Origin of the sequence: Moraxella oculi, assembly GCF_023336735.1 — a bacterium.
GTDB classification, from domain to species: Bacteria; Pseudomonadota; Gammaproteobacteria; order Pseudomonadales; family Moraxellaceae; genus Moraxella; species Moraxella oculi.
On the sequence record NZ_JAMBAQ010000002.1, the window covers coordinates 1 to 57,671 of the forward strand.

49 protein-coding genes (1 of these 49 running past the window's edge) are annotated in these 57,671 nt (G+C 42.8%); 29 read left to right on the plus strand and 20 right to left on the minus strand.

The genetic code is table 11. From position 1 onward, the window contains the following. The first annotated feature begins 199 nt into the window (after nt 1-199). The 17 genes from M2R47_RS01210 to M2R47_RS09455 all read left to right on the plus strand — a co-directional run bounded on the left by M2R47_RS01210 (nt 200) and on the right by M2R47_RS09455 (nt 17,683). The gene (locus M2R47_RS01210; protein ID WP_249097796.1) at nt 200-658 is read left to right on the plus strand and encodes a pilin; all 459 of its coding nucleotides are present in this window, start codon (nt 200-202) and stop codon (nt 656-658) included. Between the two features lie 222 nt (nt 659-880). Further along, nucleotides 881-1,696, plus strand: coding sequence for a 30S ribosomal protein S2 (gene rpsB, locus M2R47_RS01215; protein ID WP_249097799.1), 816 nt, complete (start codon nt 881-883; stop codon nt 1,694-1,696). Between the two features lie 77 nt (nt 1,697-1,773). Then, a complete protein-coding gene (gene tsf / locus M2R47_RS01220) occupies nt 1,774-2,652 on the plus strand; it encodes a translation elongation factor Ts (protein WP_249097802.1) in 879 nt (292 codons plus the stop codon). Between the two features lie 142 nt (nt 2,653-2,794). Continuing rightward, complete coding sequence (pyrE, locus tag M2R47_RS01225; RefSeq protein ID WP_249097803.1) at nt 2,795-3,442, plus strand: orotate phosphoribosyltransferase; 648 nt, start codon at nt 2,795-2,797, stop codon at nt 3,440-3,442. Nucleotides 3,443-3,448: 6 nt separating this feature from the next. Continuing rightward, nucleotides 3,449-4,411 (plus strand): glutathione synthase, encoded by a 963-nt coding sequence (gshB, locus tag M2R47_RS01230; RefSeq protein ID WP_249097806.1) that lies wholly within the window; start codon nt 3,449-3,451, stop codon nt 4,409-4,411. Nucleotides 4,412-4,841: 430 nt separating this feature from the next. Next, nucleotides 4,842-6,947, plus strand: a complete 2,106-nt coding sequence (locus M2R47_RS01235) for a PhoX family protein (protein WP_249097808.1) — start codon at nt 4,842-4,844, stop codon at nt 6,945-6,947. Nucleotides 6,948-7,185: 238 nt separating this feature from the next. After that, complete coding sequence (murG, locus tag M2R47_RS01240; RefSeq protein WP_249097810.1) at nt 7,186-8,271, plus strand: undecaprenyldiphospho-muramoylpentapeptide beta-N-acetylglucosaminyltransferase; 1,086 nt, start codon at nt 7,186-7,188, stop codon at nt 8,269-8,271. Nucleotides 8,272-8,301: 30 nt separating this feature from the next. After that, the gene (locus tag M2R47_RS01245; protein ID WP_249097812.1) at nt 8,302-8,826 is read left to right on the plus strand and encodes a GNAT family N-acetyltransferase; all 525 of its coding nucleotides are present in this window, start codon (nt 8,302-8,304) and stop codon (nt 8,824-8,826) included. A gap of 251 nt (nt 8,827-9,077) precedes the next feature. After that, complete coding sequence (locus tag M2R47_RS01250; RefSeq protein WP_249097814.1) at nt 9,078-9,404, plus strand: hypothetical protein; 327 nt, start codon at nt 9,078-9,080, stop codon at nt 9,402-9,404. Nucleotides 9,405-9,441: 37 nt separating this feature from the next. After that, entirely contained in the window at nt 9,442-10,896 is a 1,455-nt protein-coding gene (gene murC / locus M2R47_RS01255) for a UDP-N-acetylmuramate--L-alanine ligase (protein WP_249097817.1), read from the plus strand. A gap of 4 nt (nt 10,897-10,900) precedes the next feature. Next, entirely contained in the window at nt 10,901-11,671 is a 771-nt protein-coding gene (locus M2R47_RS01260) for a hypothetical protein (protein ID WP_249097820.1), read from the plus strand. Further along, complete coding sequence (locus M2R47_RS01265; protein WP_249097823.1) at nt 11,668-12,762, plus strand: DNA cytosine methyltransferase; 1,095 nt, start codon at nt 11,668-11,670, stop codon at nt 12,760-12,762. The genes M2R47_RS01260 and M2R47_RS01265 overlap by 4 nt, the downstream gene beginning before the upstream one ends. Nucleotides 12,763-12,840: 78 nt before the next feature. Further along, nucleotides 12,841-13,755, plus strand: coding sequence for a D-alanine--D-alanine ligase (locus tag M2R47_RS01270; RefSeq protein WP_249097826.1), 915 nt, complete (start codon nt 12,841-12,843; stop codon nt 13,753-13,755). Between the two features lie 271 nt (nt 13,756-14,026). Next, nucleotides 14,027-14,758: a cell division protein FtsQ/DivIB gene (locus M2R47_RS01275; RefSeq protein WP_249097827.1), complete on the plus strand. Its 732-nt coding sequence runs from the start codon at nt 14,027-14,029 to the stop codon at nt 14,756-14,758. A 213-nt stretch (nt 14,759-14,971) separates the two neighbouring features. After that, nucleotides 14,972-16,270, plus strand: a complete 1,299-nt coding sequence (ftsA, locus tag M2R47_RS01280; protein ID WP_249097829.1) for a cell division protein FtsA — start codon at nt 14,972-14,974, stop codon at nt 16,268-16,270. A 38-nt stretch (nt 16,271-16,308) separates the two neighbouring features. Continuing rightward, nucleotides 16,309-17,439, plus strand: coding sequence for a cell division protein FtsZ (gene ftsZ, locus M2R47_RS01285; RefSeq protein ID WP_249097831.1), 1,131 nt, complete (start codon nt 16,309-16,311; stop codon nt 17,437-17,439). A 112-nt stretch (nt 17,440-17,551) separates the two neighbouring features. Beyond that, nucleotides 17,552-17,683, plus strand: coding sequence for a hypothetical protein (locus M2R47_RS09455; protein WP_283162883.1), 132 nt, complete (start codon nt 17,552-17,554; stop codon nt 17,681-17,683). Nucleotides 17,684-17,823: 140 nt separating this feature from the next. Here M2R47_RS09455 and M2R47_RS01290 read toward each other — a convergent pair whose 3' ends face one another. The 7 genes from M2R47_RS01290 to M2R47_RS01320 form a co-directional block, all read right to left on the minus strand. Next, nucleotides 17,824-20,424, minus strand: a complete 2,601-nt coding sequence (locus M2R47_RS01290) for a prolyl oligopeptidase family serine peptidase (RefSeq protein ID WP_249097833.1) — start codon at nt 20,422-20,424, stop codon at nt 17,824-17,826. 84 nt (nt 20,425-20,508) lie between these two features. Continuing rightward, nucleotides 20,509-21,774: a porin gene (locus M2R47_RS01295; RefSeq protein ID WP_249097835.1), complete on the minus strand. Its 1,266-nt coding sequence runs from the start codon at nt 21,772-21,774 to the stop codon at nt 20,509-20,511. Between the two features lie 21 nt (nt 21,775-21,795). Continuing rightward, entirely contained in the window at nt 21,796-23,022 is a 1,227-nt protein-coding gene (locus M2R47_RS01300; RefSeq protein WP_249097837.1) for a porin family protein, read from the minus strand. Nucleotides 23,023-23,442: 420 nt separating this feature from the next. Further along, nucleotides 23,443-24,558, minus strand: coding sequence for a 5-(carboxyamino)imidazole ribonucleotide synthase (locus tag M2R47_RS01305; RefSeq protein ID WP_249097839.1), 1,116 nt, complete (start codon nt 24,556-24,558; stop codon nt 23,443-23,445). A gap of 91 nt (nt 24,559-24,649) precedes the next feature. Further along, nucleotides 24,650-25,183: a 5-(carboxyamino)imidazole ribonucleotide mutase gene (purE, locus tag M2R47_RS01310; RefSeq protein WP_249097840.1), complete on the minus strand. Its 534-nt coding sequence runs from the start codon at nt 25,181-25,183 to the stop codon at nt 24,650-24,652. 73 nt (nt 25,184-25,256) lie between these two features. Beyond that, nucleotides 25,257-26,183 (minus strand): metallophosphoesterase, encoded by a 927-nt coding sequence (locus M2R47_RS01315; protein ID WP_249097844.1) that lies wholly within the window; start codon nt 26,181-26,183, stop codon nt 25,257-25,259. A 54-nt stretch (nt 26,184-26,237) separates the two neighbouring features. Next, nucleotides 26,238-26,846, minus strand: coding sequence for a rhomboid family intramembrane serine protease (locus M2R47_RS01320; protein WP_249097846.1), 609 nt, complete (start codon nt 26,844-26,846; stop codon nt 26,238-26,240). A 440-nt stretch (nt 26,847-27,286) separates the two neighbouring features. Between M2R47_RS01320 and M2R47_RS01325 the strand changes: the two genes are divergently transcribed. Beyond that, a complete protein-coding gene (locus tag M2R47_RS01325) occupies nt 27,287-28,891 on the plus strand; it encodes an OmpA family protein (protein WP_249097849.1) in 1,605 nt (534 codons plus the stop codon). A gap of 102 nt (nt 28,892-28,993) precedes the next feature. Continuing rightward, on the plus strand, nt 28,994-29,716 hold the full coding sequence (locus tag M2R47_RS01330) for a pseudouridine synthase (protein WP_249097850.1): 723 nt from the start codon (nt 28,994-28,996) through the stop codon (nt 29,714-29,716). Here the strand turns inward: M2R47_RS01330 and M2R47_RS01335 are convergent. After that, complete coding sequence (locus tag M2R47_RS01335) at nt 29,713-31,473, minus strand: M61 family metallopeptidase (RefSeq protein WP_249097852.1); 1,761 nt, start codon at nt 31,471-31,473, stop codon at nt 29,713-29,715. The two genes, M2R47_RS01330 and M2R47_RS01335, sit on opposite strands and share 4 nt — an antisense overlap. 204 nt (nt 31,474-31,677) lie before the next feature. Here M2R47_RS01335 and M2R47_RS01340 point away from each other — a divergent pair, with 204 nt between their 5' ends. After that, a complete protein-coding gene (locus tag M2R47_RS01340) occupies nt 31,678-32,163 on the plus strand; it encodes an FKBP-type peptidyl-prolyl cis-trans isomerase (protein WP_249097854.1) in 486 nt (161 codons plus the stop codon). A gap of 481 nt (nt 32,164-32,644) precedes the next feature. Here M2R47_RS01340 and nqrF read toward each other — a convergent pair whose 3' ends face one another. From nqrF to M2R47_RS01370, 6 genes are read right to left on the minus strand one after another with little or no spacing between them, the layout of a single operon-like run. Further along, a complete protein-coding gene (gene nqrF, locus M2R47_RS01345; RefSeq protein ID WP_249097857.1) occupies nt 32,645-33,880 on the minus strand; it encodes an NADH:ubiquinone reductase (Na(+)-transporting) subunit F in 1,236 nt (411 codons plus the stop codon). A gap of 16 nt (nt 33,881-33,896) precedes the next feature. Continuing rightward, the gene (gene nqrE / locus M2R47_RS01350) at nt 33,897-34,505 is read right to left on the minus strand and encodes an NADH:ubiquinone reductase (Na(+)-transporting) subunit E (protein WP_249097859.1); all 609 of its coding nucleotides are present in this window, start codon (nt 34,503-34,505) and stop codon (nt 33,897-33,899) included. After that, nucleotides 34,505-35,164, minus strand: a complete 660-nt coding sequence (locus M2R47_RS01355; protein ID WP_249097860.1) for an NADH:ubiquinone reductase (Na(+)-transporting) subunit D — start codon at nt 35,162-35,164, stop codon at nt 34,505-34,507. Before M2R47_RS01355 ends, nqrE begins: the two co-directional genes overlap by 1 nt. A 2-nt stretch (nt 35,165-35,166) precedes the next feature. After that, the gene (locus M2R47_RS01360) at nt 35,167-35,976 is read right to left on the minus strand and encodes a Na(+)-translocating NADH-quinone reductase subunit C (RefSeq protein WP_249097862.1); all 810 of its coding nucleotides are present in this window, start codon (nt 35,974-35,976) and stop codon (nt 35,167-35,169) included. Then, a complete protein-coding gene (locus M2R47_RS01365; protein WP_249097864.1) occupies nt 35,960-37,189 on the minus strand; it encodes an NADH:ubiquinone reductase (Na(+)-transporting) subunit B in 1,230 nt (409 codons plus the stop codon). Before M2R47_RS01365 ends, M2R47_RS01360 begins: the two co-directional genes overlap by 17 nt. Nucleotides 37,190-37,191: 2 nt before the next feature. After that, nucleotides 37,192-38,541, minus strand: a complete 1,350-nt coding sequence (locus tag M2R47_RS01370) for a Na(+)-translocating NADH-quinone reductase subunit A (protein ID WP_249097867.1) — start codon at nt 38,539-38,541, stop codon at nt 37,192-37,194. Nucleotides 38,542-38,993: 452 nt separating this feature from the next. Between M2R47_RS01370 and hisA the strand changes: the two genes are divergently transcribed. Beyond that, nucleotides 38,994-39,719: a 1-(5-phosphoribosyl)-5-[(5-phosphoribosylamino)methylideneamino]imidazole-4-carboxamide isomerase gene (gene hisA / locus M2R47_RS01375; protein WP_249098231.1), complete on the plus strand. Its 726-nt coding sequence runs from the start codon at nt 38,994-38,996 to the stop codon at nt 39,717-39,719. A gap of 44 nt (nt 39,720-39,763) precedes the next feature. Here the strand turns inward: hisA and M2R47_RS01380 are convergent, their stop codons facing one another. After that, entirely contained in the window at nt 39,764-40,999 is a 1,236-nt protein-coding gene (locus tag M2R47_RS01380) for a hypothetical protein (RefSeq protein WP_249097869.1), read from the minus strand. Between the two features lie 184 nt (nt 41,000-41,183). After that, nucleotides 41,184-43,415, minus strand: a complete 2,232-nt coding sequence (rnr, locus tag M2R47_RS01385) for a ribonuclease R (RefSeq protein ID WP_283162884.1) — start codon at nt 43,413-43,415, stop codon at nt 41,184-41,186. 93 nt (nt 43,416-43,508) lie between these two features. Here rnr and rimI point away from each other — a divergent pair, with 93 nt between their 5' ends. Beyond that, nucleotides 43,509-43,970, plus strand: a complete 462-nt coding sequence (rimI, locus tag M2R47_RS01390) for a ribosomal protein S18-alanine N-acetyltransferase (protein WP_249097872.1) — start codon at nt 43,509-43,511, stop codon at nt 43,968-43,970. Nucleotides 43,971-43,977: 7 nt separating this feature from the next. Here rimI and M2R47_RS01395 read toward each other — a convergent pair whose 3' ends face one another. Both M2R47_RS01395 and infC read right to left on the minus strand, forming a co-directional pair. Then, nucleotides 43,978-44,286, minus strand: coding sequence for a hypothetical protein (locus tag M2R47_RS01395; protein WP_249097874.1), 309 nt, complete (start codon nt 44,284-44,286; stop codon nt 43,978-43,980). 253 nt (nt 44,287-44,539) lie between these two features. After that, a complete protein-coding gene (infC, locus tag M2R47_RS01400) occupies nt 44,540-45,037 on the minus strand; it encodes a translation initiation factor IF-3 (RefSeq protein ID WP_249098237.1) in 498 nt (165 codons plus the stop codon). 293 nt (nt 45,038-45,330) lie between these two features. On the opposite strand from infC, the gene tkt reads away from it, so the two are divergent. Beyond that, nucleotides 45,331-47,331 (plus strand): transketolase, encoded by a 2,001-nt coding sequence (tkt, locus tag M2R47_RS01405; protein WP_249097876.1) that lies wholly within the window; start codon nt 45,331-45,333, stop codon nt 47,329-47,331. Nucleotides 47,332-47,408: 77 nt separating this feature from the next. On the opposite strand, the gene exaC is transcribed toward tkt, so the two are convergent. Further along, a complete protein-coding gene (gene exaC / locus M2R47_RS01410; RefSeq protein WP_249097877.1) occupies nt 47,409-48,926 on the minus strand; it encodes an acetaldehyde dehydrogenase ExaC in 1,518 nt (505 codons plus the stop codon). A gap of 263 nt (nt 48,927-49,189) precedes the next feature. Between exaC and M2R47_RS01415 the strand changes: the two genes are divergently transcribed. Continuing rightward, the gene (locus M2R47_RS01415) at nt 49,190-51,001 is read left to right on the plus strand and encodes an AAA family ATPase (protein ID WP_249097879.1); all 1,812 of its coding nucleotides are present in this window, start codon (nt 49,190-49,192) and stop codon (nt 50,999-51,001) included. Between the two features lie 3 nt (nt 51,002-51,004). Continuing rightward, the gene (locus M2R47_RS01420) at nt 51,005-52,057 is read left to right on the plus strand and encodes a type I glyceraldehyde-3-phosphate dehydrogenase (RefSeq protein ID WP_249097883.1); all 1,053 of its coding nucleotides are present in this window, start codon (nt 51,005-51,007) and stop codon (nt 52,055-52,057) included. A 95-nt stretch (nt 52,058-52,152) separates the two neighbouring features. Here the strand turns inward: M2R47_RS01420 and M2R47_RS01425 are convergent, their stop codons facing one another. Beyond that, entirely contained in the window at nt 52,153-53,880 is a 1,728-nt protein-coding gene (locus tag M2R47_RS01425) for a proline--tRNA ligase (protein WP_249097884.1), read from the minus strand. A 180-nt stretch (nt 53,881-54,060) separates the two neighbouring features. Between M2R47_RS01425 and M2R47_RS01430 the strand changes: the two genes are divergently transcribed. The 4 genes from M2R47_RS01430 to trpB all read left to right on the plus strand — a co-directional run. Beyond that, nucleotides 54,061-54,717: a DUF4230 domain-containing protein gene (locus M2R47_RS01430; protein ID WP_249097886.1), complete on the plus strand. Its 657-nt coding sequence runs from the start codon at nt 54,061-54,063 to the stop codon at nt 54,715-54,717. A gap of 12 nt (nt 54,718-54,729) precedes the next feature. Then, nucleotides 54,730-55,374 (plus strand): phosphoribosylanthranilate isomerase, encoded by a 645-nt coding sequence (locus M2R47_RS01435; protein ID WP_249097888.1) that lies wholly within the window; start codon nt 54,730-54,732, stop codon nt 55,372-55,374. Between the two features lie 419 nt (nt 55,375-55,793). Beyond that, a complete protein-coding gene (locus M2R47_RS01440; RefSeq protein ID WP_249097890.1) occupies nt 55,794-56,543 on the plus strand; it encodes an SDR family NAD(P)-dependent oxidoreductase in 750 nt (249 codons plus the stop codon). Nucleotides 56,544-56,566: 23 nt separating this feature from the next. After that, nucleotides 56,567-57,671, plus strand: partial view of a tryptophan synthase subunit beta gene (gene trpB, locus M2R47_RS01445; RefSeq protein WP_249097891.1) — the 5' portion only. It continues 104 nt past the right edge of the window; 1,105 of the gene's 1,209 nt are visible here — the first part of the coding sequence; its start codon is at nt 56,567-56,569; its stop codon lies off the right edge, out of view.

Below are 57,671 nucleotides of genomic sequence, written 5' to 3' on the forward strand. Positions count from 1 at the left end.
AACGTCTTAGCGCCGATGGTAGTGTGGTTCGCCCATGTGAGAGTAGGTCATCGTCAGCACCTTATTTGATTACCCCCTTCATCAGATGATGGAGGGGGTATTGTTTTTTTAGTGGGGTTACATATATATAAATATATTGATAATATTGTAAAAAAGTGGCATAATTGATTCTAATTTGTTTGTTTTAAGGGTTTTATTTATGATTACTCAGAAAGGTTTTACCTTAATTGAGCTATTGATAGTTATTGTCATCATTGGGGTTCTTGCGATGTTTGCCATTCCGCAGTTCCAAAGTCGAACGGCAATCGCTCAGGTTACTCGTGTAACAATGGAGACAAGCCAGCTTAGAAGTACGATAGATATTTGCTTGATGCAAGGAAGTAGTGGCACTAAGTGCCAGTTAGGCTGGTCAAAGAGTAATTTGTTGCAAGACAGTGGCTCTGCCCCAGCTGCTACTGAGAACAATCCTGCAACTGGACAATCTGGTCTGATTGTTACTTTAGGTGAAACATCAACTATTGAAGCAACCTTGGGTGGCGATGCTGCTCGGTCTTTACATGGCAAGAAAATTACTTGGAAGCGTGATGATAAAGGCGTTTGGGCTTGTACAACCGATGTTGATGAAGATTTGCGGACGCAAGGATGTGGTGCAGCGTAAAGCAGATAATCTAATTGCTTTTTCATTCTTTATTTGGTACAATAATGCGTCTATTTTTAATAGGCGTATTTTTTTATCAACACTACACACACAAAAGCTATGTGAAAAAGATGGCAGGGTGTTTGAAGGTTTGATTAATCTGCTGTTCGGCAGATGCGTGCCTTTGAATTTGCTATTTTTACTTTTGTGGAGGCGTAACCCAACTTATTTTTAGGAAATTTTATGTCAGAAAAAAACCCAACTCAAATCTCAATGCGTGATTTGCTAGAAGCAGGTGCTCATTTTGGTCATCAAACTCGTTTTTGGAATCCAAAAATGAACCAATACATTTTTGGTGCTCGAAATCGCATTCACATCATTAATCTTGAGCATACTGTTAAACAATTCAATGAAGCGTTGACATTCGCCAATCAGCAAGCTGCTAACCGCAATAAAATCTTATTCGTTGGCACTAAGCGTGCGGCCAGTGGCGTGATTCGTGAACAAGCACAGCGTGCGGGCATGCCTTATATCGATCATCGTTGGTTGGGTGGTACTTTGACTAACTGGAAGACCATTCGTCAATCAATCACTCGTTTAAAAGAGTTAGAAAAGCAAGCCGAAGATGGTACTTTTGCTAAACTTACCAAGCGTGAAGCACTAGAGCGTACTCGAGACATGGAAAAGTTGGAGCGTGCCTTGGGTGGTATTAAGGAAATGGGCGGTTTGCCAGATGCACTGTTTGTGATTGATGTGGATCATGAAGCGATTGCTATCAAAGAAGCAAAGAATTTAGGCATTCCTGTCATCGGTATTGTTGATACCAACTCAAACCCTGACAATGTTGATTATGTCATCGCCGCTAACGATGATGCGATTCGTGCCGTTAGTCTTTATGCAACTGCCATGGCAGATGCCATCATTGCTGGTAAGGAGTATGCGAAGACTCAAGCTGGTAAATCTGAATTGGATGACGATAAAGCTGCCAATCGTGAGAATGCCACAGCGGAAGTTGAAGATAAAGTTGACCAAGCAGGTCAAGTAGTGAATAACTACTAATTTGGCAAAAATTTTAGACTCATTATTCACTGATGAGTCTATTTTCAAAAAGATTCAATTAAGAAAAGGCTGTAATTATGTCTCAAGTATCTGCAAAAACCGTTAAAGAACTTCGTGACCGTACTGGTCTTGGCATGATGGAATGTAAAAAAGCACTGGAAGAAGCTGGTGGTGATATCGAACTTGCGATTGATAACTTGCGCAAATCAGGTCAAGCAAAAGCTGCTAAAAAAGCAGGTAACATCGCTGCTGATGGTGCAATCATTATTGCTCAAGATTCTGGTAAGGCATTGCTATTGGAAGTTAACTGTCAAACTGACTTTGTTGCAAAAGATGAAAACTTCACCGCATTTGCTAATAAAGTTGCTGATCTTGCATTAGCAAACAACACAACCAATGTAGAAACCATCTCTGCATTGCCTTATGGTGATGGTCAAAGTGTTGAAGAGGCTCGTGTTGCTTTGGTTCAAAAAATCGGTGAAAATATTCAGATTCGTCGTGCTGAAATCATCGAAGGTGCCAATCTTGCTGCTTATCGTCATGGTTTGCGCATCGGTGTTGTGGTATCAATGGAAGGTGGTTCAGAAGAGCTTGGTAAATCTGTTGCGATGCAAGTTGCAGCATTCAACCCATTAGCTGTAAATGAAGATAGTGTGCCTGCTGATATCTTAGCTCGTGAAAAAGACATTATTGAAGCTAAGGCAAAAGAATCTGGCAAGCCAGAAGCTGTGATTGAAAAAATGATCACGGGTGGTATCCAAAAGTACCTAAACGAAGTAACTTTGGTTAATCAGCCTTATGTCATTGACAATGATAAAAAAGTTGGTGATGTGTTAAAGGCTGAGAATGCTACTGTGCTAAGCTTCAAGCGTTTGGAAGTTGGTGAGGGCATTGAGAAAAAGCAGGAAGATTTTGCTGCTGAAGTTGCTGCTGCACAAGCCGCTGTTAAGGCATGATTTTGTTTTTTTCAAAAACGCACCAAAGGGTGCGTTTTTTATTACTTTTGAGTGGTGATGTCAATTAAATAAAGTTGGAAATTATTGAAAAAGACAGTAAAATGTTGTTTCATTCAGATTTTGACAATGATGGGAGAGAGTCATGATTTTTGATAAAAATGAATTTATTAAATTATTGCTAGAATATCAAGTATTGAAGTTTGGTGAATTTACCCTAAAATCTGGTCGTGTGAGCCCTTATTTTTTTAATGCTGGACTATTGTCTGGTGGTCGCGCTTTGGATATGTTGTCAAAAGGCTATGCCCAAGTGCTGTCGCAGTTTTTAAAAGATGTACCAGCCCCTACGATTTTTGGAGCAGCTTATAAAGGCATACCATTTGTGGCAACAACGGCACAGACGCTTTGGCAGATTCATGGTATTGATGTTGCTTGGGGTTATAATCGCAAGGAAGTGAAAACACACGGCGAGGGTGGTTCTTTGGTGGGGGCTGATTTGAATGGCAAATCAGTGTGGGTGATTGATGATGTCATGACAGCAGGCACTGCTGTTCGAGAGGTGGTGGCAATTTTGGAGAATTCTGGTGCCAAGCTTGCTGGCATTGTCATCGCTCTTGATCGTAAAGAAAAAGGTCAAGATGAGCGTTCAGCAGTGCAACAGATTCAAGAAGATTTTGGAGTGCCTGTTCATGGTCTGGTCGATATTGATGACATCATTGCATTCTTAAAAAATGAGGGCGAGACTTCACATTTGCCAAAAATGCTGGCGTATCGTGAGCAATACGGAGTATAGGACGGCATGAATAAGCTTAATTTTTTAATCATCATGGATGACATCGCAACCATCAATTATAAAAAAGATACTTCACTGGCGATGGCTTGGGCAATCAGTGATAAAGGACATGGGCTTAATTACTGCCAAATTGAGGATTTGTGGCTAAATCAGGGTACTTTAATGATTGATGCTCAACCCTTGCAGGTCTTTAAAAATCCTACATATTTTTATCAACTGGGTGAGAAAAACACCACTAAAGCCACAACATTCGATGTGATCTTAATGCGTAAAGATCCGCCATTTGATATGAATTTTTTATATGCGTTACATCTGCTTGATTATGCTAAAAGGGCAGGGGTGTTGGTGGTCAATGATCCAAAATCGGTGCGTGCTTGCAATGAAAAGCTATTTGCCACACAATTTAGTGAATTGATGAGTCCAACCATTGTTACGAGCAAACAATCACACATTCGTGCTTTTATTCAAGAGCATGACGATGTGATTGTTAAGCCACTTGATGGTATGGGGGGAATGGGTGTTTTTCGTCTAACTGCTAATGGTTCAAATATTGGTGCGACCATAGAAATGCTGACAAAAATGCAGTCAGTGCCAATCATGGCTCAAAAATACCTTCCTGAAATTCAAGATGGCGATAAACGCGTGCTGATTGTTGGTGGTAAAGTCGTGCCTTACTGTTTGGCTCGCATACCGCAAGATGGTGAGACGCGTGGTAATTTGGCGGCGGGCGGTCTTGGCGTGGCGATGCCATTGAGTGATGCAGAAATGGCGGTTGCACAGCAAGTGGCCCCTACATTGCTTGAAAAGGGGTTGTATTTTGTGGGTCTTGATTTGATTGGTGCAAAAATCACTGAAATCAATGTTACCTCTCCGACTTGTGTGCGTGAAATTGATGAACAATGTGGCACACAGATTGCCGTTGATTTTATTGAATACCTTGAGAATTTATTAAGTTTACTTAAAAAATAATGGGTAAGAATTTTGCTTTTATAAAAGCCATCAAAGCTTAAAGCATGGCTTCATAATCTTGATGGTGTGGGCTATTATAAGCTTCATTGCATCAATTACTCAGTACCAGAGTATGGGATGCTGCCTGTCTTTGTTATATTCTTGATGCGATTTTGATGGCAAAATTGATGATGCGTGGTCTTTGGCGATGTAAGGATCGTCTATTGCTTTAAAAAGACAAATTGATGTCGTGATGGCTTTTTGTGATCGTCGAAATTTGATTTTGTTGTGGCATGCTGTTGTGTCACAACATTGGGATATAAAGTGGTGTTGAGGGTCTTGGTTGGTTTTATCGTCATCAAATCTTTAAAATTCATCGGCGTTCATCAAATTGTCATAAAAAACCCCTAAGCTATGCATGTATTTGATTTGTCTAGCTTTGGAGTACGCCATGCCATCATACAACGATGAAATCCACATCCATGATCACGACGAAATTGTCGAAGATTCTAATCCAACTAATAATCCAGAATTTGCTGATTTGTTGGTCAGTAGGCGTTCAATTTTAAAGGGCGGTGCTGGTTTGATGACTTCAGCTTTCTTTGGTGGGCTTTCTCTGTCTGCCCTTGCACAACCAGATGCCATAAAAGAGCATTTAAAAAGACCATCGAAACTGAAGTTTTCCGCCGTGCCTCACCATATGGGCGAAGATATGTTGGTTGCTGACGGTTATCGTGCTGAGATGATCTTGCCTATGGGTACGCCGATTGTGGACGGTGTTGGTGAGTGGACAGATGATCGCATGGTATTGGGTGAGTCTTTTAAGTATCGCATGGGTGATAATCATGATGGCATGTGGTTTTTTGGTCTAAAAGATGGCAGATACGCCCCAGAAGTTTCGGAGCGTGGACTGTTGGCGATGAACCACGAATACACCAATCCCAACTTAAATCCTATTGAAAATTACACCATTGATGATCCAGCGGCACCGAAAATTTACCAAAAAAGACGATTGGCGTCTGATGTTCGCCGTGAGATCCATGCTCATGGTGTGTCGGTGGTGGAACTAAAACGCACGCCAACAGGTTATGAGCTTGTTAAGAATTCTCCATTCAACAAGCGTTATACCAGTGGAACGCCAACAAGATTATCAGGTGTGGCCAAGGGTCATGACTTTGTCAAAACTAAAATAGATCCCAAAGGCCTTAGTAGCGTTGGTATTAACAATCAGTGCGGTGCAGGGCTGTCGCCATGGGGAACTTATTTGACGACCGAAGAGAACTTTTTAAATGTATTTGCTCGTGGTGCGGACAAACACATCATTGGCGATGATAATGATAAGCGTGCTGCTCGTTATGGACTGAAAGAAAATAAGATTGGCGATTCTTCTTATTCATGGCACACACCTGCAGATGGTCATCAAGGTGAGTTTGACCATTGGGATGTGACCGCTCAACAATCATCAATCCTTGCTACTGATGACCATCGCAATACTTTCAATACTTTTGGCTACATTACTGAAATCGATCCTTTTTCACCCAGTTCACAAGCTGTCAAACGCACCAGTCTTGGGCGATTTGCACACGAAAATTGTGCATTTGCACCACCTGTGGAGAACGAACCCCTTGTGTTTTATATGGGAGATGATGCAAGAGGTGAGTACATTTACAAATTTGTCTCACAAGCGAAATGGTCAAACGCTGATATTGGTAAGGGGTTATCAGCTGGTGATAAATATTTAGACAAAGGTACGCTATATGCGGCAGTCTTTCATGAAAATGGCACGGGGGAGTGGCGAGAGCTGTCTAAGCAAAATCCACTTTTATCGGATTTTAAAGATGATGCTGAGATTGCCATTTTTGCGCGTATGGCAGCTGACAAAGTGGGGGCAACCAAAATGGACAGACCAGAGTGGGTGTCGGTCAGTCCAGTTACTCAAGAAGTTTATGTAACACTCACCAATAATTCAAAGCGTAAACAAGAAGATGTCAATGCGGCTAATCCTAGAAGTTATGATGGTAAGGGTAATAAGCATGGTCATATCATTCGCTTTGCTGAGCGTCAAGGTCAAGCAGGTAATCAATTTGTTTGGGATATTTATCTGTTTGCAGCACCGCATGATAAGGATGAAGAAAATCTGTCTGGGTTGACTGCTGAAAATGATTTGTCAGCTCCAGATGGCCTGTTCTTTGATCCAAGGGGTGTGCTGTGGATTCAGACTGATGATGGGGCATATACGGACACAACCAATTGTATGCTATTGGCAGCCTTACCGAATAAGGTCGGTGATGGCACAATGATCACCACCAGTGCGGGCATGACCACTCACATGGGTGCATTTACCACGCCTGACACACTAAAACGCTTTTTTGTTGGTCCAAAAGGCTGTGAGGTAACAGGAATCACCATGACACCAGATTGTAAAGCATTGCTGATTAATATTCAGCATCCAGAAGGTAGGTTTGGTGCAGTCAAGGGTGGCAAGACACCCCGTTCGGCTACCGTAGTGATTACCAAAAAAGATGGTGGTGTGATATTGGCTGAGTCGTTTGCTTAGTAATAACGGTACTGACAGAGTGATTAAGAGTGGATTTTCCACTCTTTTTTATTTTAAAACATTTATCAAGTTGTAAAAAATGTTTTAAAAAATCTCTTCGATAGATTTCTTGATGGCGAATGTTTGATGGATTTTTGTAAGGTGTATAAATTTTTCTTGTAATTATTTAAAATTTATTTCAAAATATTGTATTGACTGGTTTTTTTGCCAGTTGATAGCAATGTGTGAGGGATAAAATATGAATGTGTTGATGATGGCGGCAGGGACAGGTGGGCATGTCTTTCCTGCTTTGGCGGTTGCAGATGAGCTGACCAAAAGAGGTGCGGCGATACATTGGCTTGGGACGCCAAATGGCATGGAAAATGATTTGGTTGCTAAGCATGGGTATGCCATGCACCACATTCAAATGCAAGGTTTGAGAGGTAAGGGTTTGGCACGCATGATAAAACTGCCTTTCATGCTTTTAAAATCGGTCATCGATGCTCGCAAGGTCATTGCAAACGAACGGATTGATGTCGTGGTAGGTTTTGGTGGTTATGTAACAGCACCAGGGGGACTGGCAGCAAAACTTGCCAAAAAGCCACTCATCATTCATGAGCAAAATGCCATTGTTGGTATGAGTAATAAGAATTTGGCTCGTCATGCTGATGTGATCTTGCAAGCATTTGATGGGGCGTTTGTCCATACGCATAAAGAACGCTTGATGACAGTGGGTAATCCCGTGCGTACAAGCATTGCGAATATTGAACCGCCTGCTTCTCGTTATGAGTGTCATGATGTCTCTCCATTAAAGGTGTTGGTGGTGGGTGGTTCGCTTGGTGCAAAAGCAATCAACACTGCCATTGTGAACTTATTAAAACTGAGCAATAAACCCTTATCCATCAAGCATCAATGCGGCAAGGATAACTTTGATGAAATGCTGGTTGCCTACTCACAAGCAGGCATTGATATGAATAGGCATACCGTACAACCGCTTGCCTTTATTGACGATATGGCGGCCGCTTATGCTTGGGCGGATGTGGTGGTGTGTCGTGCTGGAGCGTTGACCGTTACTGAGATTGGCAATGCTGGTGTGGCGGCGATTTTTATCCCTTTACCGACTGCGGTAGATGACCATCAAACCTTTAATGCCAAGTCCTTAACCGATAAGGGAGCGGGGATTTTATTACCTCAAAGTGAGCTATCAGGGGAGAAATTGGCACAGATTCTGGGTGATTTGACCCGTGAACAATGTTTGGCAATGGCACAAAAAGCCCATTCAATGGCAAATCCAAAGGCAGCTGAACAAGTGGCGGATATTGTGGAGAGTGCGGTTAAAAAATAGTTTTGATGGTCTTGTAATGAGGTAATAAAAATGTTTCACCATAAAATCAACGACACATTAAACCTGGCCTTGGTGCATTCATCATTTGCCAGTCAAATGAATGACATTGTTAATGTGCAAAAAGACTACTTGGGTGAATGGCTACCATGGGCGAATGACTTTAGCGAAAATAGCTATTGTGAATTTGTCAAATTTGCTCTACATCAATATGCTGAGAATAAAGCCATTCACACCCATGTTATTTATGAAGATAAAATTATTGGTGCGGTGAGCTTAAATAATATTTATCATCATCTAAAAAAGGCGGAAATCGGCTATTGGCTACGCCAAGATTATCAAGGGCGTGGCATCATGAGTCTTGCGGTGCGTGCCATCATGGATATTGCGAAAAATACCTACGGCATGGAAGTGGTGGATATTAAAGCGGGCGAGCACAATATCCCAAGCCGACGAGTTGCTGAGCGACTGGGATTTGAGTTTTGCGGGATCATTGCCAATAATGAAAATGTTAATGGTGACATCATTAACCATGCGGTTTATACTTATCGGTTTTGAGTGCAAAGACTTGAATTTGAATGGTTGATAATGGGTGTGTCTAATCAAGACCATTTGGGCAAGAGTTTTAAAATTGATAGCTAATTGATGATGTTATTATTTGATGCCATCGAACGCTAATTTACGAAAATGATTGAGCTAAATTCACTCATCAGACTTGCTTGGCAAAAAAATTGAAATTGTCAAAAACAGTGAGTCTTTCAAATTAAATGCCATTTGTGCATTTGATTTATTTGCACAGTATAATGAAAATGTCAACAGTTAGTTTACTTATTAGCCATACCGCCATTCACGACATTGAAAAAAGTCGTTATTTTAAGCACTATTTAATTGCCAAAGAGCCTTTTATTTATAGCAGAATGGCAGGCAATACAATGGTTGATGACAAAATCAATGGTGAGTTCTTAAAATTTTTAAGAAATTTGAATAAGCCCATTTATTTTGTTACTGGCGAATTAAAACATCGTCAAGGCGAATTGGATTTTGCCTTGCGATTATTAAATGACAATGATTTAAAAAATTGCAAAACATTGAATGATGATTTGTTAATTTTACCCAACCAATTTTATGGCGTTTAACTGGCTAAATGTCGCTTTTATTTTAAAGGAACAACAAATGACTAATCCCAAACAACCCCTACCCAAACAACTTATCCAAATCCCAGAAATGCGTCGCATTAAACACATTCATTTTGTGGGAATTGGTGGGGCGGGAATGTGTGGCATTGCCGAAGTGTTATTTAATCAAGGCTATGGCGTATCAGGCTCGGACATCAAGCAAAGTCAAGTTACTCAAAGATTGCAAGCATTGGGCATGACCATTTTTATTGGGCATAATGCCGACAATATCAAAAACGCCGATGTGATTGTGGTATCATCTGCCATTGACAAAAATAACCCAGAGATTAAATCAGCCCTACAAGCCCGTTTGCCTGTGGTTCGTCGTGCCGATATGCTGGGCGAGCTTATGCGATATCGCCATAGCATTGCGGTGGCGGGTGCTCACGGCAAAACCACGACCACAAGCCTTTTGACAATGATGCTCACTGAAGCAGGCTTTGACCCCACTTATGTGATTGGCGGAAAATTAAACGCATCTGGCAAAAATGCATCTTTGGGCAGTAGTCGATATTTGGTGGCGGAAGCCGATGAATCTGATGCGTCTTTTTTGAGTCTTAGACCGATGGCGTGCATTGTTACCAATATTGACGAAGACCATATGGACACTTATGAAAATAGTTTTGATAAATTAAAACAGGCCTATATTCAGTTTTTGCATAATATGCCGTTTTATGGTTTGGCGGTGGTGTGCGGTGATGATAAAGAATTGGCTGGAATGATTGATAGCATTGCCAGACCTGTGATTACTTATGGCTTGGAAAAGCACAACGATGTGCAAGCGGTGGATGTATTGACAGATGGCACACGCACCCATTTTACCGTGTTAAGAAAAGATAGGGAGCCTTTAAAGATTACCTTAAATATCCCCGGTTTACACAATGTGTATAATGCACTTGGGGCGATTGCAATGGCAAGCGATGAAGGCGTGTCGGACGAGGCGATTAGGCGTGCGGTGGAAAAATTTGCAGGCGTGGGCAGGCGTTTTGAAAATAATGGTAGCTACCCAGTGGCAGAAGGTGGCGATGTGCTTTTGATTGATGATTATGGGCATCACCCCACCGAAGTGTCGGCGACCATTAACACCGCTCGGCAAAGTTATCCAGACCGCCGTTTGGTAATGATTTTTCAGCCACACCGTTACAGTCGCACACGAGATTGTTTTAATGATTTTGTGGCGGTATTGTCGCAAGTGGATAAATTGATATTGCTTGATGTCTATGGGGCGGGCGAAGAAGCGATAAAAGGGGCGACAAGCGATGATTTGGCACGAGCCATTCGTGAGCGTGGGCAAGTTGAACCCATTGTGCTCAATGTGGACGACAAAACACAAATCAAGCAAGTATTGCAAGCAGGGCTAAAAGCGAATGATTTACTAATCACGCAAGGGGCAGGCAATGTGGGGCAGTTGTGTGTTGAGTTGAAAGAGAATGGGGTTTATTTAGGGGGGTGATGTTATGTTAGATTCTGTTTATTTTAAGTCTTATAGAGCCCAGCTTGGGTTTAGTCGCCAGCAAGATACAAAAAAATTTTTAGATGCCAAGGATATTACGCCAACGATTGATTATAATTATATTGATTTACTTAATAGTAGATTGATAGATATTTTTTATAGAATTGACAATGTTGTCTGTCCTAAAATCAAGTCTAATGATATTGAATTTTTTTGTCAAAAAAATATTTTAGATTCTTTTGAAAAAATAAAACAAAATGATATTATTGCAAAGCTTAATAACCAAGGTAGACGACCCGAAAAGGTTTATTTTTCTTGGCTTCGTGGTTTTGTTGTAACCAAATATTTTTTGGGTGCTATAAGTTATATATTTGATGTTGATTGCGATAGCATACAATTTGTTGGCGATGATAATTTCGATAACCTGCATTCTTTTAAAAGAACGCCAAAAGCTGATTTGCAATTAAATTATAAAAATGAAGTATTGAGAATTGAAATACAGTCTGGTTTTCAGGATATAAACGATATTAAAGAACATAAAGTAAGAGAAGCAAAAAATATTAAATATGAGCAAGATATATCATCTGTTTTAATTCACTTTGATTTATATAATGGTCAAGTTGCCTTTATTAGATTAGATGATATAGAAAATGATAGTGTGCATTGGGTAACAAGACAACAAATGGAAGGGCAAACAGTTTTTAATATCAATCAAAACTATTTTGTTTGGAAATTGACACAATTACCGCCTAAATATTATGAATTAGAGTTATGAATAAGATAAATGTACTTGATCTTTTTTGTGGTGTTGGTGGACTAAGCTATGGCTTTGCCTGCGATGACTGTTTTGATATTATTGCTGCAAATGAAATATTGCCTAATATGGCAAAAGCCTACGAGCTCAACCACCCCAATGTCAAAGTGTACAATAAAGATATCAAGAGTTTTGGTATCAAAGATTTATCGCAAGATTTGGGGGTAAAAAAGGGAGATGTTCACTTAGTAATTGGTGGTCCGCCTTGTCAATCATACTCCACTATCGGAAAAAGAGATAATAATGACCCTCGTGGAAAATTATTTTACGAGTATTATCGTGTACTGCAAGAATTGGAGCCGACAGCATTTGTTTTTGAGAATGTGAAAGGTATTTTGTCAATGCAAAAAGGTCGCCTTTTTCAGACCATCATTAAAGTTTTTGAATCTCTTGGGTATACTATATACTGGCAGGTGTTGAATGCTGCCGATTATGGCGTACCTCAAATTCGTGAGCGTGTTATTATATTTGGAACAAAGCTAAATAATCCTTTTTTATTTCCTAAAAAAACCCACGGTTTAGAAAGTAATCTATTGCCCTATCTAAGCGTTTCAGATGCAATTGGAGATTTGCCTTTTATAGGGTGTAATGAAGAAAGTTTTGAATATGCAAGTGAGCCACAAAATGCTTTTCAAGCACAAATGAGAAAAAATTCACCAAAGCAATTAAAAGACCATAATTCTCCAAATAACAACTCTAACCTTATTCGTTTAATGGAGCTTTTACCTGATGGCGGTAGCCCATCAGATTTACCTGAGTATTTGCGACCAAAAAGTGGCTTTGCTAATACTTATTGTAGATTATGGTGGGATAGACCTAGTACGACAATTACAAGAAATCTTAGTACGCCATCATCTTCTCGTTGCATACACCCAAAAGTTGCCCGACCTTTAACTACAAGAGAAGGTGCAAGGTTGCAGAGTTTTTCCGATAATTATCAGTTTTTCGGTTCAAGAAGTGATAAAAATTTACAGATTGGTAATGCCGTACCACCTTTCTTGTCTGTGGTTATTAAAAATTCTGTAAAGGAACATCTTTTGGATAATGATTGATTTTGATATCTGTATATCAAAATATTTAAATTTTTATTTTAGTTTTTTGGTAAAATGATTGTTTTTAAAGGTAAAAGTATGAATGATGTAACCCAATTTGGCAAAGTTGCCGTAGTCTGTGGCGGATTTAGTGCCGAGCGAGAAGTATCCTTAAAAAGCGGTAAGGCGGTGCTTGATGCCTTGCTATCCAAAGGCGTGGACGCTCACCACTTTGACCCCAAAGAGCGTGATTTGACACAGCTTAAAAACTTTGACCGTGTATTTAATGTGTTGCATGGCACTTTTGGTGAAGACGGCGGTTTACAAGGCGTGCTGGACGGCTTGGGCGTGCCTTATACAGGCTGTGGCGTGCTGGCATCTGCCATTGCGATGGATAAATTTCGCTGTCGCTTGGTGTGGCAGGCACTTGGCTTGCCCAATGTGCCATATGTGGTGCTACACGATGACAGCGATTTTGATACGGTGGAGACAGACTTTGGTTTACCGCTCTTTGTCAAGCCTGCCAGTGAAGGCAGCAGCGTTGGGGTGGTGATGATTGAACAGGCAGGCGAGCTTGCCAAAGTGTATCCGAGCTTAAAGCAATATCATGGCGAGATTTTGGCAGAAAAAGCCATCACAGGGGGCGAATACGCCTTGTCGCTGCTTGGCGATACGGCATTGCCAAGCATTAAAATTGTCCCTAAGGGCAAATTTTATGATTACGATGCCAAATACAACCGTAATGACACCGCCTATCTGTGCCCGTCTGATTTGACCGCTGATGAAGAGGCACAAATGGGCGAGCTTGCCAAGCGTGCCTTTGAAGCGGTGGGTGGCAAGGGTTGGGGGCGGGTGGATTTTTTAAAGGGCGATGATGGCAAATTGTACCTTTTGGAACTAAACACTGTCCCAGGCATGACCGACCACAGCTTGGTGCCGATGGCAGCAAAGGAAATGGGAATTGGTTTTGCTGATTTGTGCGTAGAGATTTTGGTACAAACACTTGATGATTAAGGTTGAGAAATTCATTAAAAGGTCGAGAAGTGTATTTTCGGCCTTTTGGTTATGAATGTGCTGATGGTAAGTGCTAGAAAATGAATGTCGGTAATCTTTCTAATCCAAAACGATACAAATAATGACACTGGGGGTGCATGCAAAATACCTGCTGCCTTAAAATAAATTGGCAAGCTGATGTAAAAATTGGCTTTTTGTGTAAAATTTTGCTTGGTGTTACTCATAAAATGCGTTAGTATATGCAAATTTATCATCTTTAACATGAAGTCTCATGAAAACCCATCAAAAATCCACTAAAAAACACCTAAGTAAGGCATGTTCGTTGTCCATATTGGGAATTTTTCTGTTTGTGGTGATTGGGGTTTTTGGAATTCGTGCGGTTCATTACTCACCAGCCAAGCCGATCGTTATTGATCATCATAACTTGACGCAATCTCAAGCATCATCACTACAAGCGGTAGCAGCATCCATCGGAGATGTGCAATTCTTTTTGGCTGACCTGCCCAGCATTCATCACAGAGTTGCTCAGCTTTCTTGGGTTGGTGATGTGAGTGTTAGGCGTGATTGGCAACAAGGTGTGGTGGTGTCAGTTGTGCCAAGGCGTGCGGTGGCAAATTTTGGCAGTCAACATTTGCTTGATGCAAATGGACAGGTTTTTGTGCCTGCTGATGAGCATGAATTGATGGACCCATCTTTGGTGCGTCTTTATGGCAGTCATTCAAAAGATGCTGACAAAATCATGAAGCAAATGCGTCAAATCAACGAGTGGTTTTCGCCACTTGGAATCAAAGCTTGGGATGTGACTTTAACCGCTCGTCAAACTTGGCTGATTCGTTTTGATAATGGCTTGCGTGTCATTGTTGATCATGAGAATACTGACCAAAAATTATACACATTGGCACTATTATTACAAAATAGCTTGGCAAAAGAACTGCCAAAAATCCATTCGGTGGATTTGCGTTACAAAAATGGCTTTGCGGTTGCTTGGAGAGAGTCGCATTAATCATTCATTCATGCTGATGGTGGGTGGGAAATTGCGATGATTAATGTCATTAAGCATTAAAAATCTTGGTAAAAATTTGACGAAAGACTTGATTTTATTAGCTTTTCCCTCTTTTTTAAAGTGAACATTAGTGTTAAAATATCACGATATTATTGGCGTGTTTTTTAGATGATTGATGACCGTAACATGAATCATTATTGAGAGTTTTTGATTATGGATGAGCTACAGGTAGCCTTGCATTTAAGTTCGACAGCGGTTCATACGGTGGTCGGCTACCCATTTGGCACGCCTGAACAGCCACAGATTAAGATTGTTGCTGTGGGCTTGGCACATCATGAAGCCTTTACTGACGGCAGAGTTGGTCACAGAGAACATCTGCTTAGTGCAATACATAAGTCGCTAAGAGAAGCCAGCGATATGGCAGGGGTGGCCATTGAGGAGGTTTGCCTATCTTTTGCATCATCACTCATGAAAAGCACGAATGATAGCCAAGAGGTTCAGCTCTGTCATGCTGGCGGATGTACCACAGTGCGACCTGGTGATTTGTATCGAGTCAAAGAATTGATTGCTGATAGGTTGCTTGCAGAGGGCTATTCACTGGTGCAACACTGCCCTCAACTTTTTTATTTGGATGATGATTCACAAGATGTTAAAGACCCATTGGGTATGCATGCCAATAAACTTAAAGTGTTAAATCATGTGGTGATGTTACCAAGCAATCATGAAAGACAAATCACCGATGTCATTCATAATAATGATATTTTAATTGGGCAAATGTTCTTTGATGGTATCATGGGTGCAGAGTATGCACTGACCAAAGAAGAAAAAAAGCGTGGCGTGTGCTTTATTGACATTGGTCAAGCCACAACCAAGGTCTGTGTATTTTTAGATGGGGTATTGGTATTTTCTGAGTGTTTTGATGTGGGTGGTCAGACAGTAACTTTCGACATTGCTGCTGAATTGGGCGTGTCAGTTCCTGAATCAGAAGCGTCAAAGCGTCAGTATGGCACGCTGCAACCAAGTCCTGGTGATAAGGCGACATTCATCACTTTGCCTTGTGTTATGCGTGGGGAGAAAACAGTCAGCCTAAGACAGCTTATCAATATCATCTTAGCACGCTATGAAGAGATTTTTGATCGTATTTACAGGCAGCTAGACGATAAAAATTTGTCATCATGTCTTGGTGCTGGCGTGGTGCTGGCGGGCGGTGGTTGTCAGATTGAGGGTATCGTCAAGTTCCTTAATCATAAATGGGCGATGCCTGTGCGTATGATGACAACTAATGAGCATATCAGTGTCTGCCCTAAAAATCTGACGGATCATAATATTGTCTTAATAAATGACCATATCAAAGGCAATAAGTTGCATACGGCAATCGGTGCACTACTATATCAAAATAGCGAGCAGTTTTTACGCAATGGTCATGATGATTCGCCAGTTCAGAGCGATCTGGTGAATAAAATTTCTAACGCTTGGCAGTCATTTGCTAAGAGCGTTAAAAAGTGGTTTTGATGTCTTTTTTGAGTCATTTTTACTAATTTGGAGGAAATATGTCGGCTTATAGCATGTCAGACGACACGCAACTTGATACAGACGGACAAGCGAAATTCATTGTTTTTGGAGTAGGCGGTGGCGGAGGCAATGCGGTTGAGCATATGGTTCGTCAGAATGTTTCAGGTGTGACATTCGTGGCGACCAACACTGATGCTCAAGCCCTTGAGCATTTATCAGTACCTAATAAATTTCAATTTGGCGGGGCGGGCTTAGGTGTGGGCGGTCGTCCAGCTCAAGGGCGTGAGTTGGCAGAGCAAAACGAAGAAGAAATTCGCTCGTTATTGTCAGGCTATCACATGGTATTTATTACCGCAGGCATGGGTGGTGGCACAGGCACAGGGGCAGCTCCTGTCATTGCTCGCATTGCTAAAGAAATGCAGCTTTTAACGGTAGCGGTAGTAACGACACCATTTAAATTTGAGGGCAGTAAACGCACGAAGATTGCTAAAGAAGGTATTGCTGAACTGTCCCAACATGTTGATTCTATCATCACAGTGCCTAACGAAAAATTACGCCAAGTTTATAATAATATTTCCATCGCAGACGCCTTTAAAAAAGCAGATGATGTGTTGTTATTTGCCGTCCAGGGAATTATTGAGACCGTGCGTTGTCCAGGTCAGGTCAATGTGGACTTTGAAGATGTTTGCACCGCCATGCAGTCTCGTGGATATGCGATGATGGGTATTGGGCGTGCCAGTGGTGATGATCGTGCCAAACAAGCCACTGAAAAAGCAACTCGCTCACCGCTGCTAGATGATTTGCGTCTTGACAATGCTAAAGGATTGATTGTTAGTATCAAAGGTACGCAGGAATCCATGAATTTAAGTGAGGCAGATGAAATCGGTGGGCTGCTTTCAAAGATTGCTGACTTAGATGAGGGTGATATTTTCTGGGGTTTTGTGTATGATGATACGATGGGTGATGAATTGCAAGTAACTGTGATTGCAACAGGGCTGACCTTAAACGAGAGTGCACAACCTCAATCATCTGGACAGCAAGCACCAGCAGGTCATGCCAGTGCCATCAGTCAACAAGGTTCTCAGCAATCAGCAGATTCGTCATCAGGGCCTGTTCGTAGGACTGTTCAGCCAATCCATGTTGGTGATTATCTAAAAAGACAGCAATAGGATAATAATGAGCGATCCTCTCTTTGTTACTACAAAAAACCCATGTCGTCGCATGGGTTTTTGTGGAGATGACTTGGTTGGGTGAGCATATGTTCAGCCCATCATCTTACCCTTGCTATATTATTCACCTGAATTAAACGCCATTGAGCAGACTTGGGCAACCATTAAGAAATGGCTTGGAAGTCATTTATCAAAGTTTGAGGGTATTCAGCAAGGGTTGGTGGGTTATTTTGGGGTTAATTGAGTATATTGTTCCAAGCTAATGTCTTTTGTTTGGGTTTATTGAATGTGCGGTAATGGTAGTGTGGATTGTGATATTTTAAAATGGATTTGGTATAAAAAAGGTCTTTAGTTAATCTAAAGACCTTTTTGAATGATGATGGCTTACTTGTTGACTTTTTCTTTTTGTTGCTTTTGACGCTCAGCTTTCGCCGCATCTTCAGCACGCCATTTGGCCGTCTTCATTTCATCTGCTGTTGGGCGTTTTTCAAGATTTGGTACGCTCTTAACCCCCAGCTCTTTGAATGCAAAAGCAATCGTCATCAATTCGTTGTTTTTACGCTCAGCATAGATATTTGAACTGTGACCATGGTTCTCAGATGCATATAACAATGCTGGATGACCGCAACTTTCAATCTCTTGAAGTTTCGCCACAAACTTATAAGAGTGCGATGGTACGACACGGTCATCTCGTTTTGATGTTTGAACCAAGGTTGATGGATAGCATGTGCCAGACTTTAAGTTGTGATAAGGCGAATAGCTCATCAAGACATCATAAACATGACGACCTTCAGATGGCACGCCATACTCCTCCATCCAGTATTGGGTGATGCCCATATCTGCCTGACGAAGCTGATCTAGTACTGCGACTTGTGGCAATGCTACTCGGTATTTTTCTGGATGTCGAACCATTGCTGCTCCGACCAAAAGACCGCCATTTGATCCACCCATGATGCCCAGATGATCAGGATCGGCATAGCCTGCTTGGTTGAGGTAATCGGCTGCTGCGGCGAAATCATCATAGCCTGTCAAGCGATTGGTGTATTTTGCGGCATTTTGCCACTCTTCGCCGTACTCACCACCACCACGAATGAAGGCATGAGCCCATACGCCGCCATTTTCTAGCCAAGCGGTATTTGCAGGGAAGCCGAATGCTTGATCATAAATGACGCCATAACCACCGTAGCCATACAGTATGGTTGGGTTTTTGCCATCTAAGACGATGCCTTTTTTGTAGCTGATGTTCATTGGAACTTTTGTGCCGTCATAAGAGGTATAAAATACCACTTTGCTTTCGTATTGAGTTTCATCAAAAGGCACCAAGTCGGAACGACGAATATCTAAATACTCATCTTTGGCAATGCTGTACTTATATTCTGTCTGAGGGAAAGTGGGATTTTCAAAAGAGAATTTGATGTAGTTTTCATTCGCTTCTGGATCGTCGTCTTTGTTTTTATCCTTGTCTTTATCAGACTCTTTGCCCACAACATTGCCAGAAAGGTCAGAAATATATCCAGCACCTTGTGGCGGAGTTAGATCTTTTAAGAACTTTCCTGTGGTGGCATCTACCAGTTTTAGACGGCTGACCCCATCTTTGAGATAGGTAACCAAGAAATAGCCATCACCCTCTTCGTGATAATAGGCATCACGCATTAAGTCTAAGTCTTCTGGAGTGGTAACCACAACTTCTCGTTTTTTAAGATTATCCAGGTTGGTTTTGATGATTTCACCTTTGCGATTATTCTCGCCACTGATGAGCCAAACATCACGAGTTTTGTCATCAAAGTGAACCAATTCAGCTAAGACATTGTTATTAAATGCAATTTTATAGCGAATGGCTTCATCAAAGAATTTGGGGTTATGCAGGCGATAGATGTCTCCTGTTTTGCGATCTTTGATAAAGGCGGTGTTTGTACCGAAGGCTATGGCGTTCATGACTAGATAACGATCATCATCACCTTCAAAAGAGATACCAGTAACTGCACTGCCTCCGAGATGTAAGTAGCTGACTTCAATAGGATCATTAAAGCGCTCTTTGCCAATATCACGACGATAAATGGCAAGTTGTGGAGAGTTGCCTACATAAAACAAAGTGTCATCATCCAGCCATGTGGCTTTCATGATGTCTCGTCTAATGTTTTTGATGACAGGCGTAGCAAGCTTGCCTGTGCGAGTATCAATGACATGTAAATATCTTGGGTCAATGTCAGCAGAGCCTGAGCGGACGAAGAAAGAGATGTAGCTGCCATCTTTACTCACTTTGACACCACGAATGTCGGCTTTGCCGTTTGGTTCGGCCTTGCCATCTGGTGAGATGTTTGCTTCATTAAGCAGCTCGGTACGAGTGCCGTCTGGTGCAATTTTCTCAATGCGATCATAGCCGTCCGCATGACGATAGTAACGGATTTCACCGATGCCATCACGATTGGTGTGACTGATGGTGTGCTCGACGCCTTTTAAGGCTTCGTAGTTGCGTTTTAATTGTTCATAGAAAGGTGAGTCTTTGACATATTCTGTGGACAGTGCATTTTGAGCATTGACCCAGTCATTGACCTCACTAGATACTTTTGGCTGAACGGTTTGTAGGTATTTGGTGGTTCTGGCTTCAAGTGGATGATCGTCCTCAAAACGAGTGCCGATCATGTTGCGTTGGCGGTCATCACTGGTCTCATTGGCGACATAAGCATCGATGTTGTCATACTCTTCTAGCCAACGATATTTATCGACAATCGTGCCACCGATATAGTGATCAATGCCATCATCGGGAATGTTTTGAGTGTTGTCATATCGTGCGTTTTTGATGTCCGCTGTATTGGCAGACATGCCAAATTCACCGCTTAAAAATGGATCGTAGCTGTCTTGGTGTACACGAGTTTTTGGATAATGTAATTTGTCTTTATTGTCGCTGCCATCATCGGCATATGCCGCTGTCATGCAGACAGACGATGCTACTGCCAATGCCAGTGAGGTAAGTTTTAGTTTCATATGGTATCCTGTTTATGATTGTATTGCCACAGATGGATTGAATTGCTCAATCCATCTGAACATCCATTAAGTGGCCGTATTGGTTTAGAAATTAAACACAACGCCAGCACGGATATTATCATCGCTGATTTTGCTGGTGTTGGTTGAGCCTAATTTAAATTTTGTTAATTCGGTGTCGTAGCGACCATAGATGCGAACATTTGGGCGAGCCATGTAGTCTAGCTGCACATAAGCTTCTTTGGTATTGGCTTTATCATACAGATATTTCTCTTCGGCATCGACATAGGAAAGTATTTGTAGTCCGCCTGTCTGCTGACCGATTGTATTTAAGGCATTGGCATCATTGCTTAGTGGTGTCGCACCTTTTTTCAGCTTAGTCTCTGCCTTTTTAGTGCCGTAGCCTGCACTGACTTGAAAGATTGGGTTGATGTCATAGGCGACTTTCACACCCAAATAATCAGTATCTCGCTTATCCAGTGGGGTAAACTTGCTTTCAGACATGGTTTCTTGTTTGCGACCAATATCAGTAGCTACCAAGAATTTGCCTGCTTGATACTCCAATGATGCTGCCAAACCGTCTGTCTTACTAGGATAGCGGTTTAGGGTGTTTTGATTGGCTTTCCAGGTATCTCCATCAATGCCAGTTTCAGGATTGTAATCACTGTGTGTGTATCCTGCCGCCACTCTTAGCGTTTGACCTTCTGCCACTGGGAAGCGATAGCTTGCTGATGCCCCATAGCCTGATTTTACAGCACCGTTGTTTTCTTTGGTAACATCATTATAGCCTGCAAGACTGTAATAAGCACTGGCTTGTAAGCCCTTGATGCCATAGTAATCAAAGCGTAAGGCACTGGTGCTAAAAATATCCAATGGGGTGTCTGTGCCTGTGCGATTGACATAGTTGGTGTGTAGATATTGACGACCTAGGCTGACAGCACCCACATTTTTTTTATCCAATGACAAGCTTGAATTGGACAAATAAAAATTACTGCCTCTGATATAGCCAAGACCGATATTTCCTGTTGCACGCCAGTCGTTTGGCAGTTCTTGTGAGCCACGGAAGTCAATATAAGATACGCCGTGATTTTGGCTTAGGCGAGGCTTTTTATCTGTGGTTGATAATTTGGTACCTGCTGGTTGTAATTCCGGATTTTTGACTATTTTGTTCATTGGGCTTTCAAGGGTGAATTGTCGGTCTTGCTTAGTGAGTTGAATATCAACTTGACCGCCAATATCTAAAGTCAAACCGTCTTTTTTGTATAGATTGTAAACAGCATGGGCATTGGTAGCTACGATGGCAGTACCAATCAATAGGGCGATTTTGGTTAGCTTAAAAGTTGGAGTGTTCATAAAAAATCCTTATTTAAAAAGTTAGAATGAGAATGATGCACCAGTACTGAAGGTCAAATGATTACGATTACTGAATTCGCCTTCATCGGTATAGTTCTTAGTTTTTAGATTAGTGATGGAGCCTGTTAATGAAATGCCTTGATACAGCTGATAGGATAGTTCCGCACTGTAACGATCTTTCTTAACTTCATGGAAGAACAATGCTTCTTGATTGCCCTGAGGCTCTAATCTTTTTGACGATACCAATCTTTGCACTGGAGCAGGTGATTTGTTATCTGTCTGACTGCGTCCATAGCTGATGCTTCCTTGTAGACGTGGTGTGAACTCATAATTGACTTTGATGCCATAGGTATCTTTATCAACACCATGTGTTACGGCACCATTGTAAGTTTCATTTCTTTTACCATAGTCTAAGCCGACCGTCAAATCGTTATGTTGAAAACTTACGCCAACCAAATACGCATTGGCTTTTTCAGAGGTGTTAAAATATGCAATTTGATCATGACCTTTGCTTTGGCTATAACCGCCTGCCAAGCTTAGGGTTTTGCGTGGAGCGAATTCAAAATCGTATTTGGCAGCGATACCATTGCTGTCATGCCAGCCTGTCTTCGTATTGTCATTGATGTCGGCAGACTGGCTAAACATATGATAAGCAGATAGCGTAAGGCGAGGTATGCCCATGTATCGACCGTTGATGTTTGTGCCGCCATCGGTTAGGGTATTTACGATGCCAATGTCAGTTTGGCTAACACCCAGACCATTGTTCTGACCACCGATGGTAATGCGACCTTTTTCACCGTAGGTGCCAAAGTCAAGCCATGCACCCCAGTAAGCACCCCAGTTATTGACATAACCTTCACCAGCTTCTATGACAACAGAGGCGTTGGCAGTCATTTTTGGCGTGATTCTTTGCTTGGCACTGACTCCCAGCATTGTCCAGTTAACACCATCAAGTCTGAGTTGTTCATCGCTGTCTTTACGATCTTGATTCATCAGTACATCAGCGAGGGTGCCATTGTTACCAAAGATTTTTGGATCGCCATAAGTATAATTAAACTTATCATATTCTGTGGTTAATCTTGGATTGGCACTGCCATGTATGCTTAAATTCAGGCCGTTTTTAACTGCAGGTATCTCAAAGGTTGCTGCCGATGCGGTCGTCGCCAACATCATTGTTAGTATTGATAACGACAGTGCCTGGCATGACTGCCTTTTAGGTAGGCGTTTGGTAGGGGTTAGCTTATTCATGAAAAACGGGTTCTCCTTAACATTGGATTCGACCCAGCCAATCCATTCATCGTATTGTACTAAAAACAAACAAATGGCTTACTAGGACTTAGCTGGCTATTGATGTCATGTTTATAACATATATAACTAAATTTTATCATATGTAAAAAAATGATACAAAAATTTAGTCTTAGTAGAATAATAGCAATGTTTGTTATTGTCAAGTATGTCATATGTATTTTATTGAAATTATTTTTTGTTAAGGTTATCTTGTTTCAATGCGTGTCTTTATGGTGGAACCTTTTTGAAAAAATGGGCTGCTGTCTTAAATATGATGACTAATCACCCATTTTTTTTGGTGCTTGATGTGTCTGATTGAAGATGGGGTAAAAAAGCCACAAAAGTTTGCTGAACTTTTGTGGTAAAAATGTGATTAGAGGTTTATAAACCCAATCTGTTTGGCAGGCACTCAATCGCTTGATTAACGGTATCATTGAGCAATTCATCACCTGTCATGATGGTGATATGCCCAATCTTTCTTCCTGCTCTTTCTTCTTTGTGGTAATGATGAAAATGCACGCCAGAAATGGCAAGGAGTTGGCTGGGGTCTGGAAATTGACCAATGATGTTGATCATGACAGATGGCTGTGTGATGTTGGTGCTACCTAGTGGTAATCCCGCCACTGCTCGAATATGATTCTCAAATTGACTACACACCGCCCCTTCAATTGTCCAGTGTCCAGAATTATGCACTCTGGGTGCGATTTCATTAGCGATCAAACCTGCGTCAGTGACGAATAATTCTAAGGTCATCACGCCAACATAATCTAAATGCTCTAAGAGCTTTTTGATGTTTTGTTGGGCTTGCCAAGTTAGGTGGTCGCTGTTTGGTGCAGGAGCGACTGTCTTGACCAGTATGCCATTGCTGTGTGTATTTTCAACCAAAGGATAGTAGCGAATTTCACCTGTTTGCGATCGCACGGCGATGATTGAAACTTCTCGACTAAAATCAATAAAACCTTCGGCAATCAATGGGGCGATTTTCGTTGCTTCACCAAGTTCATCCCATGCAGTAATGATGTCATCAATCATCCTAATGACGAATTGACCTTTGCCATCATAGCCACCACGAGAAGTCTTTAAGACGAGTGGTAAGCCGAGCTGTTGGCAGGCGTGTCTAAGTCCGTCCAAGTCATTAACTGACAAAAATGGCACGGTGGTGATACCAAGCTCATTGAATAGATTTTTTTCGTTCAATCGGTCTTGGGCGATGAGTAATGCGTGCGAAGATGGAAATAGTTTGTGGTTTTTCTCAATATGATTGGCATGTTCAAGCGGTGTGTTTTCAAATTCTAGTGTGAATGTGTCGCACATGCTCTCAAAACGATCGGATTGAGTGCTTGTAAATACTTGACCTATCAAGCTGGCAGGACAGTTTGGTGAGTCTTCTAAAAAGACGGTCATAATGCCAAGGGGGCGGGCGGCATTGCCAAGCATTAAGCCTAATTGCCCACCACCAAAAATACCAATAGTACGAACAGGAGCAAGTGTGGTCATAAGAAAGTTCTTTTAAGTGATTGAAAGTTAAGGGTTGTGATTGTTGGCAAATGACGAAATTGCAATAAATCTCACTCTTTTAGAAGGTGATTTAGTCAATGATGCCAGGCGTTGGATTTTTTAAGATGTTTTGGGTTTGCTTCATGCGAAATGCGGCGATTTTTTCTGCCAGTTCGTCATCACAGATGGCGAGCATCTGTGCTGATAGTAGCCCAGCATTGTATGCACCTGCCACACCAATAGCGAGCGTACCTACGGCGACACCCTTTGGCATTTGTACGATGGATAATAGGCTATCCCAACCACTAAGCATGGAGGATTTGACAGGCACACCAAGCACTGGCAAATCAGTTTGGCTGGCACACATGCCTGGCAAATGAGCAGCACCACCCGCCCCTGCAATAATGACAGACAGGCCGCGTGATTTGGCGGACTTTGCGTAGTCAAACAATCGGTCGGGTGTGCGATGTGCCGACACAACTTCACATTCAAAAGGTATGCCAAAATCAGCCAGAACTTGTGCAGCGTGCTGCATGGTTTCCCAGTCGGATTGACTGCCCATGATGATGCCGACTTTGGCTGGGCCTTCTGGTGATGGAATTGGGGGTGGTAAAGTGCTTGACATGATTTTATCCTATTAAAACTTAGTATTATAGCAAATTTTGGTTAAGAATTTTAGTATTTTTATGGATTGAGTATCACGAGCTTAAATACTGTGCAAAATTTTTTTGGTTTAGCTGTGGATTGTCAGTATCAAATTGATAGGCGGTCAAATGACCATCTTTACCTACTGAATAATCAACGCAGACGACTTGCCTTGACAGTGGTGTTGGCGTGCCATCTAGCCAGTAATGACCAATGAATATGGGCTTTTTGGTATCAATGTGATGCGTTAGCAGTTCTTTGGTGAGGTCTGTTGGGAGTTTTGATGGTAATCCATCGGCAAGTAATGTCTGGTTGATGGGTAGGTTTTGCCAATTTTTCATCCACCATTTGACTCGTGCTTTATTGCGTATGATGCCTGTTTTATCCCTCATGGCATGCCCATGGGGCAGGGGGTATTCAATGCCTTTGAGTAGGCATTCGATGGCATGTTGTACTTTAGGGTCTTTTTCGGTCAGAAGGCGTATGGCGTCTTTGGTAAGTCTTTGGTTGGTTAAGATGGGTTTTAGGGTGTCCATGCTGTTTTTATCGTAGCAGGCGTGGACACAGATGCAGTCATGCAATTCAAGCCAAAGCGGCAGTTCACAAAAACGCTCAATCCAGTATTGATGCAGTGCTGTACCATCACCAACTTCATCAAGAAAGGCTCTGTGAGTGAAAAGATTTTTTTGGGTATGCGGTCTAAGATGCTTGCCATCATCACACAACAAAGTGTGGCCGATGGCATTGTACTCATGATTGCCCATCACGGCAAGTGCTTGATGGTTATCCAGCATGTCAAAAATGATGGCTAAGGCAGATAACTGCTGATGACCTCTGTCAATAAAATCACCGATAAAAATTGCTTGGTGATTTTTTGGGGCGATAAAGCTTGTGCCATCATGACGATAGCCAAGTTGAATCAATAGTCCTTTAAGCTTGTCCGCCTGTCCGTGAATGTCGCCAATAATGTCATAAATCATGATGATGGTTAAAAGTTGGTCAAAAATAAGTCAGGTCTTTAAAATGGCTGGGTATCAAAATCTTGGATGAAGTAAGGCATTGGCGAAATGCAAAATTAAAGAAGGTTCAATGGCAAGTGTTACCACAACACCAAAAGCCGCACCAAACAGATGTGCTGAGTGATTGGTGTTGCCTACTCCTCGGCGTTCGGCATAAATGCTATAAGTGACATACAATAAAGCAAAGAGGATGGCAGGGATTGGTAGGATACCGAAGAAATACAGTGTCTGCCACGGTGCAAATAAAATAAAAGCAAACAACACCGCCGACACTGCACCAGAAGCACCAAGGCTAAGATGGCGTGCATGATGCTTGTTTTGTAAGTATGTTGGAATGATGGCAAAGATGATGGCAAGAACATAAAAGCCAACGAAGCCCATTAAGCCAAACTTACTGATATAGAAGTTTTCAATCACTCGCCCAAAAAAATAGAGCGTCATCATATTAAAAAGCAAGTGCATGCCATCAGCATGGATAAAGCCGTGTGTGATGAAACGGTGGTATTGTTTGAATTTAGTGATGGAGATAGGATCGAAAATTAATCTTCCCATCAGTGAACGATCTTGCCATGCCAACAAGCTTATGATGACGGTAATGATGATAAGGACTGTGGTGTGATTCATGGTTAGCATAGGTTTTTTATGATGTATTAATGTATGTGCAAGACAGGTGCATCTATCTGTATCATTACAATGATGAATGTGTTCTGACTTAATCGAATCAGTACAATCAGCCATTTTTAAAGATATGAATTTAAGTATAACAGGTAAACCGCATTTGGCAAATGACAATCGTATGACAGCGATTAAAAAAACACTTGATTGGTAATAAAGAAATAAAAAGAGTCGCTAAAAATCTTCATGGAATACTTGAAAATTACACGAATGTCTTGAAAAGAGTTGGTTTTATGGGGTGATTGGTAATTATTTTGTTAATTATTGTAGTAAAGCCTTTTATATTTTAGAAAAATCAGTCAAAATAGCGACAAGTTCCAAACACATTAAATGCTTCAATGCGGATATTGTGCAGAATTTATTTTAATTTCAACAAATAGGAGTTTTCCATGAATTTGGTTAATATTTTATCTGAATCAGTAACCCCTCATGTGCTTGCTGCTACAACAACTCATGATGGCGATGCCACCGTCAAATCAAAATTACTTTCAGCGTTTTATGCGATTTTTGCATCTCGTTTGACTGACATCAACAGCTTCGAGCGTGTTTCTGCACTGCAATCGACAGATCTGGACAATGGTCGTAACATTCTTGATGCGGCATTTAATGATGCAAATACTCTCAATCAAACCGCACAGCTTAATGATCAGCTCGCCAAGGAATTCAATCTGTCTAGCACAACTGCCAGTGCTCTGACTGCTGCTGCAGCACCGCTGGCATTGACCAAGCTTAAAGAGCTTGCTGGCGATACCTCTTTGCCAGTTTTTTTAAAGAACAGTTTGTCATCGTTTAGTGCACTTGTGCCATCATGGGCTTATGCACTATTGCCAGTAGGTCTATTTGGTGCCTCAACCATTGCAAACCCTGTATCAGCCGCTGCTGACCCAATGGCGACCCATGTTACTGCCACGCCGACCGATACTGGCGTCTTGCATAAAGAGAAAAAAGAAGGTAGTTTCTTAAAGAGCCTGTTGCCAATCATCGGTCTCATCATTTTGGCTGGCTTGGCATGGTTAATGCTTCGTAGCTGTCAAGATAAGCCAGCACCAGTTGCTGCACCAAATGAGCCAGTGACTGACGCACCAGCTACTGTTGCCGCTGAAGCAACGCCTGCAACTTTGACCATTGCTGTTGATGAGACTGGTGAAGCTTTGTACTCATGCCGTGCTGAGGCAGGTTCTGAAGGCGTACTTGGCTCTATCCGCACTGCGATTGCTGGTGTCTTTGGTACGGACAAGTGTTCCATGCAGACCACATCAGGCTATGCTCAGACCATGCCAGCAGTGGAGTACCTGCCTGCAATTTTGGGCTTGATGAAAGGCGTGCCAAGTTCTAGCGTGAGCATTGCAGATAAGGTGGTGTATTTTAATGCCGCTAACGAGGCTGATATCCACAAATTGATTGATGGTGCCAAAGCCATACTGCCAGCTGATTTCACCGTAGAAGCAGAGCCAGCACTAGACATCGCTGCTGCTGTGGAAGGTAGCATCAATTCAGCCAAAGAAGCCATCAATAGTCTAAATGATCAGCCAACTGCTGATGACTTAATTCGTGCGTTGAACTTACAAATCATCAACTTTGCTGTCGACTCGGCAGAGATTCCTAATGAAAATAAAGAAATTCTTGACTTGGCTGCCAAAAAGCTGATTGCCTTGCCAAAAACAACTTTAAAAATCATCGGTCATACCGACAACCAAGCATCGCATGAGTATAACAAAGAGTTATCAGAAAAGCGTGCTGCCGCTGTTCGTGATTATCTGGTGGAGTCGGGTGTGCCTGCGGATCGTCTGAGCACTGAAGGTGCCAGTTATGACCACCCAATCGCTTCAAATGCTACCGAGCAAGGGCGTTTTCAAAATCGTCGTATCGAGTTTACGATATCTCGAGAAGGTGAGCAATTGGCAGCCATTGGTAATGCACCAACGAGCAAGGCGACTGAAGTTGAATCCGCACAGTCAGAGACTGCCCAGCCACAGACCACTGAAAATAAATGATGTGATTCACGCCTAACGAATGTGTTTAAGTTTGGCTTTAAAAATCAGATGATGGTAAACTGTCATCTGATTTTTTTATTAACACTGAATTTGATGGTAAAAATGGCGAAAATAGTTTTGTTTAATAAGCCTTATGGCGTGCATAGCCAATTCCGTAAAGACCATGACGGCATGCAGACTTTGGGGGATTTTTTTCATGATAAAAGTCTGCGTGTGGCAGGAAGGTTGGACAAGGACAGCGAAGGGCTGCTCATATTGACAGACAGTGGGGCGGTGAATCACGCCATCACTACTCCGCCAGCTGACCACCTTTCTAAAAAAACTGGCAAAACCTATTTGGTGCAAGTTGAAAATGTGCCTAACGAATCACAAATTCAAGCATTAGAGCGTGGCATTGTCTTAAAAGATGGTAAGACGCTGCCTTGTCATGTTCAGCCATTAACAGATCTGCCCATCAAGCTTTGGGAGAGACATCCGCCGATTCGTGAACGCAGAAACATTCCGACAGCATGGCTTGCCATGACCATTTTTGAAGGTAAAAATCGTCAAATAAGGCGTATGGTTGCCCATGTTGGTTTGCCATGCTTAAGGTTGATCAGATATCAAGTTGGTTGGTGGACTTTGGGTGATTTGGGTGGGCAGCTTGCTGTGGGTGAACATCAAGTGCTGCATTTACAGGAGTATGACCTACTAAAGTTGGGGATTTTAACAACGCCTAGCAAAAAATCTCTTGCTAAGCGTCCTGCTAAAAATGGTGTGATGCGTCAGAAAGCGACGGATATTGTCTCTAAAAAACCATCTCGCTCATTAAGTACATCATGCTAACTAAGCCAACGATCAGCACCGCCACTTAAAGAGATTTGTCGATGACAAAGTGATCCTTGAGCCACTTCAAAAACCATCAATTCATCACGGCGAAACGCATGAATGATGATGCTGTTTTTGTGTTGTGCTTGCTGATTTGAAGCGATTTGTAGTACTTTTTGGGTGGCTTTTATGCCATCAATCGCAATGATGATGTCATTGACAGACAATCCTGCCTGGCTTGCACTGCCCATTCGTGATAGATGCTTGATTTTCAGACCGCTTGCCATTTCTTCGGCAGTCATGCCCCATGTTGCTCGATTTTCTTTGGTGTCAATCTTAACAGAAAATTCACTGAGCATCTGCTCAATCGGTAGAGGTGTGCGACCAATCACATGATTGTCAAAAAATTCTTGCCAAACTGATGCTTGAAGGAATTGACTGACCACTTCCGCCAAGTTTTCATGCGTCATGCCAAATCTTTTATTTTGACTGTCAAACGCCTTTTGACAAAATACCTTGATGATGTCAAACAATCGATGCTTTCCATCAGAATATTGTATTATTTTAAGGTCAAGTAACAAAGCGATTAAGGCCCCCTTATTGTAGTAGCTTGCCCCTTGATTGGTGTAATTCTCATCAGCACGATATAACTTAATCCATGCGTCAAAGCTTGATTCGGCAACGCTCTGTAAGTCTCGACCTTCCATCTTATAGTAGCGATTGATTTGTGTGGCCAATGCTTTTAGATAGGTGCTTTTGTCAATCAATCCTGCACGCAACAGCATGAATTCATCAACATAGCTTGTAAAGCCTTCAAATACCCATAATAAAGGAGTTGGTGCTTCGGTTTGTAAGGTCGAATCCATCATCACATCAGGACGCACGGTTTTGACCCACCAGGCGTGGAAATATTCATGGCTACATAGGCTTAAATAACGCTGATAATCATCACTTGGGGCAGATGGCTCCAAGATGGTTGGCAGATCATTGCGTGGACTGATGAGGGCAGTAGAATTGATGTGTTCAAGACCGCCATAATCATTGCCTGTTACCATTGTCATGAAAGTATAGTCATCAAATGGTGCTTCGCCAAGCTCGTCTAAATAGGCTTGACAGATTTTTTGGACATCTGTTTTTAGGCGTTTAAGATCGGCTTGGTGCTTACCTGTGATGAAAAATCGATGGGGCAAAACCTGACCATGGCGATCGATTACCTCAAAGTCAAACATGACTTGTGTTGAAATCTCAAAAGGATAATCATAGCTTTCAAAAGCGGCAATTGTTTCTAGATGATACTGTGTTGATAGTTGCGTTTGGGTCATGGTGTGTTTTAGACCACAAGCAAAAAGAGTGTTTGGATTGTTTTGAAAAAAGGCTTGAGGTACGCTAAGTGTGATGTTAGCTTCTGCCTGTTCTTGGCTTTCTACCATCAAAAGCAGTGAGCTAAAGTTGCCAAACAGTCGAGTATTGTCCACAAAAGCGGTGCGTATTGACAGGTCATGACAGTACACTTCATAATGCACACTGACTGACTCTCCAGCTTTGATTTGAGTGAGTTCGTAGGTGTTTTTTGATAATTTTATCGCATCGAGCGGTTCATTATTTTTTAGGTATTGTACGAGAGTGATGTTTTTGCTGAATTCACGAATCAGATAGCTGCCAGCAATCCAAGTTGGTAGCCATAATGTCGGTGCGTCTTTATTGGCAATAAAATTAATTGTAACATCAACCAAATGTGTGTGATGACGGCGAAAATCAACCAAGTAATTCAGCATGTTTAGACTTCCTTAAATATCAAAAAAAAGATTAGCATAGCATTTATAAAGCTTTGTGAAAAGTACCTTATCATAAAACACAACAATCCAATGGAATAATAGGTTTTTTGTAATTTTCACGCAAGTAAGAGTAAAGTCTGTTATAATGGATTCTAAGCTCATCGTTTTACGGTAGCAAAATTCACTTTTTATAGGAAAAATTTTATGACAGCCATCGCAAAAGACACTGTGGTTCAGTTTAATTATACATTAACCAATGACCAAGGCGAGACATTGGATCAATCTCGTGGAGAGCCATTGGCTTATCTACATGGTCATCATAACATCATTCCAGGTCTTGAAGCTCAAATGGAAGGTAAGGTTGCTGGCGATAAATTCATCGCAAACATTGCACCAGCAGATGCTTATGGGGAGTATCTTGCAGAAGCTGTTCAGTCTGTACCACGCACTAATTTTCAGGGTGTGGATAATATTGAAGTTGGCATGCAGTTTCAATCTCAGACCGATGATGGTCATGTCATGCTGGTTACTGTCAAAGATGTGAATGATGAGGAAGTTGTGGTTGATGGCAACCACCCACTGGCAGGTCAGGCCCTAACCTTTGATGTGGAAATTGTCGAAGTTCGTGAAGCAACCGCCGATGAAATCGCACATGGCCATGCTCATGGTGCAGGTGGTCATCATCACTGATTTGTCTGATGCTTAAAAAACACCTATCAATGAACCGCACCCCAAAGGTTAACCCCAACCCTTGGGGTGTTTTTCATGGAAAACCATACAGAATGCTTTAACTTCAATCATAAGATGACAAAGCTTGTCAATCAAATGCCATCTGCACACAATGCAGATGGTGTTAAAAAATAAAGGTGAAGCAGATGGGGTGGTTGATCATGTGCTATTTTAATATGATTTTCAAGTGGGAGAAGCCAATTAATAATAAACAATGGACATGACTGGATCTGAAATGAGTGATTGACTGTGTTTGATTGCCCTGTGATTATGATGAAATGCAGAGTAAGCCAAAAGGACAAATTAAAAAGGACTAAGTCTTGTCAAGTTCAAAGAACAGTACAAGAAACTTAGTCCTTAATAAAACCACTTAGTTTGATGAACCTGGCCTTTAATCTGTTATTTGGGATTTGGGAGGTTCATATTTTGGGTGGATTTTGTGTTAGCCACCAAAATCATCAAGCAAGATATTTTCATCTTCCACACCCAAATCTTTGAGCATCTTGATGACAGCGGCATTCATGACCGGAGGTCCACACATGTAGAATTCACAATCTTCTGGTGCAGGATGGTCTTTTAGGTAGTTTTCATAAAGCACATTGTGAATGAATCCTGTATAGCCTTCCCAGTTATCTTCTGGTTGTGGGTCTGATAGGGCAACATTCCAAGAGAAATTAGGGAATTCTGCTGCCAGACTGTCATAGTCTTCGACATAGAACATTTCTCTTTTTGAGCGTGCTCCATACCAAAAGCTGATTTTACGGTCTGATTTCAGACGCTTCAACTGATCAAAGATGTGGGAGCGCATGGGTGCCATACCAGCACCACCGCCAATGAATACCATTTCAGCCTTGGTATCTTTAGCAAAAAATTCGCCATAAGGACCAGAAACGGTAATCTTATCACCTGGTTTTAGGCTAAATACATAAGACGACATTTTTCCTGGTGGGATATTGTCAGGACCACGAGGTGGTGGACTGGCGATACGAATGTTAAACTTAATGATGCCTTTTTCTTCTGGGTAGTTTGCCATAGAATAGGCACGAATCACAGGCTCATCTACAGTAGAAGTGTAACGCCATAAATTAAAATTATCCCAATCCTCATGATATTCTTTATCAATATCAAAATCTTTATAATGCACAGTATGTGGCGGAGCTTCTAATTGTACATAGCCACCAGCACGGAAAGGCACGACTTCGCCCTCTGGGATTTTGAGGGTGAGTTCTTTAATGAAAGTTGCCACATTGTCGTTAGAGATGACCTCGCATTCCCATTTTTTGACATCAAAGAATTCTGGATCGACCTCAATCTTCATGTCTTGTTTAACAGCAACTTGACACGCCAAACGCATGCCTTCACGGATTTCACCTTGGGTAAAATGACCTTCTTCGGTGGGTAGGATAGAACCACCACCTTCAAGTACTTTACAGCGGCATTGACCACAGGTACCACCCCCACCACATGCTGATGATAGGAATATGCCTTCATTTGCCAAAGTTTGTAGTAGTTTGCCACCTGCAGCAGTAACGACATTATTGTCAGGGTTTTCGTTAATATTGATGGTGACTTTGCCCGAGCTCACAAGACGAGAGCGAGCTATCAGGATGACTGCCACCAAGCTCATGATGATGGCGGTAAACATTGCCACGCCGCTAAATGCGGTACCAAATTCCATTCTGTTCTCCTATTGGTTAAATTGACATACCGCCGAATGACATGAAGCCAAGCGACATCAGACCAACGGTAACAAAGGTAATGCCAAGACCACGCAAGGGTGCAGGAACATCGGAGTATTTTAGTTTCTCACGAATGCCTGCAAGTGCAGTGATTGCCAATGCCCAGCCAATCCCAGAGCCGATACCATACACGATGGATTCGCCAAAATTATAATCGCGTTCGACCATGAACAAGACACCGCCCATGATGGCACAGTTAACGGTGATGAGTGGTAAGAATACGCCTAATGCGTTGTATAAAGAAGGCACGAACTTATCTAAAAACATCTCCAAAATCTGTACCACTGCTGCGATGAGGGCGATGTAGGATAACAATCCCAAAAAGCTCAAATCAGTATTTGGGAAACCTGCCCATGTTAATGCCCCATCTTTTAAGAGATATTGATAAAGCAGATTGTTTAAAGGTACAGTGATTGCCATGACCGCCACCACAGCCACTCCTAAGCCAATGGCGGTAGAGACTTTTTTAGATACGGCGATGAAAGTACACATTCCCAAGAAAAAGGCAAGTGCCATATTTTCGATGAATATCGATGTGATGAGTAAACTGATATAGTGTTCCATTAATGCATTCCTCCTTTCGAATTTGGCTTGATGACAAATTCAGCAGGCTCTTGTTGATCCTTTTTCCATAGGCGGATGATGGCGATGAACAACGCAATCACGAAAAACGACGATGGCGGTAACAATAACAGACCATTTGGTACATACCAGCCACCATCGGTAGCTTTTTCAAGTAATTGGATACCAAACCAGCTGCCATTACCGATGATTTCGCGTATGCTTGACACAAAAATCAATACTGCTGAATATCCCAAGCCGTTACCAATACCATCTAAGAAGCTGGGTACGGGAGGATTACTCATGGCAAATGCTTCGGCTCGGCCCATGACAATACAGTTGGTGATAATCAGACCAACGAACACTGATAGCGAGCGACTGATTTCGTAGGCAAAAGCTTGCAAAATCTGATCCACCACAATTACAAGGCTGGCAATGATTACCATCTGTACAATGATGCGAATTGATGATGGGATTTTGTTACGAATGATGGAGATGAAAAAGCTTGAAAATGCTGTTACCAAAGTTAGGGCGATTGACATCACTAGGGCGTTGGCAACACTTGTTGTTACCGCCAATGCCGAACAAATGCCTAAAATCTGTAAAGCAATGGGGTTGTTATTAAAAATTGGCGTACTTAATATTTTTTTGGTATCAGCCATGATTACACTCCTTCACCATTGCCAGCCTTGCCAGCTTTTAGATTTTCAAGGAATGGCTTGTAGCCATTATCGCCCATCCAAAATTGTAGCAGATTATTCACGCCACGAATGGTTAGGGTGGCACCACTGATGCCATCAACTTCACCTTCTCGGGCAGTACCTGCCTTGGTAACTGCTATTTTAGTGGACCCGTCTTCATTGTAGATTTTTTTGCCTGTCCATCGAGCCTGCCATTGAGGTTCTTCAATACGAGAGCCTAGCCCTGGTGTTTCTTTGTGTTGATAGAAATTCACACCTTTGATGGTATTTAAGTCTTTATCCAATGTTAAAAGACCAAAGATTGGTCCCCATAGACCAGCACCATGAATTGGTAAAACGACTTGGTCTAAGTTACCATTGGCATCTTTGGAAAGATAAATTTTAGCAAAATTTGGACGACCACCAATCTTAGCAATGTCGTGATCCAAACGGGTTGACATGTTTGGTGTGCGTGCCGCTTTGGCAACATCATAGCTATCCAAGTCATTGATGTTGGCCGCATCAATTTCTGCTTGGGTGGCAAATTTACCTGTTTGTAGGTTGATCAAGCGCACTTCAAAGTCGGCAAATCTTTTCGCCACATCACTGTCTGAATCGGTCTGTGGATTGAACTTATCCGCCGCAATAAGAATGTTTTTATTCAAATCAAGCTTTCGGTTGGCTTGCTGTTGTGATTTTAAACCAACTGCGACCGCTGATACCATGACTGAGCAAACCAAGCACAAAATGAGTGCGGTGGCTAAAGTCGTTGCGTTACTATTTTTGGCTGACATGGGCTAATCTCCGTGCATTTTGGCGTTTGATGTTGGCCTGTTTGACAAAATAGTCAAATGTGGGGGCGAACAAGTTGGCAAATAAGATGGCCAACATGATGCCTTCTGGGAAAGCAGGATTTATTACGCGAACAGTCACTGTCATAAAGCCAATTAACAAACCATAGCACCAGCGACCTGTATTGGTATGGGCTGCTGATACTGGGTCTGTCGCCATGAATACCGCCCCAAATAGGAAGCCGCCGATGACCAGATGCCAATGTGGTGCCAGACTCATCATTGGATTGTTGCTGTCAATCATGTTAAAGATGAATGCGGTTGCTACCAGACCAATCACGGCACCTGCAATCACACGCCAGCTGGCAATCTTGGTGTAAACCAATACCGCACCACCGATTAAGATGGCCAAAGCAGAGACTTCACCGATGGACCCTTGCATATTACCCAAGAACGCATCTGTCCAAGTAATGGCTTGACCATAAGCATTGACAAACTGTTCAGGAGCAACGCCTGAGGCAGCTTGACCTAATGGGGTAGCACCAGAGAAACCGTCAACTGCTGTCCATACTGCATCTCCTGACATAGAGGCAGGATAGGCGAAGTATAAGAAAGCACGACCAGCCAATGCAGGATTTAGGAAGTTTTTACCAGTACCGCCAAACACTTCTTTGGCTACGACAACGCCAAAGCTGATGCCTAAAGCGACTTGCCAAAGCGGCGTATCTGGTGGCAGTGAAAGAGCAAATAGCACGGAGGTAACAAAGAAGCCTTCATTCACTTCATGTCCACGCACCACCGCAAAGATGATCTCCCATAAAATGCCCACAGCAAAAGTGACTGCATAAATCGGTAAAAATTGCATCGCACCATAAACCAAGCATGCCCAAATACTGGTGGGATCATAACCTGCCGCATTGGTGATGACGGTACGCCAACCTTCTGGCGTGATGCCTGATTGTGCAATAAAAGTCAGTGCTTGAAAACCGACATTATACATGCCCCAAAACATTGCAGGGAAAGTACACAACCACACAGTGATCATGATGCGTTTTAAGTCAATTCCATCACGAACATGAGATGCACTATAAGTTTGAGAGCTTGGCTGACGGAAAAAAGTGTCAAACATCTCAAAGATTGCATAGTATTTCTCGTATTTTCCGCCCTTGGTAAAGGACGGCTCCATACGGTCAAAGATATTATGAATAAATTTCATCGTTAGCCTTCCTGCTCAATACGGGTCAAGTTGTCACGCAAAATATCACCAAATTCATATTTGCCAGGTGAGATGAAAGTGCAAAGTGCCAAATCTTCCTCATCCAGTTCAAGTGCGCCTAACTCAACCGCCTCAACGATATCGCCCACAATGAGTGAACGCAGTAGCTGTGTTGGTAGGTAGTCTTGTGGCATGATTTTTTCAAATGAGCCAATTGGCACCATTGCACGAGGCGAGCCATTGGTTGAGGTGGTGAAGTTGTATTTTTTGCGGAAAAATTGTGAGATGTAAATCGGTAAAAACGAAAAGCGATTTGCACCCAATGAAAAAAAGTGCATGGCAGGGCGTTCACGACCTTCGGCAAGCACTGAAACTTGGTTGTGAAAGCGACCCAAATAAGCAATTTTTTCATCTGCTTTACGACCTGACAACACCGACCCAGAAATGATGCGATTGTCATTACCTTTAAGTTCGCCTGTTGTCAATTCATATAAATCAGCACCACGAATTGTGCGTATCAGTCGTGGATTGGCAACGGAAGGCCCTGCCAGGCTGATGATGCGTTCAGCATAAATTCTGCCTGTAGTGAACAACTTGCCAATGGCGATGACATCTTGATAGCCAATTGTCCAAACTGTTGTGCCACGAGCCAATGGGTGTAGGAAGTGAATGTGAGTGCCTGCGTTGCCTGCTGGGTGCTTGCCCTTAAAGCCGTGATATTCAGTGCTGTTGCCTGATGCCAAATTGGTTGCTTTAGTAGGTGCTGTCTCCCCATGGCAGACATAGGTTTTTGGCGACAGTGTTGAGATGATTGCCAAACCATCATTGAATGCGTCAATGTGGCTGTTGATGATGTCAGATGCGTCAGCACTCAGTGGATTGGTGTCGGTTGCTGTCACAAAAATGGCGGAAGGGGTGCTGTCAATCTCTGGAGTGCGACTGAATGGACGGGTGCGAAATGCTGTCCATTCCCCAGAGGCAACCAGTTGTTGTTTTACGACATCACGATCGATTTCTGCCAAATCCTTAGGTGAGTAAGCATCAAAAGTTACTTCATTGTCAGACCGATGATCGGCAGCGATGATGATGCTTTCAAAAACACGGCGTTCACCACGATTGATGGCGACGATTTGACCGCTGACAGGGGCAGTGTATTTAACACCCGCACGCTTTTTATCCTCAAACAACACTTGCCCTTTGGCGACAAAGTCACCTTCCTTGACACTCATGGTCGGACGCATGCCGATATAGTCATAACCGATGACGGCGACCTGAGTTGGCGTGTGTTCGCTAATCTGTTTGGTAGGTTCACCAGTAATTGGCAAATCCAAGCCTTTTTTGATGGTAATCATAAGCGGATACTTAAATTAAGACCAAAACACGCCAGCACGAGCAAGCCTAAACAAATCGTGGCTACCGCAAGCGGCTGGCTACCAAATTTCCCAAAAACATCCAAAACTTACTGGCAAGGCAGGAACCTGCTGGCAAGTTATTTTTGTCCAAAGGAGAGTGTTAGGTGGAAATCATGAGGTGTTTTTTGTTACAAAAACATTGCCAAAACACCATAACACATACAATTAAACTTTCAATTATACGCCATTTTGTCAAAAATTTACAGAGTATTTAGCAAAAAAATTCTGAATAAAGGGATTAAGTTGATGATAATAAATGGGTTTTTTTGATCGGTTGTGGATTTTTAATAAAAGCTAAAAAATGTTGCCAAATTTTATGATTATTTTGCTACAATCAGCATCAATTTGATCATTTGAATGTGCTTTTATCAATGTTAAGGAGAGTTATGTCCATGTTAATCATTCCAGCCATCGATCTTAAAGACGGTAAATGTGTGCGTCTAAAGCAAGGAAGAATGGAAGATGACACCGTGTTTGGTGATGATCCTGTGGCAATGGCGACCCAATGGGTCAGTCAAGGTGCCAGACGCTTGCACTTAGTGGATTTGAATGGGGCTTTTGATGGCGTGCCTGTGCACAAAGAAGTGGTAACAAAGATTGCCAAGGCACATCCCGATCTGCCCATTCAGTTGGGCGGTGGTGTTCGCAGTTTATCAACGATTGAACATTATTTAGAGGCCGGGCTAAGTCATATCATCATCGGCACTAAGGCTTTGGAGGAGCCTGGTTTTGTCGATGAGGCGTGTAAGGAATTTCCAGATGCCATCATTGTGGGCATTGATGCAAGTAACGGCTTTGTGGCAACGCACGGCTGGGCGAATGTTACTGACACTCGTGCCACCGACCTTGCCAAGCGTTTTGCTGATGCGGGTGTGTCGTCCATTGTTTATACCGACATCGCCAAAGATGGCATGATGGCGGGTGTGAACATCGATGAGACGGTTAACCTGGCTCGTGCTTGCAAATTGCCTGTCATTGCATCAGGTGGAGTAACGAACATGACGGACATCGAACGATTAAAACCATACAGTGAATATCTTTTGGGGGCGATTACAGGTCGTGCCATCTATGAAGGGACGCTGGATCTGGCAGAAGCACAGGCGTATCTGGATCGGTAGTTACCACAAAAAAAGAGCGAGATGATTCGCTCTTTTTTATCGGTTTAAAGGTCATGTTGATGACCTAATGTCCAAATCATACCATTGCTAAGCAGTAAATGGATTTTTTTGCCATTGGATAGGGCTTTAATTATCGGTGCTGGTAACTTGTTGGGCAAAGGCGTAATTTCACTTTCAGTGGTCAGTACGCTTACCTGTTGATGGTTCTTATTGGGAATTGTGGCAAAGCCGTGGCGACCTGCGACCAAATTAGTGTCGAAACTACCAATGGCATGATTGGAATGACTCTCGGCCAATGCTTTTTCATGCAGTTTATTACCAGCTTGTATGTACTCCACCAGTCGTCCCACCAAGTGCGGCATTTGTATGGCATAAAGTTTGTTCTCAAACACGAAAGGTGATTGCCAGCGATTGTTTGGCAAAGGCGTGCTTTGGGCAATGATTTTTAGCTCATCCTCTACATTATCAATGATGATTGTGCTTGCCCCATGACCGCCACCTGACATGGTTGTTACTAAGTGATTTCCTTTATCATGGGGTAAAACCTCCAAGGTGTTCGCTTCAAATACTAACCCCTCAATGGATAAAGGCTTAGCAAGTGGTTTTAAACTGTGTCGCTCTAAAAATTGTACCTGACTTGCTTCCATGTCATCGCCCAGCACCCCATGCTGATAAGTCGTGTTGTCAGGGTGGGAAAGTACGGCGATATGTCCGTTATCATCACCTGAAAAATCGACCTGTATGGGGCGAGCATCTGGCAAAATGGAATCAAAACGAGCAACTGCCTTTACGCCACCATCTAAAACTTCAAGACGAACCAAGCTTGACGAGCCATCATCGTTGGTTTGTACCACAATAGTGGCAAATGGGAGCATGAGCATGGCAGAATGGGGGGATGGGCGAATGGCTGAACGATAAACTTGCCCATGTTGGATTAGGGTAAAATAACCATCTTTATCAGCAAAAGCCACTTTGCCAAAACTTGCCACCGGAGTAACGCTTGATGACACGCTGGTGGCGAGCTTGGTGGGTTTGTCAGAGTGTGGTATTTGCCACAGCTCACCTTTGTCATTGATGAGCATGAGCCAGCCCATATCATCAAAGGCAATTTGTTTGACAAGTCCGACTTTTGACAAATCAAGTTCTTGCAATTCATAAGACTTTTCATGAACGGTGTGTCGCTGTGCGGTGTAATCAGTACTGGGTTTGGCACAGGCAGACAGGCTTGCCCCAAGTAGGGCAAGGTTTAAGATGAAGGTGAGTTTGAGTGCTGTGATCATAAATTAAGCGATTGGTTAAAAAGTTTGAATATTGTAAAGGCGTGATTTGATTGAGATAAAACCTTGTAAATAACTTATTGATGAATATGATTTAATAAAGACTGTGAAGCAAAAAATTGGATATGACGGTTAGCCATAACGCATCAAAATTGACCTTGGTTACAAATGCTTGATTTACTTGCGGTTATTTACTCCTCTTACCCTTAGTCTTGTTAGGTGTTTCGTCCAATTTTTCTACCAATGCAAAATCTACCTGTAATAAATCCATATTCACGCCAGCGACTTGAATCAAAAACTGTTCGCCCAGTTTAAAGACGCTGCCACGCTCACCCATCAACGCTTGCTCTCGCTCATCGTATTCAAAATATTCTTGGCCAAGGTTAGATATATGAATCAAGCCATCAATGAACAAATCATTGAGTGTGATGAACAATCCAAAATTTGTTACGGTGGTGATTGTCCCTGCGAACTTTTCGCCTAGATGCCTTTGCATGTAATGACATTTAAGCCAAGTCTCAACATGTCGGCTTGCCTCTTCGGCACGACGCTCTGTGATGGAAGTTTGCTCGCCTGCTTCTTCCAAATTCTTATAAACTTGCTGTACACTTTTTTGATCAGTAATCTTATCTTTGATGGCGCGGTGCAGCATCAAATCAGGATAACGGCGGATTGGACTTGTGAAATGACTGTATTCGTCATATGCCAAGCCAAAATGACCGATATTATCAGGGCTGTAATTTGCCTGCATCATTGAACGCAGCAGCATTGAGTGAATACTTTGGGTGTCTGCTCTTCCTTCAGTTGCCTTAATGATGCGTTGATAGTCAGTATGGGTCGGGTTTTCGGTTGGGAAGGATAAACCAAACGATTTGACATATTCAGCCAGTTTGCTTGACTTTTCATCTGATGGCTTGTCATGATTGCGATATAAGACAGGCAATTCATGTTTGAGAGAAAAATTGGCAGCACAAGTATTGGCAAGGAGCATCATCTCTTCAATGAGTTTGTGAGCATCACCTCGAGTGCGTTTTTTAATGTCTTTAATATCACCATCTTCAGCAAAAACAATGTAGCTCTCCGCTGCTTCAAATGCCATCGCTCCTCTTTCTTCACGCTTTTTATCTAGGATTTGATAAAGGCTAAAAAGCGTGTCTAACGACTTCATCACCTTGGTATTTTTGACCAAATCATTGGGCAGAGTTTCATTCGTGGGGTCATTAAAATAGGCGTTGACTTGGTTATAAGTCAGGCGAGCCTGTGAGTGCATGACCGCAGGGTAGAATTCATAGCCTGTAACCTTGCCCACACGAGACAGCTTAATATCCGCCACCATGCAGAGGCGATCCACTTTGGGGTTTAGCGAGCATAAGTCGTTGGACAGCGCTTCTGGGAGCATGGGGATGACACGGTGTGGAAAATACACGCTTGTGCCACGCTCATAAGCTTCTAAGTCAAGCGGGCTATGGGGCGTGACATAGTGACTGACATCGGCGATCGCAACCACCAATCGATAATTTCCCCCTGTGCGTTTACAAGCATATACCGCATCATCGAAATCTCGAGAATCCTCTCCGTCAATCGTAATTAACGGCAATGAGCGTAAATCCACACGCCCTTTAAAGTCTGCTTCGGTCGGTTCGCTGTACTTATTGACCTGTTTAAGGACGGCTTGGCTGAATTCATGGGGGATGCCATGATTTAAAAGGGTGGTTTCAATAATGAGTTCACGGTCATTAAGATTGGTTAAAATCTCTGTGATTTTACCAGTGGCGTATTCTTGATAAGTTGGCATGTCAATGATGGCGACTTTGACGCTATCGCCTATGCTGGCACCCATATCTGCCACATTGTCATCGGTAACTGTGATTGGTTGGTGAGTATTTGCCCCTGCAAGTCGGACGAAATAACCTTCATCATCACAATCGACCACGCCGATAAATTCGGTACTGTTACGAGAGATGACTTTGTGAATGCGTGCTTCAGGTTTGCCCTTAAACTGGCTTGCTACCACTTCTACCGTATCACCATCAAAAACCACCCGCAACTGTTTTTCATGGACGAATAAGTCTGGCATGTCATCTAACACAACAAATCCAAAGCCTTTTGGGTTGGCGGATATTTTGCCTGTGATGATGCTGGGTGGTGCAACAATGCTAAAATGAATGCCGTCTGTGCGTTCTAGTTGGTTGTCTCTGAGCATGGCTTTTAGGCGGTTGGTTAGGGCAAAAAATCGCTCATCATCGCCCAAAATCTCAAAATGCAGTCCCAAACTCTCCGCCGTGGCAGGCTTGCCGTCATTGTTCATTTGGGCGACAGTTTGTAGGATAAGCAGGCGGGACGGAATGGGGTTTTGGTATTTATTGGCTTCATCGATGGCGTTGGGGTCGTTCCACATTGGTGTTTTTTTCTTCGACATAAGTATTCTCTATATTCTCTTCAAAATTATATAAACTATCGTTCAATCTAGGTTATCATATCACATTTGTTGATGATTTTTGGGTGAAATTTTATGAATGTTTCGTTGATAGAAGGTGGCTTGGTTGCCAAAGATTATTTGGAGAAACTGGCGCGTCTAGAGTCCGAATTATTCGATGATGCTTGGGATGTGCTGGCGATTTCTTCGGTGTTATATGGATTTGGTGCTGGAGTGATTGTGGTCGAATCTGATCAAGAGGTTCTAGGCTATTGTATCTATCAAGCGGTATTTGAATTCGCGGAGATCTTACGCATTGCTACAGCTAAGCATTGTCAAAAAAACGGCATTGGAAGTTTAATTTTAAATCATCTTGCCAGTCATTGTATCGAAAAACAAGCAGAGAGAATTTTGCTTGAGGTACGAGCGGATAATCTTGCAGCGATTGCGTTATATAAAAAATTCGATTTTCATCAAATTGACACAAGAGCCAGCTACTACCAGGACAAAAAAACGCACCAAAAAATTGATGCGTTAATTTTCCAAAAATTGCTTTAGGGCTTGATTAACAGCCATCGTCAACAATAAGTATGGTGGTTTTGCCAACTCTTTCAAATCGTGCTATGTGGCGTGGATCGCCGCAGATATCTTCTACATATCTAAACTTAACCTTCTTAACTAAAGAGTTGTGCTGAGCGAGTGTCATGGGTGCAAATGTAGCATAAAAAGAAGTGTTGTCGCAATCATGGCAGTATGGATCATAGTTTAGACTTTTTAGGGGATGGTCGTATAAGGTGGCATTCTTTAAAGGAACAATGCCTTTTAACATCACATCTTCACTTTCTCTGCCCTTGATAAACTTCGCAGGCATCATGTCTTTTCGATAGGGCTTTGGGATAGAAGTGTGGGTGCCTCGTCTGGCCTTTTTGGTTGGGGGATTGGCTTTGTAGGTATCTTCAAAGATGCTTTGTCTTATCGCCCATGTTTTGTCATTATCATTGTCGTTTTTACCAACTTATAAATGTTCAAAGACAGGCGTCCAGTCACCAACAAAAGATAATTTTTCATGATAATCCTCGTTCATCAAATAAAAAAGTAGCTCATACAGATGAGCTACTTTGGATAAATTATTTTTTCTTGGCTGGGCCTAGTAACATGCCCATTTGACGACCTTCAACTTTTGGAGCTTGCTCAACACTGGCGATCTCTTCGGTATCTTGAATGATGCGTTCAAGTTGTGCTTTACCGATCTCTTGGTGAGCCATCTCACGACCACGAAAACGGATTGAGACTTTGACCTTATCTTTGTTTGACAAAAACTCTACGATTTTACGCAATTTGACTTGATAGTCTGCTTCTTCCGTGCCAGGGCGAAGTTTGATTTCCTTGACCTGTGTTTGCTTTTGGTTCTTTTTGGCTTCTTTGGCTTTTTGTTTTTGGTCGTACAGATAACGCTTGTAGTCCATGATTTTACAAACTGGTGGTTTTGCGTCAGCAACAAGCTCAACCAAATCAAGACCAGCATCAGCGGCGACCTGTAGGGCGTTATTTAAGCTGACAACACCAAGCTGTTCGCCATCTTCTTTAACCAAACGAACTTCTTTTGCACGAATTTCTTCGTTAATATGTAAACGGTTTGACGCTTTAATGGTAATTACTCCAACAATAAAAACCTCCCCATTGTACTTTAATTCACTAAGATTTTCAAGATGTTTTGTGGTGTTTGTCTGTGGTGTGCAGTCAAATCAAGTGAATTGACCATGAGGATTTTGTCGCCAAGACCTCTGTTAATTTCATGTCAAAAATTTGCCGTCAACCTTATTAGGAGTGAGTGAGTGGGCGATGATTTTGTATGAAAAATTGACCAAAATTGTGCTATAATCACCACTCAAATTTTTTCATTGTTGAGAGAGCCGTGATGCCAACTCCTTTAAATCAACGCCGCAATGCCAATGCCATTCGTGTCCTTGCCATGGATGCTGTTCAAAAAGCCAACTCTGGGCATCCAGGAGCGCCGATGGGCATGGCAGATATTGCTGAAGTGGTGTGGCGTGAGTTTTTAAAACATAACCCTGCTAATGCCAAATGGGCAAATCGTGATCGTTTTGTGTTATCAAATGGTCATGGCTCAATGTTACTCTATGCCTTATTACACCTAAGCGGTTATGACTTGTCAATTGAGGATATTAAAAATTTTCGCCAGTTGCATGCCAAGACGGCGGGTCACCCAGAGTATGGGTATGCAGATGGCGTTGAGACCACCACAGGGCCTTTGGGTCAAGGCATTGCTAATGCGGTTGGTTTTGCTTTGGCAGAAAAGACTTTGGCAGGTCAATTTAATAAACCCAATCATGACATCATCGATCATTATACTTATTGCTTCTTGGGCGATGGGTGCTTGATGGAGGGGGTGAGTCATGAGGCGTGTTCATTGGCGGGTACGCTAGGTTTGGGCAAGCTGATTGTTTATTATGATGATAATGGCATCTCGATTGATGGTGAGGTGGAAGGCTGGTTCTCTGATGATACGGTCAAACGCTTTGAAAGCTACAACTGGCAAGTTTTAAAAGTTGACGGGCATGATGCTGATGCCATTCGTCAAGCAACCATTGAGGCTCGTGCCCAAATCACTCGCCCAACCATCATCATTTGTAAGACCATCATTGGATTGGGCAGTCCAAATAAACAAGGCAAGGAAGACAGTCATGGAGCACCGCTTGGTGTGGATGAGATTGCCTTGACGCGTCATGAGCTTGGCTGGGCAAGCGATGAGCCATTTGAGATTTCTGATGACATTTATGCAGCTTGGGACGCTAAGGCGAAAGGTAGTGAGTTAGAAAGAGATTGGAATGATAAGTTTTCGGCCTATCAAGCACAATATCCGGTCGAGGCGGCTGAGCTGATCCGCAGATTGTCAGGTGAGTTGCCAGCTGACTTTGATGCTAAGGCTGATGAATTTATTAAAGCTTGTCAAGATAAGGCGGAGGCAGTAGCCACTCGTAAAGCCAGTCAAAACACCATTGCGGCATTTGCTCCACTGTTACCAGAGATTCTTGGTGGCTCGGCTGATTTGGCAGGTTCAAACTTGACACTGTGGAAAGATGCTAAGAGTGTGCAAGCCCATGCAGATGGCAACTATATCCATTATGGCGTGCGCGAATTTGGTATGACAGCAATTGCCAATGGTTTAGCACTACATGGCGGTTTCATTCCTTATACAGCAACATTCTTAATGTTCATGGAGTACGCTCGCAATGCGGTGCGTATGTCGTCGCTGATGAAGCAACGAGTCATCAATGTCTATACGCATGATTCTATCGGCTTGGGCGAAGATGGTCCGACTCATCAGCCTGTTGAACAGATCGCAAGCTTGCGTCAAACACCAAACCATTTCACATGGCGTCCTTGTGATGCGGTGGAGACGGCGGTTGCTTGGAAAGTCGCTCTACAAACTGCCCATGCACCGACATCATTGATTCTGTCTCGTCAAAATTTAGCACACCAAGCTCGTAGTGATGAACAGCTTACATTGATTGAAAAGGGTGCTTATGTGCTTGCTAAAGAGAAAAGAGATCTGCAAGCCATCATCATTGCCACAGGATCAGAGGTGCAACTGGCAATGGAAGCTTATGCCACACTCAGTGATGAAGGCATTGGCGTGCGTGTGGTATCAATGCCATGTGCTGAAATTTTCACCAAGCAAGATGATGACTACATTCAAAGCGTCCTACCAAGCAATGTACGCAGTCGTGTGGCGGTGGAGGCTGGTATCGTGGATTATTGGTATAAGTTCACAGGTCTTGATGGTAAAGTCGTTGGCATGACGACTTTTGGTGAGTCTGCTCCAGCCAAAGATCTCTTTAATCATTTTGGCATCACAACTGACAAGGTCATTGAGGCAGTAAAATCTTTGATTTGATGTTATCTTGATGATAAAACCAAACACCCCAAAACTTTTCTTGGGGTGTTTTAATAAATATCAAAAAAGCACGAGAGTTAGAAAAAACCCATCGCTTTATTGCTATATGATACTAACATGCATTTGGTTTGTTGATAATGTTCTAGCATCATTTTATGGTTTTCACGACCGATGCCTGATTGCTTGTAGCCACCAAAAGCAGCATGCGCTGGGTAGATGTGATAGCAATTCGTCCACACACGACCTGCCTGAATGCCACGACCGAAGCGATAAGCTTTATTGAGGTTGCGTGTCCAAATTCCTGCACCCAGACCAAACAATGTGTCATTGGCGATTTGTAACGCTTCTTCATCACTGCTGAATTTTGTTACAGCAAGCACAGGTCCAAAGATTTCCTCTTGGAAAATTCGCATGTGATTATCGCCTTCAAAGATGGTTGGTTGAATGTAGTATCCACCATCTTCTCTGTCGTCTTGACTGCCACCAACCAGAACTTTCGCCCCTTCATTTTTACCAATGTCCAGATAGCTTAAAATCTTTTTGAGCTGTTCTTCACTGGCTTGTGCACCAACCATGGTCTCGGTATCCAAAGGACTGCCAAGTTTGAAATTCTTCACACGCTCAATACATTTCTCCATGAATTTATCATAGATGCTTTCGTGAACAAGGGCGCGAGATGGACAGGTGCATACCTCTCCTTGATTCAGTGCGAACATGACCAAACCTTCTGCCGCCTTATCCAAAAATTCATCATCTGCATCCAAAATGTCTTCAAAAAAGATGTTTGGGGATTTGCCGCCAAGTTCTAAGGTAACAGGAATGAGATTTTCGCTGGCATATCCCATGATGAGACGACCTGTGCCAGTCTCACCTGTAAAGGCGATTTTTGCAATGCGTTTGCTTGATGCTAGGGGTTTGCCAGCTTCCACCCCGAAACCATTCACGACATTGAGGACGCCTTTTGGTAGAAGCTCATTGATTTTGATGGTGTCAAGCAGGTATAAGAAAGAAGCAGGGGTCTGTTCGGCCAATTTGAGTACAATGCAGTTACCAGCAGCCAGTGCCGGTGCGATTTTCCAAATGGCCATTAGGATTGGAAAATTCCAAGGAATGATTTGACCTACGACTCCTAGCGGTTCGTGAAAATGGTAGGCTACCGTATCTTCATCTATCTGACTGATGCCACCTTCTTGGGCACGAATACAGCCAGCAAAATAGCGCAGATGGTCGATCGCCAGTGGAATGTCGGCCGCCAAAGTCTCGCGTACAGGTTTACCATTGTCATAGGTTTCGGCAACAGCGATTTTTTCTAGATTTTCTTCTATTCTGTCTGCCATTTTTAGTAAGATGTTGGCACGATCAGTTGGGCTTGTCTTGCCCCATGCGTCCTTGGCGGCGTGAGCAGCATCTAAGGCTTTTTCAATGTCGGATTCATCTGAGCGTGCCACCTGACAAATGACCGCCCCATCAACAGGGCTTGTATTGTCAAAATACTGTCCTTTGGTTGGAGCGATCCATTCGCCAGCAATGAAGTTGTCGTATTGTTTGCGGAATTGAACAAGGGAATTTGGGGTGTTGGGGGTATCGTATTTCATGAACTGTCCTTATGTGAAATGTGTGTCATTACATGATGTGCGAAAGATATTTCCAAGTATCAATCGGTATGTCGCACAACTTTACAATAACAAATCGTAAGCTGAGCTGCACTTAAGTTTTTGTAAATTTTTGTAACAGTTTGACAAGCATTCACAATGCTTATTTTAAGGTCTTTGTCTTAAAAAATCTCAATAAAAATTTCCCCAAAACCCAAAAAAACTGTGCTATGCTAATGTGATTATTGATGACAGTTTTGGTATGTATGAGACAAACTACCGCATTAAATATCTTAAAAACAGGCAAGAATGTTTTTTTAACAGGGCAGGCAGGTGCAGGAAAAACCCATCTTTTAAAACAGTATATTGACTATCTTAGAGCCAGAGATGTTTCGGTTGCTGTTACAGCAAGTACGGGCATTGCCGCCACGCACATGAATGGCATGACAATACATGCTTGGTCTGGCATGGGCATCAAAAATACCATCACCCAGACTGGCTTACGAAAATTAAAATCTCATGAAAGGCTCTATGAACGCATCAGAGGGGCTAGCGTACTGATTGTTGATGAGATTTCCATGCTGCATGCCAAGCAGGTGGAATTGTTGAATGAGATATTAAAATTCATTCGTGAAGATCAAGCAGCGTTTGGGGGTATTCAGGTCGTATTTTCTGGCGATTTCTTTCAGTTACCTCCTGTTAGCATGAAAGACGAAACGAAGAAAGAAAGATTTGCCTTTATGTCTCAAGCTTGGCTTGATGCTGACTTTCAGACATGCTACCTAAGTGAGCAGCATCGCCAATCCACCAATGAAGAGCGAGGGGTTTTTGGCGTGTCTCTTAATGACATTCTAAATCAGATTCGTGAACAAAATATCAGCAGTGAAGCCATCAATGCCCTAAGAGCTACTGAACATAACGACATTGCGATGAATCGCACCCGTCTTTATACGCACAATGCCAATGTTGATGAGGTCAATCAATCTGAACTGGATCGCATACAAGCCAAAACGCAAGAATTTTTTGCCAGCTCATTGGGTGAAAAAAACTTGGCTGAAATGCTTAAAAAAAGCGTGCGAGCACCTGAAAAACTGACGCTTAAGGTTGGGGCAAAGGTGATGTTCGTCAAAAACAATCCAAATCTTGGGGTGTCTAATGGTACGCTGGGTAAAGTGGTGGATTTTGTTCAAGTCGCAGATGACCATGGCTCGCCAGTTTATCCTAAGGTGCTTTTAAATAATGGCAACATGGTCATTGCTGAGCCTGATGAATGGATCATGGAAAATGGTGATGGTGAACTGTTGGCAAGTTATACCCAAGTGCCTTTATGCCTTGCTTGGGCGATGACTGTTCATAAATCGCAGGGCATGACATTGGATGCGGCTGAGATTGATTTGACGCGCACTTTTGAGATGGGTCAAGGTTATGTGGCACTATCTCGCCTAAAATCACTTAGTGGCTTGAAATTATTAGGGTTTAATCAAAAAAGTCTGCTGCTTGATGCGTGGGTCTTTCAAGTTGACAAGCGTTTTCAGGAACTCTCTGCCCAACAAGAAAAAGACATCAGTCGCTTAGATGCTAACAAGCTTTCGGACATTCATGATAAGTTTATTTTAGCATCTGGTGGCAAAATCCAAGAAGAGAGCATGCTTGCCAATGAGGCCAATATCAATAAGATGCAGGCGAAGCATCAGCACATCGAAGAGGCGTTAAAAACCTTGCAGCAGCAAGACGGACAAGCCAAGCTTGATCAAATCTTGCAAGAAACAAAGCAGCTTTTAGAACAGGGGTTGACGATTAAAGAGATTGCTAACAAGCGTTTTTTGGCAGAATCAACCATCATTGGGCATATTGATCACCTGTATCAACAAGACAAAACGCTCAATCTAAAACATATTCGCCCTGATGATGCCGTCGTTGCTGTTGTTCAAAAGGCATATGAGGTGCTTTATTCTCAAGGTGAGTTTGTTGAGGGTTTCAGATTGCGTCCCATTGTTGAAATGTTAGACGGTATCGGTTGTAACGCTGTGCGTTTGGCATTGATTTTTATTGATAAAAAAGACAATCAGAGTGTGTGAAAAATGAGTGTCAGAGAACTTCGCCTAGCAATCAATGGCTTTGGGCGAATTGGGCGTAATGTGCTGCGTGCCTTTATCAAACAGCCGAATCGATTTGAGGGTATTAAGATCGTTGCAATCAATGATGTGGCGGATTGTGAGTCATTGTTGCATCTTTTAAGCTTTGATTCTACACATGGCAGATTGTCTGCTTTGGGTGCGTCAGCACACTTGGCTCGCCAAGATGATGATATCTTGCTTTGTGTGTCAAAGGGTAATGAGACCTGGCAAATCACTCTGTTGAACGAATCAGACCCCAGTCATTTGCCATGGCAAGATTTGGGTGTGGATGTGGTGCTGGAGTGCACAGGAAGATTTCGCTCGTATGCAGACGCCACCCATCATCGTCTGGCGGGTGCTGCACAGGTCATCGTTGGGGCGGCACCTTTTGATGAGGTTGATGCCAGCATCGTCATGGGGGTGAATGATCATTTGCTAAATCGCCAGTTATCCATCATTTCAAGTGTGTCCTGCACGACTCAGGCGCTTGTTCCCATGCTTTGTGTGCTTGATGAACGCTTTGGCATTCAAGATGTGATGATGACGGAGATTCATGCTGTTACCGCTGATCAAAATGTACTGGATCAGTCTCATCGTGATTTGCGTCGTGCCAGAGCAGCCAGCCATAACATCATTCCTACCACATCAAGCAGTATTGGTGCTACTGAACGAGTGTTGCCGTTTTTAAAGGGTAGGATTAATGGATATTCCATTCGTGTGCCGACCATCAATGTGGCGGCGATAGATGTTAATTTGGTCTTTAAATCCAAAACAACCGTTGATGAAGTGGCTGTTTTTTTAAAACAGGTCAGTGAAGGGCGTTTGGCAGGCATTATGGGTTATACAGAGCAGGCTCTTGTTTCTAGCGACTTTATTGGCGATCATCATTCACTCATCATTGATGGCACACAGCTCATGCAAGCGGGTGAGCAAATCAAAGTTTTTGCTTGGTATGATAATGAATGGGGCTATGCCAATCGCTTGCTTGATATGTGTCAGTTGTTATCAAATCGCTGACGGTCAACCATTGTGATGAAGCGATTGGCTTTCGCCTTTTTGATTTAAAAGAGTGAAATTATCGGCTGATTGTTAAGTCAGCATGGCATGCTTGATCAGAATTTTTCTAAAAGCTCTTCAAGGCTAAGCATCAGCTTTTCACCATCAGCACGCTTAACATACTCATATTTTCCTTCGGCAAGATTGCGTTCGGAAACCACGATGCGATGCGAAATGCCCAGCAGTTCAAGATCGGCAAATTTAACCCCAGGTCGCTCATCACGATCATCTAGCAGAACATTGATGCCTTTGTCTTTGAAGGTTTGGTATAGTTCGTCTGCTTTGGCTTCGGCTGTGCCATCTTTTGAACGCATTGGTACGATGGCAACGCTAAAAGGAGCGATGTCATCAGCAGGATTTGGCGTGCTTGGCCAGATGATGCCATTTTGATCATGGTTTTGTTCAATGGCGGCGGCGATGATGCGACTGACGCCAATGCCATAACAGCCCATCATTAGGGTAACGGGTTTGCCTTCTTTGCCCAGTACCTTACAGCCCAAAGCATCAGAATATTTATCACCCAGCTGGAAAATATGCCCAACTTCGATGCCGCGCTTGATGCAGATCACGCCTTGACCATCTGGTGATGGATCGCCATCAACGACATTGCGAATATCGACCACTGCGGTAATGATGGCATCTCTCTCCCAGTTCATGCCAATCGTATGTTGATGCTCAATGTTTGCACCGCAGATGAAATCAGACAAAGCGGCTGCACTGCGATCAACAAAAACAGGAATGTTTAAGTGTGATAGGTCTGCACTGATATAGCCTTTAATCAAACCTGCGTCTTTAAGCTCTTCTTCGCTTGCCATGGTCAAGGGCTTGGCAACTTGAGTGAGTTTTTCAGCCTTGATTTCGTTGAGTTCATGATCGCCACGCACAACCAATGCCACAAGCTTTGGCATGTCTGGCGTTTGTTGGGAGTGAGAACCTTTGACGATGAGTGTTTTGACGGTCTTTTTTAATGAAACGCTAAGATGTTCGGCAACTGCTTCACAAGTTGGCATGTTCGGTGTGTCGACATTTTGGCGAGATTGGCTTGGCTGACCACGCTCATCAGTGCATACTGCTTCAGCAAGCTCAACATTTGCTGTAAAATCCGACAGTGTTGAAAATGCGATGTCATCTTCTCCGCTGTCTGCCAGTACATGAAACTCATGTGAGGCAAAACCTCCGATTGAACCAGTATCAGCTTGCACAGCACGGAAATTTAACCCCAATCTGGTAAAAATTCGACTGTAAGCATCGTACATGTCTTGATAAGTTTTTGCCAAACTCTCCTTATCAATGTGAAAAGAGTAGGCATCCTTCATGGTGAACTCTCGTGCACGCATTACCCCAAAGCGAGGGCGGATTTCATCACGGAATTTGGTTTGGATTTGATAGTAAGTAACTGGCAGCTGCTTATAGCTTTTTAGTTCATTTCTGGCGATGTCAGTGATGACTTCTTCGTGCGTAGGACCAAGAACAAAATCACGATCATGACGATCTTTGAAGCGAAGCAGTTCTGCTCCATAGTCTTCCCAACGACCAGATTCTTGCCATAACTCGGCAGGCTGTGTCACAGGCATCAGAAGTTCTTGGGCGTGGATACGCTGCATCTCTTCGTGGACGATTTTTTCTACACGCCTAAGTACTCTAAGACCTGCTGGCATCCACACATAAAGACCTGAGGCAAGCTTGCGAATCAGACCAGCACGCACCATCAGCTGGCTTGAAATGATGTCGGCGTCGCTTGGTGTCTCTTTTAAAGTGGCAAAGGTAAATTGACTGGCTTTCATGACAACCCCTAAAAACTAGGATAGAACAAAGGATAAGTGTGCTATATTAAGGCAATGTTAGCTGCTTGTGCAACTTAATTTTAAAAAATATTTAAAAAAATGCCCATAATGCCAATATTTGTGATACATTGAGTTGCATTAACTTTACCATCAAAATTTTTACACCATCAGGCTTTGGAGATGATGATGGCGATTAAGACCCGATTTTCTTTATTTCATGTGGCACTTTTATTGGTGTTGTTGATTACAGTTGCCATGTTTGCTAAGACGATTTATGACAAGGCGACCGCTTCGGCACATATGGTTACCCATGAGGGGGTGGTAACAGACATTCAAAAGCTTGCCAGATTGCAATCTGTGGCGTTTTCTGTCGATGCCATCATTACGGCAAATAAATCAGGTACTTGGCAACGACTTTGGCAAGATGGTCAAAAAGGGCTGTTTGTGGCACATGGGCGAGTGTTGGCAGGCGTGGATTTATCCAAGATAACTCCCAATATGGTGCAAGTTACCCATAAGCAAGATGATCATCAGTCAATCACGCACATTACCATCACTATGCCGCCATCGGAAGTGTTTGATGTGTATGTGGACGTTTTGGAAGTGTATGACTGGCAGACAGGATTGTTCGGTGCGATGAGTAATGACGCACACATCTTCAGTCAAGCCCAAGAGTCTGCCAAAACACAAGTGCTTAATAAAGCATGTCAAGGCGATGTGATGGCAATGGCGGCGAACAATGCTGCTGAGCAAATCAAAGGTTTGTTTGTTCTGACGGGCGCAAAGGTTGATGTGGTTGGTCAGAATGTGGGTGCTTGCCAGTTCATGAGACGCTAAGAGGAATGACCGATGCAAATTAAATTCTGCGGACTAACACGCATTGATGACATAACAACGGCCTGCCAGCTTGGCGTGGATGCGGTTGGATTGGTATTTTATCCTCCCAGTCCTCGTGCGGTCAGCATCGATCAGGCTCAAAAACTGATTCAAGCCGTGCCAGCTTTTACTACGGTCATTGCCTTGGTTGTGAATATGACACAAGATGAATTGGTGAATTTGGCGAATGAAGTGGCGTTTGATGTCATTCAATTTCATGGTGATGAAATGCCAAGCGACTGCCAAAAACTTGCTCGAATGATTCACAAGCGCTGGATAAAAGCCATTCGTGTCAAGGCAGATGACAGTCAAGAGATGATTTTAAGCCAGATTCATGCCTTACAAGTGTGCGGGGCAAGTGGCGTGATTTTGGATACCTTTAATGATAAGGCATATGGTGGTACAGGTCATGCCTTTGATTGGTCAAAAATCCCTGATGATTCGCCTTTGCCGATTTATTTGGCGGGAGGATTGACGCCTGAGAATATGAGTCGGATTGTGAACAATCAGTCATTAATGGTAAAAATTCACGGTGTGGATGTCAGTGGCGGTATTGAGAAGGAAAAAGGGGTGAAATGCATGGAGAGGATGACAGCGTTTATGAGTGCATTCACATGAATAGGGATCATGTGGCAGATTTGGCTTGGTGTTGGGCAAAAGTTGTGTTGGTAGTATCAATTTCGTCAGTCAAGTAATACCAAAAATTACCAAGTAATGAACCTTATGAATGGCTCTATCATAAAGTCATTGTTGGGATTGTACTAAGCATTAAGCAAAATCCTGCCAAAAGATTACAAACCACGAAGACGAAGGAGCTTGATGGGTATGTTACTGACAATAACAAAGTCGGTATTTTGCTTAAATCAAATGTGATGTGTTCTTTTAAAAATAATTACCATGACATCATCAAAAATACCAAGGAAAGTATGACCGATTTTGTGGTGCGTGCATCAAATTTCTAGTATCGGAGCCAAATTAAAGTTTAAGTAAGTATTATTCTGTGCGTAACCAAAATTTCAAAATCTAAGGAATTTTTTATGAATATTCTAATCACAGGTGTTACATCAGGTTTTGGTAGACAAATCACCATGGATTGTGTCAAGGCGGGTCATACTGTCATTGGTACGGGCAGGCGTGCCGATAAATTGGCGCAGATTAAAGCGGAGTTGGGTGAGGATTTTATTCCGCTATGCTTTGATGTGGCAGATTTGAAAGCCATCAAATCTGCCCTAGCAGACTTGGATGATGTGCTGTTGCAGGATATTGATGTGCTGATTAATAATGCAGGATTGGCATTAGGATTGGATTCTGCTGACAAAGCCAGTATTGACGATTGGCAGACGATGATTCAGACCAATACGCTCGGACTGGTTCAGATGACGCATCAAATTTTGCCATATATGGTCGCCAAAAATGACGGCTTAATCATCAATATTTCATCAACGGCAGGAAATTATCCATATTTTGGGGCGAATGTCTATGGAGCGACCAAGGCATTTGTTACGCAGTTTGGGTTGAATTTACGAGCTGACTTGATTGGAAAAAATGTGCGAGTGACGAACATTGAGCCAGGATTGTGTGGTGGCACAGAATTTAGCAATGTGCGTTTTTATGGCGATGACGACCGAGCTGGTAAAGTATATGAAAATGTTGCATTTATCCGCCCACAAGACATCAGTAATATGGTATTATGGCTCATCAATCAGCCCAAACATATCAACATTAATCGCTTGGAAGTCATGCCAACGGCGCAGACTTTCGCGGGTCTTACGGTCCATAAAGGCTAAACAATTCGTTAAAAGAGAAGAAGATGAGCAACACTGATTTTACCCAATACCCCAACGCCTCAGGTCATTTTGGTATTCATGGCGGACGCTTTGTGTCCGAAACTTTGATGAGTGCGTTGGAAGAATTAGAACGCATTTATTTATCGGTCAAAAATAACCCAGAATTTTGGGCAGAGTATAATGACGATTTGGTGAATTATGTCGGTCGTCCCACGCCTTTGTATTTTGCCAAACGCTTAACAGCGGAAACAGGTGGGGCAAAAATCTACCTAAAACGAGAAGATTTAAACCACACAGGTGCACACAAGGTCAATAACACCATCGGTCAGGCACTTTTGGCAAAATTGGTCGGTAAAAAGCGTATCATTGCCGAGACAGGGGCAGGTCAGCACGGTGTGGCAACAGCCACCATCGCAGCACGACTGGGGTTGGAATGCGTGGTCTATATGGGGGCGGACGATGTAGAACGCCAAAAAATGAATGTCTATCGTATGAAACTTTTGGGGGCGACAGTCGTGCCTGTAACGAGTGGTTCTCGCACGCTTAAAGACGCGATGAACGAAGCGATGCGAGACTGGGTAACCAATGTGGACGATACTTATTATGTGATTGGTACGGTGGCAGGTCCGCACCCTTACCCGCTTTTGGTGCGAGATTTTCAGGCAATTATTGGACGAGAGGCTCGTTTACAACACCTTGAAAAAGAAAACAAATTACCTGACGCTTTGGTCGCTTGCGTGGGTGGTGGCTCTAATGCCATGGGGCTGTTTTATGAATTTTTGAATGACGATGATGTGGCGATTTATGGCGTGGAAGCAGGCGGACACGGCATTGACACAGGCGAGCATTCTGCCCCCCTAAATGCAGGGCGTGTGGGCGTGTTGCACGGCAATCGCACCTACCTTATGGCGGACGATGATGGTCAAATTTTGCACACGCACAGCATATCGGCAGGGCTTGACTACCCCGGTGTGGGTCCTGAGCATAGCTTTCTAAAGGACGCTGGGCGTGTCAATTACCCTGTCATCAATGACGATGAAGCTCTAGAAGCCTTTCGTATTTTGACCAAAACCGAAGGCATTATCCCTGCCCTAGAAAGCTCGCACGCGGTCGCTTATGCGTTAAAAC

Excerpts from the sequence above, each read along its gene's own strand:
- M2R47_RS01275 (WP_249097827.1), top strand. The coding sequence starts at position 14,027 with ATGAAAACCCATCAAAAATCCACTAAAAAACACCTAAGTAAGGCATGT.
- M2R47_RS01415 (WP_249097879.1), top strand. The coding sequence starts at position 49,190 with ATGAGACAAACTACCGCATTAAATATCTTAAAAACAGGCAAGAATGTT.
- gshB (WP_249097806.1), top strand. The coding sequence starts at position 3,449 with ATGAATAAGCTTAATTTTTTAATCATCATGGATGACATCGCAACCATC.
- M2R47_RS01300 (WP_249097837.1), bottom strand. The coding sequence starts at position 23,022 with ATGAATAAGCTAACCCCTACCAAACGCCTACCTAAAAGGCAGTCATGC.
- M2R47_RS01355 (WP_249097860.1), bottom strand. The coding sequence starts at position 35,164 with ATGGCTGATACCAAAAAAATATTAAGTACGCCAATTTTTAATAACAAC.
- M2R47_RS01245 (WP_249097812.1), top strand. The coding sequence starts at position 8,302 with ATGTTTCACCATAAAATCAACGACACATTAAACCTGGCCTTGGTGCAT.
- exaC (WP_249097877.1), bottom strand. The coding sequence starts at position 48,926 with ATGAAATACGATACCCCCAACACCCCAAATTCCCTTGTTCAATTCCGC.
- M2R47_RS01265 (WP_249097823.1), top strand. The coding sequence starts at position 11,668 with ATGAATAAGATAAATGTACTTGATCTTTTTTGTGGTGTTGGTGGACTA.
- M2R47_RS01305 (WP_249097839.1), bottom strand. The coding sequence starts at position 24,558 with ATGACCACACTTGCTCCTGTTCGTACTATTGGTATTTTTGGTGGTGGG.
- ftsZ (WP_249097831.1), top strand. The coding sequence starts at position 16,309 with ATGTCGGCTTATAGCATGTCAGACGACACGCAACTTGATACAGACGGA.
- M2R47_RS01235 (WP_249097808.1), top strand. The coding sequence starts at position 4,842 with ATGCCATCATACAACGATGAAATCCACATCCATGATCACGACGAAATT.
- M2R47_RS01395 (WP_249097874.1), bottom strand. The coding sequence starts at position 44,286 with ATGATGCCTGCGAAGTTTATCAAGGGCAGAGAAAGTGAAGATGTGATG.
- purE (WP_249097840.1), bottom strand. The coding sequence starts at position 25,183 with ATGTCAAGCACTTTACCACCCCCAATTCCATCACCAGAAGGCCCAGCC.
- M2R47_RS01295 (WP_249097835.1), bottom strand. The coding sequence starts at position 21,774 with ATGAACACTCCAACTTTTAAGCTAACCAAAATCGCCCTATTGATTGGT.
- nqrE (WP_249097859.1), bottom strand. The coding sequence starts at position 34,505 with ATGGAACACTATATCAGTTTACTCATCACATCGATATTCATCGAAAAT.
- M2R47_RS01335 (WP_249097852.1), bottom strand. The coding sequence starts at position 31,473 with ATGCTGAATTACTTGGTTGATTTTCGCCGTCATCACACACATTTGGTT.
- hisA (WP_249098231.1), top strand. The coding sequence starts at position 38,994 with ATGTTAATCATTCCAGCCATCGATCTTAAAGACGGTAAATGTGTGCGT.
- murG (WP_249097810.1), top strand. The coding sequence starts at position 7,186 with ATGAATGTGTTGATGATGGCGGCAGGGACAGGTGGGCATGTCTTTCCT.
- tsf (WP_249097802.1), top strand. The coding sequence starts at position 1,774 with ATGTCTCAAGTATCTGCAAAAACCGTTAAAGAACTTCGTGACCGTACT.
- nqrF (WP_249097857.1), bottom strand. The coding sequence starts at position 33,880 with ATGGAATTTGGTACCGCATTTAGCGGCGTGGCAATGTTTACCGCCATC.
- M2R47_RS01270 (WP_249097826.1), top strand. The coding sequence starts at position 12,841 with ATGAATGATGTAACCCAATTTGGCAAAGTTGCCGTAGTCTGTGGCGGA.
- M2R47_RS01250 (WP_249097814.1), top strand. The coding sequence starts at position 9,078 with ATGTCAACAGTTAGTTTACTTATTAGCCATACCGCCATTCACGACATT.
- M2R47_RS01365 (WP_249097864.1), bottom strand. The coding sequence starts at position 37,189 with ATGAAATTTATTCATAATATCTTTGACCGTATGGAGCCGTCCTTTACC.
- rimI (WP_249097872.1), top strand. The coding sequence starts at position 43,509 with ATGAATGTTTCGTTGATAGAAGGTGGCTTGGTTGCCAAAGATTATTTG.
- M2R47_RS01360 (WP_249097862.1), bottom strand. The coding sequence starts at position 35,976 with ATGTCAGCCAAAAATAGTAACGCAACGACTTTAGCCACCGCACTCATT.
- M2R47_RS01320 (WP_249097846.1), bottom strand. The coding sequence starts at position 26,846 with ATGAATCACACCACAGTCCTTATCATCATTACCGTCATCATAAGCTTG.
- rpsB (WP_249097799.1), top strand. The coding sequence starts at position 881 with ATGTCAGAAAAAAACCCAACTCAAATCTCAATGCGTGATTTGCTAGAA.
- M2R47_RS01420 (WP_249097883.1), top strand. The coding sequence starts at position 51,005 with ATGAGTGTCAGAGAACTTCGCCTAGCAATCAATGGCTTTGGGCGAATT.
- pyrE (WP_249097803.1), top strand. The coding sequence starts at position 2,795 with ATGATTTTTGATAAAAATGAATTTATTAAATTATTGCTAGAATATCAA.
- M2R47_RS01430 (WP_249097886.1), top strand. The coding sequence starts at position 54,061 with ATGATGATGGCGATTAAGACCCGATTTTCTTTATTTCATGTGGCACTT.
- M2R47_RS01315 (WP_249097844.1), bottom strand. The coding sequence starts at position 26,183 with ATGATTTATGACATTATTGGCGACATTCACGGACAGGCGGACAAGCTT.
- M2R47_RS01340 (WP_249097854.1), top strand. The coding sequence starts at position 31,678 with ATGACAGCCATCGCAAAAGACACTGTGGTTCAGTTTAATTATACATTA.
- M2R47_RS01370 (WP_249097867.1), bottom strand. The coding sequence starts at position 38,541 with ATGATTACCATCAAAAAAGGCTTGGATTTGCCAATTACTGGTGAACCT.
- M2R47_RS01330 (WP_249097850.1), top strand. The coding sequence starts at position 28,994 with ATGGCGAAAATAGTTTTGTTTAATAAGCCTTATGGCGTGCATAGCCAA.
- M2R47_RS01425 (WP_249097884.1), bottom strand. The coding sequence starts at position 53,880 with ATGAAAGCCAGTCAATTTACCTTTGCCACTTTAAAAGAGACACCAAGC.
- M2R47_RS01440 (WP_249097890.1), top strand. The coding sequence starts at position 55,794 with ATGAATATTCTAATCACAGGTGTTACATCAGGTTTTGGTAGACAAATC.
- murC (WP_249097817.1), top strand. The coding sequence starts at position 9,442 with ATGACTAATCCCAAACAACCCCTACCCAAACAACTTATCCAAATCCCA.
- M2R47_RS01290 (WP_249097833.1), bottom strand. The coding sequence starts at position 20,424 with ATGAAACTAAAACTTACCTCACTGGCATTGGCAGTAGCATCGTCTGTC.
- ftsA (WP_249097829.1), top strand. The coding sequence starts at position 14,972 with ATGGATGAGCTACAGGTAGCCTTGCATTTAAGTTCGACAGCGGTTCAT.
- M2R47_RS01325 (WP_249097849.1), top strand. The coding sequence starts at position 27,287 with ATGAATTTGGTTAATATTTTATCTGAATCAGTAACCCCTCATGTGCTT.
- M2R47_RS01435 (WP_249097888.1), top strand. The coding sequence starts at position 54,730 with ATGCAAATTAAATTCTGCGGACTAACACGCATTGATGACATAACAACG.
- M2R47_RS01210 (WP_249097796.1), top strand. The coding sequence starts at position 200 with ATGATTACTCAGAAAGGTTTTACCTTAATTGAGCTATTGATAGTTATT.
- tkt (WP_249097876.1), top strand. The coding sequence starts at position 45,331 with ATGCCAACTCCTTTAAATCAACGCCGCAATGCCAATGCCATTCGTGTC.
- M2R47_RS01260 (WP_249097820.1), top strand. The coding sequence starts at position 10,901 with ATGTTAGATTCTGTTTATTTTAAGTCTTATAGAGCCCAGCTTGGGTTT.
- M2R47_RS01380 (WP_249097869.1), bottom strand. The coding sequence starts at position 40,999 with ATGATCACAGCACTCAAACTCACCTTCATCTTAAACCTTGCCCTACTT.
- rnr (WP_283162884.1), bottom strand. The coding sequence starts at position 43,415 with ATGTCGAAGAAAAAAACACCAATGTGGAACGACCCCAACGCCATCGAT.